General features: G+C 32.6%; 51 protein-coding genes and 1 tRNA gene (1 of these 52 running past the window's edge). 29 read left to right on the top strand and 23 right to left on the bottom strand.

Annotated features, from left to right (window positions below):
• The 6 genes from Q1A60_RS13965 to Q1A60_RS13940 form a co-directional block, all read right to left on the bottom strand.
• On the bottom strand, window positions 1-843 hold the 5' portion of the coding sequence (locus Q1A60_RS13965; RefSeq protein WP_299767034.1) for an outer membrane protein assembly factor. 423 nt of this gene lie to the left of the window's left edge; only the first 843 of its 1,266 coding nucleotides appear in the window; its start codon is at window positions 841-843; its stop codon lies beyond the left edge, outside the window.
• A 67-nt stretch (window positions 844-910) separates the two neighbouring features.
• Window positions 911-2,185 carry a POTRA domain-containing protein gene (locus tag Q1A60_RS13960; RefSeq protein ID WP_299767033.1) on the bottom strand — a complete coding sequence of 425 codons (1,275 nt, stop codon included), beginning with the start codon at window positions 2,183-2,185 and terminating at the stop codon, window positions 911-913.
• 99 nt (window positions 2,186-2,284) lie between these two features.
• On the bottom strand, window positions 2,285-3,037 hold the full coding sequence (locus Q1A60_RS13955) for a hypothetical protein (RefSeq protein WP_299767032.1): 753 nt from the start codon (window positions 3,035-3,037) through the stop codon (window positions 2,285-2,287).
• A complete protein-coding gene (locus Q1A60_RS13950) occupies window positions 3,024-4,028 on the bottom strand; it encodes a glycoside hydrolase (protein ID WP_299767031.1) in 1,005 nt (334 codons plus the stop codon). The genes Q1A60_RS13955 and Q1A60_RS13950 overlap by 14 nt, the downstream gene beginning before the upstream one ends.
• A gap of 248 nt (window positions 4,029-4,276) precedes the next feature.
• A complete protein-coding gene (locus Q1A60_RS13945) occupies window positions 4,277-5,200 on the bottom strand; it encodes a hypothetical protein (RefSeq protein WP_299767030.1) in 924 nt (307 codons plus the stop codon).
• A gap of 91 nt (window positions 5,201-5,291) precedes the next feature.
• A complete protein-coding gene (locus tag Q1A60_RS13940) occupies window positions 5,292-6,002 on the bottom strand; it encodes a DUF547 domain-containing protein (RefSeq protein WP_299767029.1) in 711 nt (236 codons plus the stop codon).
• Window positions 6,003-6,213: 211 nt separating this feature from the next.
• On the opposite strand from Q1A60_RS13940, the gene Q1A60_RS13935 reads away from it, so the two are divergent.
• The 4 genes from Q1A60_RS13935 to Q1A60_RS13920 all read left to right on the top strand — a co-directional run bounded on the left by Q1A60_RS13935 (window position 6,214) and on the right by Q1A60_RS13920 (window position 11,274).
• Window positions 6,214-7,563, top strand: coding sequence for an FAD-dependent oxidoreductase (locus Q1A60_RS13935; RefSeq protein ID WP_299767028.1), 1,350 nt, complete (start codon window positions 6,214-6,216; stop codon window positions 7,561-7,563).
• A 58-nt stretch (window positions 7,564-7,621) separates the two neighbouring features.
• Entirely contained in the window at window positions 7,622-9,268 is a 1,647-nt protein-coding gene (locus Q1A60_RS13930) for a 4Fe-4S dicluster domain-containing protein (RefSeq protein WP_299767027.1), read from the top strand.
• Between the two features lie 151 nt (window positions 9,269-9,419).
• Window positions 9,420-10,370: a metallophosphoesterase gene (locus tag Q1A60_RS13925; RefSeq protein ID WP_299767025.1), complete on the top strand. Its 951-nt coding sequence runs from the start codon at window positions 9,420-9,422 to the stop codon at window positions 10,368-10,370.
• 16 nt (window positions 10,371-10,386) lie between these two features.
• Entirely contained in the window at window positions 10,387-11,274 is an 888-nt protein-coding gene (locus tag Q1A60_RS13920) for an MBL fold metallo-hydrolase (RefSeq protein WP_299767023.1), read from the top strand.
• A gap of 7 nt (window positions 11,275-11,281) precedes the next feature.
• Here Q1A60_RS13920 and Q1A60_RS13915 read toward each other — a convergent pair whose 3' ends face one another.
• From Q1A60_RS13915 to pdxA, 7 genes are all read right to left on the bottom strand, one after another.
• Window positions 11,282-11,980, bottom strand: a complete 699-nt coding sequence (locus tag Q1A60_RS13915) for a hypothetical protein (protein WP_299767021.1) — start codon at window positions 11,978-11,980, stop codon at window positions 11,282-11,284.
• A gap of 126 nt (window positions 11,981-12,106) precedes the next feature.
• Window positions 12,107-13,447, bottom strand: coding sequence for an acetyl-CoA carboxylase biotin carboxylase subunit (accC, locus tag Q1A60_RS13910; RefSeq protein ID WP_299767019.1), 1,341 nt, complete (start codon window positions 13,445-13,447; stop codon window positions 12,107-12,109).
• Between the two features lie 104 nt (window positions 13,448-13,551).
• The gene (gene accB / locus Q1A60_RS13905) at window positions 13,552-14,043 is read right to left on the bottom strand and encodes an acetyl-CoA carboxylase biotin carboxyl carrier protein (protein WP_299767017.1); all 492 of its coding nucleotides are present in this window, start codon (window positions 14,041-14,043) and stop codon (window positions 13,552-13,554) included.
• A 31-nt stretch (window positions 14,044-14,074) separates the two neighbouring features.
• Window positions 14,075-15,070: a beta-ketoacyl-ACP synthase III gene (locus Q1A60_RS13900; RefSeq protein WP_299767015.1), complete on the bottom strand. Its 996-nt coding sequence runs from the start codon at window positions 15,068-15,070 to the stop codon at window positions 14,075-14,077.
• Window positions 15,071-15,240: 170 nt separating this feature from the next.
• Window positions 15,241-15,441 (bottom strand): 50S ribosomal protein L32, encoded by a 201-nt coding sequence (gene rpmF, locus Q1A60_RS13895; protein ID WP_299210869.1) that lies wholly within the window; start codon window positions 15,439-15,441, stop codon window positions 15,241-15,243.
• Between the two features lie 9 nt (window positions 15,442-15,450).
• The gene (locus Q1A60_RS13890) at window positions 15,451-15,996 is read right to left on the bottom strand and encodes a DUF177 domain-containing protein (RefSeq protein ID WP_299767111.1); all 546 of its coding nucleotides are present in this window, start codon (window positions 15,994-15,996) and stop codon (window positions 15,451-15,453) included.
• A gap of 108 nt (window positions 15,997-16,104) precedes the next feature.
• Window positions 16,105-17,184, bottom strand: a complete 1,080-nt coding sequence (pdxA, locus tag Q1A60_RS13885; RefSeq protein ID WP_299767013.1) for a 4-hydroxythreonine-4-phosphate dehydrogenase PdxA — start codon at window positions 17,182-17,184, stop codon at window positions 16,105-16,107.
• Window positions 17,185-17,245: 61 nt separating this feature from the next.
• Here pdxA and Q1A60_RS13880 point away from each other — a divergent pair, with 61 nt between their 5' ends.
• The gene (locus tag Q1A60_RS13880; protein ID WP_299767011.1) at window positions 17,246-17,833 is read left to right on the top strand and encodes a riboflavin synthase; all 588 of its coding nucleotides are present in this window, start codon (window positions 17,246-17,248) and stop codon (window positions 17,831-17,833) included.
• Here Q1A60_RS13880 and Q1A60_RS13875 read toward each other — a convergent pair whose 3' ends face one another.
• A complete protein-coding gene (locus tag Q1A60_RS13875) occupies window positions 17,834-18,055 on the bottom strand; it encodes a hypothetical protein (protein ID WP_299767010.1) in 222 nt (73 codons plus the stop codon).
• Between the two features lie 464 nt (window positions 18,056-18,519).
• Between Q1A60_RS13875 and Q1A60_RS13870 the strand changes: the two genes are divergently transcribed.
• The 14 genes from Q1A60_RS13870 (at window position 18,520) to Q1A60_RS13805 (ending at window position 34,872) form a co-directional block, all read left to right on the top strand.
• Window positions 18,520-19,758, top strand: coding sequence for a site-specific integrase (locus tag Q1A60_RS13870; protein WP_299767009.1), 1,239 nt, complete (start codon window positions 18,520-18,522; stop codon window positions 19,756-19,758).
• Between the two features lie 2 nt (window positions 19,759-19,760).
• A complete protein-coding gene (locus Q1A60_RS13865) occupies window positions 19,761-20,909 on the top strand; it encodes a hypothetical protein (RefSeq protein WP_299767008.1) in 1,149 nt (382 codons plus the stop codon).
• A 160-nt stretch (window positions 20,910-21,069) separates the two neighbouring features.
• The gene (locus Q1A60_RS13860; RefSeq protein ID WP_299767007.1) at window positions 21,070-21,369 is read left to right on the top strand and encodes a helix-turn-helix domain-containing protein; all 300 of its coding nucleotides are present in this window, start codon (window positions 21,070-21,072) and stop codon (window positions 21,367-21,369) included.
• Window positions 21,370-21,374: 5 nt separating this feature from the next.
• Window positions 21,375-22,586 carry a primase-helicase family protein gene (locus Q1A60_RS13855; RefSeq protein ID WP_299767006.1) on the top strand — a complete coding sequence of 404 codons (1,212 nt, stop codon included), beginning with the start codon at window positions 21,375-21,377 and terminating at the stop codon, window positions 22,584-22,586.
• A 199-nt stretch (window positions 22,587-22,785) separates the two neighbouring features.
• Entirely contained in the window at window positions 22,786-23,649 is an 864-nt protein-coding gene (locus Q1A60_RS13850; RefSeq protein WP_299767005.1) for a toprim domain-containing protein, read from the top strand.
• 126 nt (window positions 23,650-23,775) lie between these two features.
• Complete coding sequence (mobV, locus tag Q1A60_RS13845) at window positions 23,776-24,423, top strand: MobV family relaxase (protein ID WP_299767003.1); 648 nt, start codon at window positions 23,776-23,778, stop codon at window positions 24,421-24,423.
• A complete protein-coding gene (locus tag Q1A60_RS13840) occupies window positions 24,410-25,837 on the top strand; it encodes a type IV secretory system conjugative DNA transfer family protein (protein WP_299767001.1) in 1,428 nt (475 codons plus the stop codon). The genes mobV and Q1A60_RS13840 overlap by 14 nt, the downstream gene beginning before the upstream one ends.
• A 33-nt stretch (window positions 25,838-25,870) precedes the next feature.
• Window positions 25,871-26,272 (top strand): hypothetical protein, encoded by a 402-nt coding sequence (locus Q1A60_RS13835; RefSeq protein ID WP_300007861.1) that lies wholly within the window; start codon window positions 25,871-25,873, stop codon window positions 26,270-26,272.
• A 74-nt stretch (window positions 26,273-26,346) separates the two neighbouring features.
• Window positions 26,347-28,053, top strand: a complete 1,707-nt coding sequence (locus tag Q1A60_RS13830; protein WP_299766999.1) for a T9SS type A sorting domain-containing protein — start codon at window positions 26,347-26,349, stop codon at window positions 28,051-28,053.
• 127 nt (window positions 28,054-28,180) lie between these two features.
• Window positions 28,181-29,380 (top strand): hypothetical protein, encoded by a 1,200-nt coding sequence (locus tag Q1A60_RS13825; RefSeq protein ID WP_299766998.1) that lies wholly within the window; start codon window positions 28,181-28,183, stop codon window positions 29,378-29,380.
• 560 nt (window positions 29,381-29,940) lie between these two features.
• Window positions 29,941-32,451, top strand: a complete 2,511-nt coding sequence (locus Q1A60_RS13820) for an ATP-binding protein (RefSeq protein ID WP_299766996.1) — start codon at window positions 29,941-29,943, stop codon at window positions 32,449-32,451.
• Window positions 32,444-32,845 (top strand): hypothetical protein, encoded by a 402-nt coding sequence (locus Q1A60_RS13815; RefSeq protein ID WP_299766995.1) that lies wholly within the window; start codon window positions 32,444-32,446, stop codon window positions 32,843-32,845. The genes Q1A60_RS13820 and Q1A60_RS13815 overlap by 8 nt, the downstream gene beginning before the upstream one ends.
• 3 nt (window positions 32,846-32,848) lie before the next feature.
• On the top strand, window positions 32,849-33,574 hold the full coding sequence (locus Q1A60_RS13810; protein WP_299766994.1) for a hypothetical protein: 726 nt from the start codon (window positions 32,849-32,851) through the stop codon (window positions 33,572-33,574).
• 272 nt (window positions 33,575-33,846) lie between these two features.
• Window positions 33,847-34,872, top strand: a complete 1,026-nt coding sequence (locus tag Q1A60_RS13805; protein WP_299766993.1) for a hypothetical protein — start codon at window positions 33,847-33,849, stop codon at window positions 34,870-34,872.
• A 263-nt stretch (window positions 34,873-35,135) separates the two neighbouring features.
• Here Q1A60_RS13805 and Q1A60_RS13800 read toward each other — a convergent pair whose 3' ends face one another.
• From Q1A60_RS13800 to mce, 5 genes are all read right to left on the bottom strand, one after another.
• Window positions 35,136-35,891, bottom strand: a complete 756-nt coding sequence (locus Q1A60_RS13800; RefSeq protein ID WP_299766992.1) for a phospholipase D-like domain-containing protein — start codon at window positions 35,889-35,891, stop codon at window positions 35,136-35,138.
• Window positions 35,892-35,971: 80 nt separating this feature from the next.
• Window positions 35,972-36,328, bottom strand: coding sequence for a hypothetical protein (locus Q1A60_RS13795; protein WP_299766991.1), 357 nt, complete (start codon window positions 36,326-36,328; stop codon window positions 35,972-35,974).
• Between the two features lies 1 nt (window position 36,329).
• Window positions 36,330-38,720 (bottom strand): hypothetical protein, encoded by a 2,391-nt coding sequence (locus Q1A60_RS13790; RefSeq protein ID WP_299766990.1) that lies wholly within the window; start codon window positions 38,718-38,720, stop codon window positions 36,330-36,332.
• Between the two features lie 466 nt (window positions 38,721-39,186).
• Window positions 39,187-39,260, bottom strand: a tRNA-Ile gene (locus Q1A60_RS13785).
• 47 nt (window positions 39,261-39,307) lie between these two features.
• Window positions 39,308-39,718, bottom strand: a complete 411-nt coding sequence (gene mce / locus Q1A60_RS13780; RefSeq protein ID WP_299766989.1) for a methylmalonyl-CoA epimerase — start codon at window positions 39,716-39,718, stop codon at window positions 39,308-39,310.
• 101 nt (window positions 39,719-39,819) lie between these two features.
• Between mce and rbfA the strand changes: the two genes are divergently transcribed.
• Window positions 39,820-40,212 carry a 30S ribosome-binding factor RbfA gene (rbfA, locus tag Q1A60_RS13775; RefSeq protein ID WP_299766988.1) on the top strand — a complete coding sequence of 131 codons (393 nt, stop codon included), beginning with the start codon at window positions 39,820-39,822 and terminating at the stop codon, window positions 40,210-40,212.
• Entirely contained in the window at window positions 40,213-41,418 is a 1,206-nt protein-coding gene (locus tag Q1A60_RS13770; protein WP_299766987.1) for an FtsX-like permease family protein, read from the top strand.
• Window positions 41,419-41,652: 234 nt separating this feature from the next.
• Here Q1A60_RS13770 and dusB read toward each other — a convergent pair whose 3' ends face one another.
• Window positions 41,653-42,645 carry a tRNA dihydrouridine synthase DusB gene (dusB, locus tag Q1A60_RS13765; protein WP_299766986.1) on the bottom strand — a complete coding sequence of 331 codons (993 nt, stop codon included), beginning with the start codon at window positions 42,643-42,645 and terminating at the stop codon, window positions 41,653-41,655.
• Between the two features lie 237 nt (window positions 42,646-42,882).
• Here dusB and Q1A60_RS13760 point away from each other — a divergent pair, with 237 nt between their 5' ends.
• Genes Q1A60_RS13760 through Q1A60_RS13750 form a run of 3 tightly spaced genes read left to right on the top strand, consistent with a single transcriptional unit; the run spans window position 42,883 to window position 44,643 of the window.
• Window positions 42,883-43,425, top strand: a complete 543-nt coding sequence (locus tag Q1A60_RS13760; RefSeq protein WP_299766985.1) for a bacteriocin fulvocin C-related protein — start codon at window positions 42,883-42,885, stop codon at window positions 43,423-43,425.
• On the top strand, window positions 43,422-44,309 hold the full coding sequence (locus tag Q1A60_RS13755) for a TlpA disulfide reductase family protein (protein ID WP_299766984.1): 888 nt from the start codon (window positions 43,422-43,424) through the stop codon (window positions 44,307-44,309). Before Q1A60_RS13760 ends, Q1A60_RS13755 begins: the two co-directional genes overlap by 4 nt.
• A complete protein-coding gene (locus Q1A60_RS13750) occupies window positions 44,230-44,643 on the top strand; it encodes a DUF1573 domain-containing protein (protein WP_299766983.1) in 414 nt (137 codons plus the stop codon). The genes Q1A60_RS13755 and Q1A60_RS13750 overlap by 80 nt, the downstream gene beginning before the upstream one ends.
• 3 nt (window positions 44,644-44,646) lie before the next feature.
• On the opposite strand, the gene Q1A60_RS13745 is transcribed toward Q1A60_RS13750, so the two are convergent.
• The gene (locus tag Q1A60_RS13745; protein WP_299766981.1) at window positions 44,647-45,885 is read right to left on the bottom strand and encodes a M20/M25/M40 family metallo-hydrolase; all 1,239 of its coding nucleotides are present in this window, start codon (window positions 45,883-45,885) and stop codon (window positions 44,647-44,649) included.
• 45 nt (window positions 45,886-45,930) lie between these two features.
• Between Q1A60_RS13745 and Q1A60_RS13740 the strand changes: the two genes are divergently transcribed.
• On the top strand, window positions 45,931-47,040 hold the full coding sequence (locus Q1A60_RS13740) for a hypothetical protein (RefSeq protein WP_299766980.1): 1,110 nt from the start codon (window positions 45,931-45,933) through the stop codon (window positions 47,038-47,040).
• Here Q1A60_RS13740 and Q1A60_RS13735 read toward each other — a convergent pair.
• On the bottom strand, window positions 47,037-49,454 hold the full coding sequence (locus Q1A60_RS13735) for an outer membrane beta-barrel family protein (RefSeq protein WP_299766978.1): 2,418 nt from the start codon (window positions 49,452-49,454) through the stop codon (window positions 47,037-47,039). The two genes, Q1A60_RS13740 and Q1A60_RS13735, sit on opposite strands and share 4 nt — an antisense overlap.
• A gap of 134 nt (window positions 49,455-49,588) precedes the next feature.
• Here Q1A60_RS13735 and lepA point away from each other — a divergent pair, with 134 nt between their 5' ends.
• Window positions 49,589-51,385 (top strand): translation elongation factor 4, encoded by a 1,797-nt coding sequence (lepA, locus tag Q1A60_RS13730; RefSeq protein ID WP_299766977.1) that lies wholly within the window; start codon window positions 49,589-49,591, stop codon window positions 51,383-51,385.
• 37 nt (window positions 51,386-51,422) lie between these two features.
• Here lepA and Q1A60_RS13725 read toward each other — a convergent pair whose 3' ends face one another.
• Window positions 51,423-52,148: a copper homeostasis protein CutC gene (locus Q1A60_RS13725; protein ID WP_299766976.1), complete on the bottom strand. Its 726-nt coding sequence runs from the start codon at window positions 52,146-52,148 to the stop codon at window positions 51,423-51,425.
• Window positions 52,149-52,272: 124 nt separating this feature from the next.
• Between Q1A60_RS13725 and Q1A60_RS13720 the strand changes: the two genes are divergently transcribed.
• From Q1A60_RS13720 to Q1A60_RS13710, 3 genes are all read left to right on the top strand, one after another.
• The gene (locus tag Q1A60_RS13720) at window positions 52,273-55,185 is read left to right on the top strand and encodes a GH92 family glycosyl hydrolase (protein WP_299766975.1); all 2,913 of its coding nucleotides are present in this window, start codon (window positions 52,273-52,275) and stop codon (window positions 55,183-55,185) included.
• On the top strand, window positions 55,185-55,775 hold the full coding sequence (locus tag Q1A60_RS13715; protein ID WP_299766973.1) for a hypothetical protein: 591 nt from the start codon (window positions 55,185-55,187) through the stop codon (window positions 55,773-55,775). Before Q1A60_RS13720 ends, Q1A60_RS13715 begins: the two co-directional genes overlap by 1 nt.
• Before the next feature lie 91 nt (window positions 55,776-55,866).
• Window positions 55,867-56,871 (top strand): N(4)-(beta-N-acetylglucosaminyl)-L-asparaginase, encoded by a 1,005-nt coding sequence (locus Q1A60_RS13710; RefSeq protein ID WP_299766972.1) that lies wholly within the window; start codon window positions 55,867-55,869, stop codon window positions 56,869-56,871.
• Window positions 56,872-57,671: the final 800 nt, after the last annotated feature.

Genomic DNA, 57,671 nt, shown 5'->3' with positions numbered 1-57,671 from the left:
GTACTGGAAATCATTCCACCATATTAGAAAGTCAGGTAATGTCTCATTACTTGCAATTACATATTGCACATTAAATGTACTTTTAAAACCGCCTGTATATTGATAATAATAATCTAAATTATCATATTCATACACACCTTTAAAAAGCAATTTATCTACCACCAGTTCTTGCGGCACGACATCACTCGTAGCACCAAATAAATATTCGTAATCCTCTGTAAAAAAAGTAACACCCGTTTCTATACGATGTCGAAAATTAAAAGCGTACAATCCTAAAATTTCAAACGAAGTATTATTGTACTTATACTCTGCAGTACCTTCATCTAAAAACACAGGCTCTTGAGTTGTTAAGCTTTGAAAATTTAACGCAATCCCTATTTTATTATTAAAAACAAATGGAGCCCTTACATTAATTCCAAAAGAATCAAAAATATCTCTTTGATAAAAACCGCCAAAAGCAATATTACGCCCTAAAGTATTGAACTCATACAACCCTGCTCTGTATGCAAACTCATCGTCATTTGTGGTATAAATATTAAGTTGAGGATTAATGGTAAAATTTTCTTCTATATTATAAAAGACATTATAGTGATTATCATGAGAATGAAAAACCTGATAATATGCATGAGAAACAGCTGGAAGACGTTTTAATCTAATAATATCATGCTCTAATACTGTAGAGTCTAACACATACCCAGTTTTGGCATCACTTATTAAACGTACAAAAGAACTTTTAAGGCGCTTATTCCCTTGCACTTTCACATCGGCTATATAATATTCTTGCGCATACCCTTTTGTAAACAAAGCTATTAGAAAGAAAAATAGTAGCGCTTTTTTATACATTATTTTTTAGCGTAAAATAGAATCAGTAATATAAACGTTAAAGTTAGTATTATTGTGATGTATCTCGTTAAAAAAATTGGCCAATTCCAAAAACAAGTCCACTTGTTTCGTTTTCTCCTAAGCCAAATCCATAATCCAATCGGATAACAGCATTAAAAATACGTTTATGTATAAAACGCACTCCTACTCCTGGATTTACTCGAATGGTACTCCCATCAAATAATTGATTGATATCATTACCAGGTGTACGCCACGTTCCTGCATCTATAAATGCATTACTCTGAATCACAAACCATCCTTTTTCCAGAAGTGTATGTCTATACTCTGTATTAATCACTACAGATGCTGTACCACGGTCTACTGTATTTCCAACACCTCGAATATTTACTTGATTATCCAAAGCAAAAGGTGCAAAAGGCGAATCTCTATTTGAGGTAAATGACAAACGTAATCTATTTGCAAGGTTTCCTCGTTTTCCTATTCTGTGAAAATATTCTAGGTCATTAGTCCCTACAAAAGCATCTTCCAGAAACTCTTCACTCCCTGAATTAAAAATATATTGTGCATTTGTTTGATTTCTAAAACCTGACACATATTGATATTCTATATCTAGATCATTATACTCATATTCACTAATAACACCTACACTATTGGCTTCCAATTCATCAGGAAGATCCAAATCAGGTTGATCAGGTTGCACGAGATAATCCTGACTTCCTATCGTAAAGCCTAGTTCAAATCTATTATGAAAGTCATACTCATAAATTAAGCTGGCTTGAAAAGCTCTATTCTGAAATCTAAAATCTTCAGAAACATCTTTAGAGTCGGTAAAGATGGGTTCAAAAGTGACATTATCTTGATAATTAATTCCTATCCCCAATTTATTAGTAAACAAAAAAGGCGCTTCCCAAAATACTCCATAGGAATCAAAAACATCTCTAGAATAAAATCCTCCTAAAATCTGCCCTCTTCCAAAAAGGTTAAACTCAAATGCTGAAACTCTAAAAGCAACATCTTCATCATTATTAGCTTGCGAAACCCGTATTCCTGGTATAATGGTAAAATTCTCAACAATCGTATAGGTAATTGTATAATCTGTATCTGAATTTTCAGTGATTTTAGAAGTTGCATTTGCAATTCCTGCAAGTCTATTCAAACGTTCTACATCGGTAGCAACCTTTAAAGAATCGTATACGCTTCCTGGTTTTACTTTAACTAACCTTCTAAGAAAAGATTCCTTGGTTCGTTTAAGTCCTTCTATTTCAATTTTTGTAACAATAACATCTTGCGAAAAGGCAAAAGAAGTCACCATTAAAACCAACAATACGATGGTTTTTTTCATAGCAATTTTTTTTCGAGGTTCAGGAGGTTTAGACGGGATATGTTTAGGATAATTACAGAATATTAAAACAAAATAAAACCCAACTTAACACATTAATCATTAATTAGTTAAAATGAAATCCGATTGTATTAATGTATTTACCCAATTATCTTCACTTACACCCATAACTGTAAAACCATATGGAGTTTGATTTATTAATTCTGGCGGAGTCTCTTGTGTGACATTAAGCACCACATTATCCAGTTGATAATATCTAAACTGAGATTCAAAAGTATACGTTCCAGAAAGTAATTCATTAGACGCATCAGACACTACTTGAAAATAAATAGCATCTTGTGGTTGCACAATGGAGTCCCAATTAAAAAGAGGCATTCCTGCTTCAGACTGATCAATAGTTACAGCATCAGTAAACTGCGTATTCTGAGTTTGATGCTTTAGTCGTATAGGGTTGGAGAGATGCAGAATTCCGCTTTCGCGAAAGCTTATAATGACCCATTTCTCAACAGTAGTTTGACGCGTAAATGTTTTGAGATACCCATTAAAAAAATCACCTTCAGGAAGCACTATTTGACTATAATTTTGATACTCATTTTTATCTACGTCTACCGTTTCGGTTTCAAAATAACGTATATCTGTAGCACCAGGTCGAGGATATACATAGGCTATAATTTCATTTGGATTTTCAGAACCCGAAGCACAAGCAATAACATTATCTATTTCAATAGTATTTTGAGCCACCAAAGCCGCTAATGAAATAGCGTCACTACCCTGTTCATTAGACACCTCATCACTACTACAAGAAATGAGTAGTGATAAAAAAACACTAACATAGATAAAATTAATTCTTGTCATAATATGATTTTATTATTGCCTCTGCAGGCTTATTTTGAGGAGTAAATCGATTATTATCACTTCCGCCAGATCTTGAATGATGAATAAACCATTTCCAAATAAAGCCACCTGCAAACCAGTCTTCATCCCATAAAGCGTCAAAAGTCGCTTTGGTTGTATTGCTTTGTGCCTCTAGATTTACAGTAGTCACCGAATGATCTGAAGTCCAAGGTTCTTTTGCTGTAAAATCTACACTACGATACCCCCATTCTGTAAAAAGGATTTTTTTATTATGTACTTTTGAAAAAGCAGAAAGTTCTCCTTTCCACCACCGCCATCCATCTATGACACTTTCAACGGAAGGTGTTTGCATTTCAGATAAAGGAAAATAAGCATCTACACCTACATAATCCATTTGATCCCAAAAAGGAACACGTTTATACTCATCCCAATTGGAAGCATAGGTTAGTTTTCCCTTATAAACTGCTTTAATCTTTTTAATGAGTGATTTCCAAAATTCTGGTCGGTTTGCAACAAATTGTTCTAATTCTGTCCCTATAGAAAAAATAGAAGTTCTTGTTTCCTGTGCTAATTTTGCATAATCCAGAATAAAAGCCTCATAAGATGTTTCCAATGCTTTCCAATTTTCTTCTGTTTCCATTTTAAGGTATCCTGTATACTCACCTCTCCAAATCCACAGTTGTGGCTTCAACATTACCTTAATACCATTAGATTGTAATAACTTGATATAATCCTTAGCACCTTCTCGACGCTCTCCATACCATTGCCTTTCTGTATTATATACAATCGTTGGGTTATCTAATGCACGTATAAACCCAAATGGCATTACAGCTGCATAATTAGCGCCTACCTGTACAACTGGTTTTACATGCTCATTTGTTACTTTATCCCTTGAAGCAACAAAACTAATTCCATTAATTTTCTGAGCTTGTATAGTACTTATCTGAAAAAGAAAAACGAATGCAATAAAAAAAAGAATCTTAGAATACATAGTTATTTTTTAATTCAAATTACAGTATTATATACATATGTCTGTGTTAAAATCATCATAACTCTATACAGCGCTAATGATTTATTATAAACGGATAAAACCCTAATAGAATTAGGGCAAATTTCCTTTTTTATTTAAAGTAAGGCCCGCAAAGTTTGTTTAACCGGTTTCAAAACTTTGCGAGGCGCTTGGAATACGATAGCCTAGAGAGACATAGGGATTGCTGACTAGGCGATGTATGTTATTTCTTAAAGGACATAACGAAGTCCGAAATTATATGATTCTCCTAATCCAGTGTCATTACCTCTAGCAAAATAACTCCATAACACTTCGAGATTTAATGATTCTGTAAGTTGGTATTTTGCACCTGCTCCTACAGCAGTCAAATCTTGCTCAAAGCCATCATCATCAAAAGATATAAGTTGAAAATGTTGTGCAAATACCTGTGCTGTAAATTTAGATGTAGGGAAATAACTTAAAAAAGCCCCTGGTGTTAATCGTAAACTATTACTAGCAAAGCTCCCTTCTGATCGACCATCATCTGTAAAAACTAAATCATCACCAAAATTATATTCTGTATTTACGTCAAAAAATAACTGCCATTCTTTTGTAGTTCCTAATGGAAGATCATAAAAGAATCTATTTTGAAGAACAAATGCATCTTCATCTAAAAATACGCCGTTTTCAAACTCACTATCAATAAGTGGAATCACAATACTACTCTGAATAGAGAAATTACTTAAACTTGCAAAAGGCACATATTTAATACTAGGAGCTATACTTGTTAAACCGCTACGAGCAGATCCACGCTCACCATCAAAACTAAATACATCAAATGCACCACGTCCTCCTACAGTATTAGATCTAAACTCAAGAATAGCACCTATACTTACTCGACGATTTTCAGACACTCCATAAAAGAAATCTAATGTAGAAGTAAAAAAGTTTCCTCTTGGCGCAGCTGAGACATCCCCATTAGCATCTGCAACTCTAGTTTGCGTAAATAAATTATTAAACCATTTGACATCTACCTGTCCTTTTCCTATCAATTTTGAAGGGGTTAAATTTTGTATTACAGATCCTCCCTGATCTTGATCATTATCTGTATCCTCTTGAGCAAAAGCTCCAATCGTGAATAATGTGGCTAACGCTAGTGTAAAAATCTTTTTCATTTTGTTTTTTTTGATTTGTGCTTCCCATACCTGATTTATTCATAGCAGTAAATCAGGCAGGAAGACTTTTATATAAAAATGTAATCTGTTATTATTTTACTTGATTTAATGTCCAATCGTACGGGTAATATGAAACTTTTGCTTTTGCAGGAAGTGATTCTTTTCTGTACTTATTGATAAAATCGACTTCTGATCCTGCTTGCGTAAAATCTCCTTTATACCATTCAAAGATTTGAGAGATTTGTACTTTATTCCCTTTTACTCTAATAAATCTAGGGTTGTTCAATGCTTTTACTGTTTGTCTTTGTAACTGTGCTTCTAACTTTGCAGATGTATATGCTTCATTAATAATAGGAGGACATCCTAAACCAGCACATACTAATACAAAGTGGAAACGAGCTTCTTTTGGAAATACTTTTCTGAGTAATTTATTTTCGATATCATTCAGCGTGGTTTTAACGCCACCTACCTCATGAGTCGTTTTATCAAAGAATCCTTTAATATCTAAAGGCTGTTTTACTGGATAGTTATCTACAATACCTTTTATTACAGTGATATTGTATGCATTAATCCAAAATGCTTGGTATGATTTTGCATTACTTTTTGATACTCGCACCTCTTTTGCTAGCGATGTAAGTTCATTTAATGTAGCTGGATTACTTTTAATTGTTTTATAATCTACACGTCCGTTTTTTATATGTGTTTTAAAAAAAGCATCAGCTTTATTTACAAAAGTATCTACACTTTGCGCATAACTCACGGCAACAAATAATAGTGTAATAAGAGTGGCTATATGTTTCATTTTAATTTTGATTTTTATGTTGCCTTCTGTCGTGAGTATTTCATATCTCTTACAAAATTAATTGTCAAATTTTCCTTTTCTTTCAAAAAAATCGTGTAGTAAAAAAGATAAAAACCTTACAAATTGCAACCTTATTTAAATTTATTCTAAATGAATCGTATATGTTAAGTTCATTATCTTTAAGGCGACCTTATATAGGAATCTATTGCGAATGCTACTTTATACGCTTTCGCGAAAGCAAAAAAACAACCACCATCATATGGAAGAACATATTGTTATTATAGGTAACGGAATCTCTGGTGTCACGACTGCAAGACACATCCGAAAATTATCTGACAAAAAAATAACTATTATCTCTGCAGAAACTGATCATTTCTTTTCTCGTACTGCGCTTATGTATATATACATGGGACATATGAAATATGAACATACAAAACCGTATGAAAATTACTTCTGGGATAAGAACAGAATTGAACTAAAACGTGCTTTTGTAAAATCTGTAGATCATGCAAACAAACAATTACAATTTGCAGACGATACTACAATGTCTTATGACAAATTAGTCCTAGCTGTAGGTTCTAAACCAAACAAGTTTGGATGGCCAGGACAAGATTTAGAGGGTGTGCAGGGATTATATTCTTATCAAGATTTAGAAAAGCTTGAAAAAAATGCACCTAATAAAGACGTATGTAATAGAGCTGTGATTGTAGGTGGAGGTCTTATAGGAATTGAAATGGCAGAAATGTTACGATCCAGAGACATCCCAGTTACGTTTCTAGTAAGAGAAAAAAGTTTCTGGAATGGTGTTCTACCTGATGGAGAAAGTGGAATGATAAATCGTCATATTCAAAATCACCATATTGATTTACGACTAGGTACTAATCTAAGAGAAATCATCTCAGATGAAAATGGACGTGCACGTGCCATAGTTATAGATGAAACTGGAGAAGAGCTTCCTTGTAATGTAGTAGGACTTACCGCTGGTGTATCTCCAAATATTGATTTCTTAAGAGACAGTGGGATTGAATTAGGAAGGGGTATTAAAGTAAATCGCATGCTAGAAACTAATATTCCAGACATTTATGCTGTAGGAGATTGTGCTGAACAACATGAAGGCATTAATGGACGTCGCCCTATTGAAGCCGTATGGTATACAGGAAGAATGATGGGAGAAACACTTGCGCAAACATTATGTGGAAACCCAAGACAATACAATCCTGGACACTGGTTTAATAGTGCTAAATTTTTAGATATAGAATATCAAACCTATGGATGGGTATTTTCTAAACCACGTGAAGGAGAAACACATTTCCATTGGAAACACCCAGACGACACAAAATGTATTACTGTAAATACAGATGCTGCTACTGGAAAGTTTATAGGACTCAATAATTTTGGAATCCGAATGCGACATGAAGTTTTTGATCGCTGGCTTACTGAAGAACGCACTACAGACTATGTAATAGAACATCTCGCTGAAGCTAATTTTGATCCAGAGTTTTTCAAACATTTTGAAAAAGATATTTTAAACGCATATAAATCACAAGCAGTTACTGCATAATCAAATCATACATCAACAAGGTTCTTATTTCTTTTAAATAAGAATTAAACTAAAACATATGGCAATAGAAAGAAACATGTCACTTACTGGACAGCCACCTGTAAGTATTAATACGACTCAAAAAATAGGTGTTCTTATAGGAATGGCTGGCCTCTTTATCCTTGTACTTGCAACCTTAGGAGTAGATTTAGGTAGTGCCGCATTATGGCTTACCATCTCACTTACAGCGATCACTGCTGGTGTTATTATTTTTGCAAAAGGAGCCTACGCCAACAAACTTCCTGGAATTAAAAATGACGGGGTATGGTTTAAATCCATGTCATCGCGTGGTGTTTTAGGATGGCTCGCCGGTATTGCACTTACTGGGTTTTATGTAATCCTCTATTTCTATGCAGGAGTACTTGGTCTTGGTCAAGGTGTAGACGGTGCAAATACAGGTCTTATAGCGCTTTTTGATCCTTTAAGTTATTTCTTAAAAGGAAGTGCTGCTAGCGAATGGTTTGTATATGGAACATTATATACCATCGCGATCTTGGCTTTTGGTGTTAAGTTTATGTGGAAATATAAACACAATCGTTATGAACAATTACGTACAATAAGCGTAATGTTTTTTCAAACGGCATTTGCCTTTGTGATTCCAGAACTTATGGCGCGTTTAAATTCTGACACGTTCTCTTTACCGTATAATGACCTTAAATTGATGTGGCCATTAAATTATTATGCGTTTGATCAATGGCGTGTAGATCAGTTTATAAATGCTCAGAATATTGGATTATTCTTTTTAATCCTAGGAATCCTAACCATCTTTGTAATCTCTCCGTTTCTTACGTATAAGTATGGAAAACGCTGGTATTGTAGTTGGGTTTGTGGTTGTGGTGGTCTTGCCGAAACTGCTGGGGATCCATACAGACACTTATCATCTAAAAAGATGTCGGCTTGGAAATTAGAACGCTGGATGATTAATGCTGTTCTTGTATTTTCTGTAGTAATGACAACCGCTGTGATTTCTACATTTTTAGGATATGATAGTACAAAATATTGGTTTACAAAAAATACATTCCTTCTAAGCGCTGGAGTATTTCTAGTAGTTATGTTTGCACTTGTAGCATACTTCAAGAGAGATCAACTTAAGAGTGATGCATTTAAAGGCGCTGTAATCGCATTAATAATCACTTTAGGTGCATTTGTTGCTATGTCATTCTTACGTTTTCATGAGATTCAGATAAATGCTGCTTACTTTTCTTTTGGACTAAACACCAACACCTATGGGCTTGATGGCGCTATGCGTTCATTTTACGGATTTGGAATTGGTTCTATCTTTTCTGGAGTGGTTGGAACTGGGTTCTATCCTATTCTTGGAAACCGCGTATGGTGTCGTATGGGGTGTCCAATGGCAGGTATTTTAGGAATACAACAACGTCTTTTCTCTAAGTTTAGAATTACGACCAATGGAGGGCAATGTATCTCTTGTGGTAACTGTTCTACGCATTGTGAAATGGGAATTGATGTACGTAGTTACGCTCAAAAAGGAGAAAACATTGTACGTTCTAGTTGTGTAGGATGTGGTGTTTGTTCTGCGGTATGTCCTCGTGGTGTCCTTAAGTTAGAAAATGATTCTTTAGAAGGTCGTATCAATCCAACTGATGTATTATTAGGAAATGATGTAGATCTTATGGATTATGTAAATAATAAAAAAATAAGTTAATTATTTTAATATTCTTTTATACGCTTTCGCGAAAGCGTATACATACCACAAACCGTCTCTATAGAGGCGGTTTTTTTATGAATACTATTAATTAAAATGCTTTTGATATATTTACTATTCAAACGCTACTATACGTCAAAATGTTAATGTTATGTACAATTTAAAAACCGTATTCACAGCAATTAGTATTAGCATACTATTATTAACATATATAAGTTGCAACGATGATTCAGAAGAAACAATAACTTCTCCTATAGGCACTTCAGAAACCATCACAATAGAACCTGAATTTATCACCTCATACCAGAATCTTGCTGAAACTGATTATTCTTTTTACATCGCAGGGCACACCTATGGAAAACCCGGGGTAGACAATGTGGGTGTACATCCTCCTTTTAAAGAAAAATTTAATCTTCTCAATGAAGATGAATTTATTGATTTTGGAGTATGGACTGGAGATATCGTATGGTTAAGTACTGAAACTGATTGGAATGAAATAGATACTGACACGAGCCTACTCCAAGACACCGTTTATTTTGCAGCGGGAAACCATGATGTTTCTAATAGAGAATTATTTGAATCTAGGTATGGACAAACATACTCAAGCTTCGTACATAATTCAGATCTTTTTATTATTCTTGACCCTAATCTTGATGGTTGGAATATTTCTGGAGAACAATTAGTTTTTTTACAAAATGAATTAGACACTCATTCTTCACAAGTTGATAATATATTTGTGTTTTTCCATCAGCTATTATGGTGGTCTCCAGAAAATATATATAGCAATGTCACACCAAATTCTACATCTGGCAGAGCAGATACTATAAATTTCTGGAGCGATATTGAACCTTTATTCACTAGCTTACCCAATAAGACATATATGTTTGCTGGAGATGTTGGTGCATTTAGCAATGGAGATGAATTTATGTACCACTCCTACGAAAATATCACTTTGATAGCCAGTGGCATGGGAGGTGAAGAGCGAGACAATATGGTTATTATAGATGTTAAAGAAGATAAAACAGTAGACTTTAGACTTATTGCCCTTAACGGTAATGACATACATGCTTTAGGTGAGTTAGAAGCCTATACTCTTGAATGAAACCTAAAACATATACGTGCATCTAAACATAACCGCATACTCTACAGCTTTATTTTCTACTTGGATCAACATAGAAGAGCTCGGACTTCTATTTGACGCTGGAGATGGTGTTACATCTGGTTTATTACAAAAATCTGGAAAGATTAAGTACGTATTTATCACACATCCTGATAGAGATCACATCAATGGAATTTTTCAACTCTATCAACTCAATGCAAGAAAAGAATACCCTAAAATATATTACCCAAAAGACAGCGGTTCTTTTTCCGCTATGAAGGACTTTTTATATAAATTCGACACTCATATACAAGGAGCAGAATGGCACCCCATAAAACATTTAGATACCATTGAAATTCGGAATGATTTATTTGTAGAAGCCATACGCAATGAACACGTAGCTGTTCCTCAAAACGTCTCGAAAAGCTTGAGCTTTAAACTCTATCAAACAAAACAAAAATTAAAAAAAGAGTTTTCACATTTAGATGGCAACAGCATTAAAGAAATGATTTCACTGCATGGCAGAGATCATCTAATGGAAACTATACATACTAACATACTGTCTTATGCAGGCGACACGCCTGTAGATGACTATAATAAATGGGATCACTCAGGTATCCTTATTCATGAGTCTACATTTCTCCAAGACGAAGGAAATACAATTGTAAAAAGCCGAAAAGGCAGAAACAAACACAGTAAACTAAATGAAGTATTAGAAATGGTTTCTAATATTACTATAGACAGGTTAATCTTACAGCATTTTTCATCTCGTTACTCTAAAAAAGAAATAAACGAAAATGTCATTAAACTGTGTAAATATTATAACATTAAAGTACCCGTACACGTAATTTACCCCGGTGAAATCCATCGAGATATCTTAAACTCAAAACCACTATACAACTACTAAGAAGCATTTATTCTTGTGATAGAAAGTACGAAAAAAACACGTTTGCAGTATCAAAAGAAGGACATCCTGTAACCAACTCATCTACTTTTATATCATTACTTTCTATAAACGCTCGATCTTTTATAAAATAGGCATCCCCAGATTTTTTAGAAAATTCAGGATGAAATTGCGTTCCTAATAAATGCTGCTCATAGTTGATATAAGCTTGAACTGCAGAATGATCATTTGTAGCTAAAATTTCAGAACCTTCTGGCAACGCTATGACTTCATCAAAATGATGTTGCCATACCTGTTCCTGTTTCTTTACCTGAAGGATTTCATTAGCCGTATTCACAAATTTTACACTTCCCCAACCTACTTCAAATCCATGAGGAGAAGACCTCACTGCTTGTGGCCCTACTAAAGCTTTACAAATCAATTGATGCCCATAACAAATACCCATTTGCCAAATTCCTTTATCGCGAGCATCTCTTATATATTTTATTGCCTTTTCAGTAAAGGGAGCCATCTCATTTATAGATAGTGCAGAACCAGTATGAATAATATGTGTATACTCTTTTTCTATTAAAGTATCAGGGAATGAATCTTCTGTATCTATAAACAATGAAGACACTTCGTAATGTGCTTCAGTTAAGCAACTTTTTATAGTAGGTGTTTCTAGACGATCTACCGAATAATCCAGAATTAAAATTTTTCTCTTTTTCACTTTCTTTATTTCATATAAACAATAAAGATAAAACCATATCTATAAAATAGTCTTAATAGTATTCTAAAAAAGAAAAGCCAACCTAATTAGGTTGGCTTTGGTAAACTATATTTTTCTTAATTATGCCTATGGTTTCATTACAAAGTCTTCCATAAACTTTGTTGTATAATTTCCAGCGATATAATCAGGATGTTCCATTAATTGCCTATGGAAAGGAATCGTCGTTTTAATTCCTTCAATCACAAACTCATCTAATGCACGCTTCATCTTATTGATAGCCTCTTCACGAGTCTGTGCTGTTGTAATTAACTTAGCTATCATAGAATCGTAGTTAGGTGGTATCATATACCCACTATATACATGTGTATCTATACGAACTCCATGTCCTCCTGGCGCATGCAAATTAGTAATACGTCCTGGAGAAGGTCTAAAATCATTATATGGATCTTCTGCATTAATACGACACTCTATAGAATGTAATTGAGGGTAGTAGTTATTTCCAGAAATTAACACACCAGCGGCAACAAGAATTTGCTCACGTATCAAATCGTAATCTACTACTTGTTCTGTAATGGGATGCTCTACTTGAATACGTGTATTCATCTCCATAAAGTAGAAGTTACGGTGTTTATCTACTAAGAATTCTACGGTTCCAGCACCTTCATATTTGATAAACTCAGCAGCGCGTACAGCAGCTTCTCCCATAGCGCTTCGGAGTTCATCTGTCATGAACGGAGACGGAGTTTCTTCTGTTAGTTTTTGGTGACGACGTTGCACAGAACAATCTCTTTCTGATAAGTGACACGCCTTACCTTTGCTATCGCCTACAATTTGTATTTCTATATGGCGAGGCTCTTCGATGAGTTTTTCCATATACATTCCATCGTTTCCGAAAGCAGCTTTAGATTCTTGACGAGCAGATTCCCATGCTTTTAAAAGATCTTCTTCTTTCCAAACAGCACGCATTCCTTTTCCACCACCACCAGCAGTTGCCTTAAGCATTACTGGATATCCAACTTCTAGTGCTAATTTTGTACATTCTTCAAAGTCTGCAATAATTCCTTCAGACCCAGGCACACAAGGTACTCCTGCAGCTTTCATAGTTTCTTTTGCAGTAGCCTTATCTCCCATTTTACTAATCATCTCTGGACTCGCTCCGATAAATTTAATATCATGCTCTTCACAGATTTTTGAGAACTTAGCATTTTCAGAAAGGAATCCATATCCAGGATGAATTGCATCTGCATTTGTAATTTCTGCAGCAGCAATAATATTTGCCATTTTAAGATACGACTCGCTACTTGGCGCTGGTCCTATACAAACAGCTTCGTCTGCAAATTTCACATGAAGACTTTCTTCATCAGCTTTTGAATATACAGCTACGGTTTTTATACCCATCTCTTTACACGTTCTTATAACGCGTAATGCGATCTCGCCTCTATTTGCAATAAGTATTTTCTTAAACATAGTGTTCAATTTATTTTTAAGAAATAGTAGAAGTTTATATAACTCTTTATACGCTTTCGCGAAAGCGCACTATTCCTTAATACATTAAAAATACCCGTAAGGGATTATGATGGATCTACTAAAAATAAAGGTTGATCAAACTCTACTGGTGACGAATCATCTACTAGAACTTTTACAATCGTTCCTGACACTTCACTTTCTATCTCGTTAAAAAGTTTCATCGCTTCAATCACACAAAGAACATCTCCTTCAGATATTGATTTTCCTACTTCTACAAATGTAGGTTTATCTGGAGACGGTTTACGATAAAACGTTCCAATGATTGGTGATTTTATAGTAATATATTTTGAATTATCATCTTCAGCTGGAGTTGTTGCTGCTGGAGCCGCTGTCTCTGCTGGTTGTGCTACAGGTTGAGCTGGAGCTTGTTGAACTGGTGCCATTGCTGGCATTTGCTGTACTATCGTAGTAGCACCTTTATCTTCATCAGTACCAGTTTTAATGGTGATTTTTACATCATCCATTTCGAGTTTTACTTCACTAGCGCCTGATTTTGCAACAAATCTGATAAGGTTTTGAATTTCTTTTAAATCCATAGTGCGTTTGTTAGTCTTTTAGGTTTTTGTTTTAGGAGTTATAGGCCCACTTTAAATAAATAGACCCCCATGTAAATCCGCCTCCAAAGGCAGCAAAAACAATTTTGTCTCCTTTTTTAAGTTGGCTTTCATAATCACTCATCAGCAATGGTAATGTTGCCGATGTTGTATTACCATAACGATGAATATTGATGAGAACTTTATCTTCATCTAATTTCATTCGCCTTGCGGTAGCATCAATTATTCTTTTATTAGCTTGATGTGCAATTAAATAATCTACATCATCTCCCGTTAGGTTATTCCGGGTTAGAATTTGATCACTTACATCAGCCATATTAGAAACAGCGTATTTAAATACTGTTTTTCCATCTTGAAAAACAGTATGTTGTTTATTATCTACAGTTTCGTGAGAAGCTGGAAGTATAGAACCTCCTGCATCTATCTTTAAGAACTCACGTCCTACTCCATCTGATCGTAAGATTTCATCTTGCAATCCATATCCTTCTTCATTAGGTTCAAAAAGGACAGCACCACCACCATCTCCAAAAATAATACATGTGGCTCTATCTGTATAATCAATAATAGAAGACATTTTATCTGCTCCTATTAACAATACTTTCTTATAACGTCCTGATTCTATATAACTAGAGGCGGTGGACATTCCATATAAGAAGCTTGAACAAGCAGCCGTAAGATCAAAAGCAAATGCATTTGTTGCACCTATTTGGGATGCTGTATACACTGCTGTAGATGCCACTGGCATATCGGGAGTGGCAGTTGCTACAATAACCATATCAATCTCTAAAGGATCGAGGTTTGCTTTCTTAATTAAATCGTTTGCGGCTTGTATAGCAAGGAAAGAGGTTCCCTTTCCTTCTTCTTTGAGAATACGACGTTCTTTGATTCCCGTTCGGGTAGTAATCCACTCGTCGTTAGTGTCTACCATGGTCTCCAATATTTTATTGGTGAGCACGTAGTCTGGAACATATGCCCCTACAGCTGTAATTGCCGCTGAGATTTTATTCATTTGCTTCAGTTAGGTTTGTACATTTTATATCAAAAACAATATAAAATGGAGCGAAAAATACTAAAATTTGACCAAAACCAGTCAAAAATTAACTTTTTTTACAAAAAAACATTTACAAAAAAAACTCTCACATCGTGAGAGTTTTTGTGCGATCTAGAGATAGAAAAGCTTTACGCTTCTATTTCATCTCCAGTTTTATCGATAACTACTTGGCCTCTGTAATATAATTTTCCTTCGTGCCAGTGTGCTCTGTGGTAAAGGTGTGCTTCTCCAGTTGTAGGGTCTACAGCTATTTGTGGTACAGCAGCTTTGTAATGTGTTCTTCTTTTATCTCTTCTAGTTTTTGAGATTTTTCTTTTAGGATGTGCCATTACGTACTCTTATTTATCTGTTAATAGTTTTTTTAATGAATCCCATCTAGGATCCGTTTCCGACTGATCGTTATTTTCTTGTTCTTTTTTACCTCCTAAACTTAATTCTTCAAGTTTAGCAAGTATTTCTGATTTTAATGTTCCATCCTTAACGCCTGGGTGAACCCTCTTGTTAGGAACAGATAGAATGATAAGCTCATAGATATGATGTGCCACATTTAATTCATACTCACCATATGGTAAAATAAGAATCTCTTCATTTTCATCATTATACTCATGACCAAACTTTACAACAAGTTCAAATTCACCTTCAATAGGCTCATCATAAGGCTCATTAGTAAGATCACAATTTACATTGACGCTTCCTTCTACTTTAAAATGTAACTGCATAAGTGTTGTTTTTTTTACAAAACCAAGACTTACTTGTATTGCTACACTATTAAAGTCATCAAATTCAAAATAATCAAAGAACGACTTGTCTATTTGATATTCAAAATTATGCTCTCCTTCTTTTAAACCTACATACTGTATGGTAAATAGTTTCAAATCTTTCATCACTTCATCCGTTAGGAGCGTGCAAAGATACATAATTTTCTTTATTTAAAAACTTCTTGTACTTTTTTTATTAATTGACCTTGCCTATTACTTACAAGAGGGTTTTATTTAAGATTCCTTAGGAGCTTGACGCCCTTTATTCACTGATTTTCTTGGAGAAACCTTTAGTACATTTTGAGTGAGTTCTTTATAGTCTTCTCTTTTTCTGTACATCTCTATTGCCATAAATACGGCTTCTCTAAAAGACCCATGATCTGCTTTATTTTGACCTGCTATCTCATAAGCAGTTCCATGATCTGGAGATGTTCTAATTTGACTTAATCCTGCTGTATAATTCACTCCTTTCCCAAAAGATAATGTCTTGAAAGGAATTAAACCTTGATCATGATATGCTGCTAAAATTGCATCAAAATTTTTATAATTACCAGATCCAAAAAAACTATCTGCAGCATAAGGTCCGTAAACAATCTTACCCGTATCTCTTATTTTTTCTAATGTAGGGATAAGCACTTTATCATCTTCATCTCCTATAACACCATTATCCCCCACATGAGGATTAATACCTAATAAAGCTATTTTTGGCACATGAATTCCAAAATCACACTGAAGTGTTTTATATAATGTTTCTACCTTTTGCGTAATTACTTCTGGCGTAATATGAACAGCTACATCTTTTACTGCTACATGATCGGTAAGCAATCCTACCTTAAGAGTATCTGTAGCCATAAGCATCATAGCGTCACCTTCTAATTCTTTAGCAAGGTAATCTGTATGCCCTGGAAATTTAAAATCATCCGTTTGAATCGTTGCTTTATTTATAGGAGCCGTGACCAAAACATCTATTTCTCCATCTTTAAGAGCTTTTGTTGCTCTAACAAATGACTTCAATGCATATTTACCCGTTTCTTCTGTAGCTTCTCCAAATTGTATCTTCACAGGTTCTTTCCACACATTAAGAACATTCACCTTACCTTCCAATGCACTAGATACAGTATCTATCCCATGTAGACCTACCTGACTCGCCAATATCTTTTTTACATAGGAAAGCGTTTTAACAGACGCAAATAGTACAGGTGTACAAAAATCTAACATCATACTATCTGCAAAAGTTTTAAATACGATCTCTGCTCCTATACCATTAAGATCTCCTATAGATATTCCAACTTTAATTTTTTGATCTTTCTTCATTATATACCTGCTATGGGTTTTGTATTTTTACATCACAAAAGTAACCAAATTATAGTCATTCATGTTTACAGGTATTATCGAAGATTTAGGCAAGATCATTTCAATTGAAAAAGAACAAGAAAATGTACATTTAACTGTTGAAAGCAATCTTACCCCAGAACTCAAAATTGATCAAAGTGTCGCTCACAATGGTGTATGCTTAACCGTAGTATCAATAAACAACAAACAATACACAGTCACAGCCATAAAAGAAACCCTTGAAAAAACAAATTTATACACGCTAAAAGAGCAAGACGAAGTAAATCTTGAACGCGCCATGGTATTAGGAGCAAGATTAGATGGTCACATCGTACAAGGACATGTAGATCAAGTAGGTATTTGCACTAACAAACATGAAGAAGATGGAAGCTGGCGATTTGATTTTTCATACGATCCAAAATTATCTAATGTAACCATAGAAAAAGGATCTATCACTGTAAACGGAGTGAGTCTTACGGTTGTAAACTCCACAAAAAATGGTTTTAGTGTAGCTATTATTCCTTACACTTACGAACACACTGTATTTAAAAATATTATCAAAGATACCATCGTCAACTTAGAGTTTGACGTCATTGGAAAATATGTGAAGAGACTCACAGAAGCTTATTAACTAGGATTTAGATAACCGATACCGATTTCTCAAAAGATATACGATACCAGTAATCACACCTAATATCAATAAGATTATTAGATTCTCATCTATTGGGACTACTAATCCTGGAAGTCCTGGAATACTTCCGGGCGTTGGAGGTGGTGGTGGTGGGTTAGGACCACCTGTAACCACTTCTTGGGCTATAGAAGTATATCCAACAACAAGTAGGAATGTTGTCATAAGTAAGTTTTTGAGTTTGGGGCTCATAGACTACAAAAGTATATAATTTAAAAGGTACTTAATTGTAACGTTATAAATATACTAATAGTATATTGAATTTATGCTTTTGGTCGACAATATTAAGCATTTTATCGGTAAAAACAAGTATTTTCTCATTTTTTTTACAAAAACATAAACTTCAATTCATATTCATAAAAAAACACCATATGCGAAAAGTAATGAATTCTATTATTTTACACGTATGATGATCTTTTAAAAAAGTGGTCCCACTTGGGCTACTATCGTAATTAAACGATGATTAACTCAAGTTATTTCAGGTTAACACTTGAATTGAGACCTTGTAAACTCGTTTTCATATAAGTTTCTTTAAGTCGTAAATTAAGTTGACACCTAATTTGCCACCTAGTGAATCTAAATTAATTCAAGTTCACAATTTTGGGAGCAAATGTAATTAAAATAGATTTATGAAAGCAACATTTTTACCACGAAAAGAAAAAAAAGATTCGAAAGGACTCTACCCTATTCAACTCGTCGTTAACATAGGCGGACAAAGGATTAGAAGGAATATCCCTAAAGTACGTGTAAGTTTAAAACATTGGAAAAATAATAGGATCAAACCAAATCTTAAATCTGAAATCTACAATTTTCATATTGAGTACAATAAAAAACTTGATGATCTCGAAAATCAGATAAAAGACGTTTTCCGATATATTTTATTAAAAAACTTAACTCCTACCAGAGAATTGTTTTTAGCACAGTTTGACGACAATTCATTGCAAAATAAAATTTCTCCAAATTTTTCGCTTTCTTTTCAAGAGTTCATTGAGACATCAAAAACAACAAAAGCTCCAGGAACTATTAGGAAGTACGTAACGACTAAAAGATTTATTGAAGACTTCCAAAAACATTCAAATTATGACATAAGGTTTGAAACAATAGTAATTGAGTTCTATGAGAAGCTTAGAGATTATGCTTTTGAAGAAAGAAACACGTTAAACAATTACTTTGGTAGAACGATATCTGTCATTAAAGCTTTTATGAATTGGTCTTTAGATAGAGGGTATCATTCAAATACAGAGTTTAGGAAGTTCAAACGAATGCAAGACAATATTGAAGTTATCTATCTAACAATGGATGAGCTTATGACATTATATCGCAAAGATTTTCGTTCTCATAGGCTTAACCACGTAAAAGATTTTTATTGTTTTGGTTGTTTTACTGGATTGCGTTTCAGCGATATTAAAGCACTAAGAATATCTAATGTCTTTGAAGATTATTTAAAGCTCAATATTCAGAAGACGAAGACCATTGACCAGATGATTCCTTTAAATGATTATGCTAAGGATATCTTATCTAAATATAAAGACACACTCTATGAACCACTCCCTTCTATTTCTGGACAAAAATTTAACTTATACATTAAAGAGTGTTGTAAAATAGCTAAAATCGATACAATGATAAATACAACTCGCTATATTGGACAACGTAGGATTGATAAAGTACAACCAAAGCATCAACTCATAACAAGTCACACAGCTCGGAAAACTTTTGTTACAAATTCCCTTATATTAGGAATGAAAGAAATGGTAGTAAGAAATATAACTGGACATAAAGATGAGGCCAGTTTTAAAAGATACGTAGAGATCGCAGAAGATTTCAAAAAAAGTGAAATGGATAATACTTGGAATAAAATTGCAAAATAATTATGAAGGATATTAAACAAGATATTGATTTACTTTATGATAAATATTCTGAAAGATCAGTTAAGTTCAAGGAATACTTCTCTGATAAGATCAAAGCAAATAACCTATTTCAAGATTCTTGGTCATTATTTATTCATATTTCAGAGATTGATATATATAAATCTAATATACTACAAGACATTGATTTTTTCGTTACATCAAATATTGAAGACTGTTTAGAAGAAGAAAAAAAAGAATTGATTTATGAAATTTATCAAAAACACATAATAAAAGTATCTTTTGACTTCTCTTATACACTTGAAAAAATACTGTATGAGAACCTATTAATAAATACTGAAATTTTAATTCAACAAGGATTACCGATATTGAGAAATAAAAATCTTATTCTAATAGCTCCTTTAATATTTAGTAATGCCTACTGGAAAAAAATAATCAAGCATGATCTATCTCTAATTACTGATGAAGATATTATTGAATTGACTATTTCAGATCACTTATTCAGTCTAACAAAACTGGAAGAAACGTTTGGTTCAAACAGCTCAATCTGGACAAAGAAATTCTTTTCTTCTCAATTAAGAGATATCAATAGGGCTTTCAATATGAAAAATAATATTTTCAAATTTTTCGATGTGAGTAGTTTCGAAAATAAAAGAACTTATCTAAACCAAATCTTATCCAAAAACATCTCGATTAAATCTACAAGAAAAAAGAAGAAAAAATCAATAGAGGTTTTTAAAATAGAATTAAATAACCCAAAAAATATTAGAAAGATAAGAAAAGGGTTAACTTACTTAATCAAGAAACAAAACCCTGATATCATACATAAAGAAGCAAAATCAATTGCGCGAATAATTTCTTTAGATATATTCCACACAGAGAATCCAGAAATTTCTAAGCCATTGAACAATATGTCTATAAATTTCAACAATAAAATCTTAATGGAATTTATATTTTTCCTTTCAAAAACAGAATACATAAAAAAACAAAAACATTCTTTCCCAAAGATTATAAGTAATAATATATCAATAGATAAAAGAGGTTTTTCCTATCAAAACTTATACATACTTGCTAAAGAAATAAAAAACAATCCTGAGTTAACATTCAATGGACTAACATCTCCTCTTGCCCTCGCAAATGAGATGAAATATTAGAATCTATAAGATTTTTTTTTAGAAAAAATAAAACTTGTGAAGGTCTCTCTTTTCAACACTTCCCCGACTCCGTAAGACAATTAGAATATTTAAAATTAAAATTTCAAATATTAACTTCATAAGACAATTTAGCAGTGTTTAATCAAAACACCGTTAACATATGTCAAATCCAATTCTATACGGTTTTACTAAGCAAGATTTAGAAAAAACTATTGAGCTAGTAATCAATCGTATTCGCAAGACCGAAATAATTCAAGACACTTCAAATTCTCAAGCAGAAGATCGTCTTACCCAGAAAGAAGCTGCTGAACTTTTGGGCATTACGGTTCAATGTCTTATTCAATGGAAGAAAAAGAAATTAATCCCTTTTTATCAAATAGGGAGATCTGTTTTCTATTCAAAAAAAGAATTACTTGAACAAGCCAGAAAAAACCCTTCCCTAGTAAAATCAGCAAAATAAGTACTATGTCAAAGCAACCTAAATATTTTAGAATCGGCACAGGCTACAAGAAAATCATTGAGAAACCCTTAATATCTGGTGACACAACAAGCATTATGGTTTCCTGGAATAAAGAAACTATAGTTGCAGATCACGGCAAAAAGTTTTTAAATGACATACCTAAGCTTGATGGTTTTTGTTGTATTCCAGAACATATAGATTATCAAGAATTTATTGGAAGTTTTTATAATACCTACCACGAATTACCATTCAAGCCTAGTGAAAAAGGAAATATAAAACACTCTCTACAATTCGTTGAACATATTTTTGGAAAACAACAAGAGCTTGGTCTTGATTATCTTAAAATCATACTACTCTACCCGACTCAGATTCTACCTATCATATGCCTTGTAAGCAAGGAACGAGGAACAGGTAAATCTACATTCATTAAATGGCTTAAAGCTATATACGGTCATAACATGACCTACATAAAAGGGGATAGTTTCTCTTCACAATTTAATGCTGATTGGGCATCCAAACTTATCATAGCCATTGACGAAGTATTCTTTGATAAACAAGAAATCACAGAACGCCTTAAATACTTATCTACTACAGATAAAGATAAAGTTGAAGCTAAAGGAAAGGATCGAGAAGAAATAGAATTCTTTGGAAAATTCATTTTATGTTCAAACAATGAAGATACTTTTATTCTTATTGATTCTAATGAAATTAGATTTTGGGTGCGTAAAGTGACACCATTTCAAAATGAAGATACCGAGTTCTTAGGTAAGTTAATTAAAGAAATTCCTGCATTTCTGCAGTATTTAATTGATCGTAAATTTTCTTCTCCCAAAACAACTAGAATGTGGTTTACAGCTGATCAAATCAAAACCAAAGCTCTGCAAAAGTTGGTTTGGCTAAACAACAATGAAATTGAAAGAGAAATGGTACAATTATTTTATGAAATATTTGATGTATCTACAGCTAACGAAATAAAGATAACTCCTAGAGATGTTGTCGCAACTATCGTAAAAACACGAAGAAAACACTACGAAGTAAACGAGGTTCGCAAAATCCTAAAATCTAAATGGGGTTTAAAGCCCTCAGATAACTCAAATGCCTACAAAGGATATGAATACACCTCTTATGGAGAGTTCATCGAATTAGATCGAAAAGGAAGATACTACATCATTAAGAGAATCTTTATTGAACAAATTTTTGATGAAATGATGACATAATAGTATAAGCTACTGAAAAAGAAAAAATTAAATCATCATCAAAGTTATCATCAAACTGTCATCAAAATTTAAAATGATGACAACAAAAAACACTTTTGATGATTGATGAAAAAATGATGACAACAAGAACCTCAGGAAAATTAACACTTGACAGCTTTCTGTCATCAAATCATCAAAAAATACCAAAAAACAAATCGTTATGAAAGCACAGCATTTAAACTGCGAACAAGCACGACATATCTCTATAATCCAAGCACTTGAACAGTTAGGATTTTTACCAAGGAGACTTACTACGAAAGAAGCTTGGTTTCTTAGTCCCCTAAGAACAGAAACTAAAGCCTCTTTCAAAGTCTCCTTATCATTAAATCGATGGTTCGATCACGGTCAAGGTATAGGTGGTAATGTTATTGATTTAGTGCAAGCAATAAAAAGCTGTACGGTCTCAGAAGCATTATATTTTTTATCAGATCTAAAACCATCTTTTTCTTTTCAAGAGCAAACGAAAATTTTACCAGATTCAAAAATTGATTATGAAATCAAAAGGGTAAAATCATTAGAAAATCAAGCACTACTATCCTATCTGGATTCAAGAAATATTAATTGCCTTTCGGCGAAAAAATATTGTGAAGAAATATACTATGCGCTTGATAATAAAACATATTTCGGAATAGCTTTTAAAAACAAATCTGGAGGATATGAATTACGCAATAAATACTTCAAAGGCTGTATTGGAAAAAAAGATTTTACGCATTATCAAAAAGGCAAAAATAGCTTAACAATTTTCGAAGGCTTTTTTGATTTCTTAAGCTTTATAACCTTAAACAAAGGAGTAGAAAATCAAGTTGATTTTCTAATTCTCAACTCTACATCTTTAGTGCAAAAAATTGAAAAAATACTAAAAAAATATAGTGTCATTTATACATGGTTAGATAATGATGAAACAGGAAAAAGAGCTACTAAATTCATTAAAGAAATGCATCCAAAAGTAGAGAACAAAAGCACGCTATTTGAGGGATGCAAAGATCTAAACGAATATTTGATAAAGAATTCTTACAGCACGTGAAAAGTCAAAAATGAGTAAGGAAATTAATAAAAACAAACAACAAAGTGTAACTCACTACACTTTGTACCAAAGATCGTTCGTTCAGGGGTCTCCCCTAAAAACCCCACATAACAATATGAAGACATTATGAGCTACGCAGTAATGAGATTACAAAAGATTAAAAATTCTGGTGCATTAGGAAAACACATCGATAGAAGTTCTGACGGTTCGATTTCTATTCCAGAAAACGCATCGCCTATTACCGTTGCTAATAATATTCATTGGGATAAAAACGGTAAAAGTTACACTCAAAACGAATGGACATTATTTAGTCAAGCAAACCCATTATCAAAGAGAATCAATGATGAAATTAAAGAACGATATAGTCTTGATAAGAAGATCAGAAAAGATGCTGTAAAAGCAGTAGAATATATAATGACATCGGATCATTATAAGATGAATGAGATCTTCAAAAAACCAGAAGTATATAGTCAATGGGTAAAAGACAATAAGGCATTTCTAGCTTCCATTTATGGAGAAGAAAATATCATTTCAATGCATTTACATCTAGACGAGCAAACTCCACATATGCATGCTATCGTAGTTCCGATTACAGATGATGGAAGATTGAGTTGTAAATCATTTGTAGATGGAAAAAGAGATCTAGCAGAACAGCAAACACAGTACTCTAAGTTGATGGAGAAATACGGAATGCATAGAGGTCAAGAAGGGAGTACTGCAAGACACCAAAAAGTAAATTCTAATTATAAAATATACACACGTGATAGAGCTTAGCATATTAATAGTCATATTCCTCTTTTTTAGAAAATCTAAAAAGAGAGTAAAAACCAATTCATTCTATGTATCTGGAAACAGAAATTACACTATTGACAATTTGAACAGAGGTTTAATTGCTATCGGTGGTGCAGGATCTGGAAAAACATATTCAATGATTAAACCATTATTGGGGTATTGTATTAAGCACAAAGGATGCTTGACATTTGATCCAAAAGGAGAACTAAGTCCACTTATTAATGATTTAGCAGAAAAGAATAAGAAAAAAGTTTTAAACTTCTCTTTAGATAATAATTATGATGCATTAAACCCTTTAAGCCTATGTAATGACAAAAGTGATGTTATTGAGTTTAGTAGTTATTTCCTAAGCGGTATTGTCGGTATACCAAAAAATGATAATGCAAAGTACTTTTTTAATGCTGCTAAAAGTGTATTAACTGGAGTAATCATCTATTTTAAAAACACAAATTCAAAATATGCTACAATACCTCATATTATAGCTCTTTTCTTAACTGCGTCTGGAGAAGATATTCTAAAACTTTTATCATCAGATCCAGAAGCAAGAAGAGCTTCTATGATCTTATCAAGTGTGAAGAAAGATCCTAGATTAATGGGAAATATCATAAGTACGTTTACAGCATTCTTTTCGTCTCTTGATACTCCTACAATATTTAGTAATCTAGTATCTGAAGAACAAATAACAATGCCGAATGATCCCAACAACCCTAGCATTATAAATCTCATATTCAATTTACAAAAGAGAGATTTATATACTCCCATCTACAGTAGTATTGTTGGTTTAATCTTAAAAAAAATGAATACACCAAATCAACACGAAAGTGCTGTAATTATTGATGAATTTACTGTTTTAAGCATTCCGAACTTTGTAAATATTCCAGAAACTGCGAGAAGTAATAAAATAGCAACTTGTATCGCGATACAAGATCTATCACAATTAGTATCAAAATATGGACGAGAGGAAGCTTCTTCCATAGTTTCAAATATGGGAAGTCAATTCCTATTTAGAACTACAAACCCCGAAACATTAACCCATTTTGAGAGAATGTTAGGCACTAGAGAGGTATCTAATATAAGTTACACGAGATCTACAGGGATAAGTCTTAAAGCATCAAAAAACACAGGTGTGAGAGATAAAAACATTCTAAGAAAAGAATCAATTATTAATTATCGCCCAGGACAAGTATTCGGTATTATTTCAGAAGGAAGCTCTAAGCTTATAGAAGGTAGTCGCATTCATGGTAATCACTATTTAAAAGATTCCAAAAAGAATGGTTCATTCAAGTATAAAATTTCAGATACAGATGTAAATACTGTATATCAACAAGTTTATAATGATATTGATTCGATACTTACTACTTCGAATTACATATCTCCATCTAAGTTTAATATTTAAAATCAATTAATTATGTTCATTCTATCGTTTTTTATGAAAATTGGCAAGTACATTGGATATGCATTTTGCCTAGCTATCCCAGTATTAACAACAATCAGTGGTCTTTTCTTTTTATTCTTTTCACATAAAGTGAAAAACAAACCTGAATTTGATTATCTACTTTTTGAGTCAGATTTATTGGCATCTTTTACTATTCATCCCTCATTATGGCTAGTATTCTTCCTATATGTAATGAAGTTGAACAAACTAAAAGCATTTTTATTATCTGGAGTTGTTTTACTTGGAGAAGGGTTCTTCAATACGTTTATGAAAATTCTAGGAGCTAGTAAATTAAGCTTTCTTAGTGCCTATCATTTATTCTTCTACATCAATATAGTTTTAATAACCTTAATCATAATTCACTACAAAAAACAACAGATACTACAAACTGCTTAAAAGCACCTCAAATCATAATTCTCAAGACTAATACATTTCTCTATTAGCATTTAATAACAAATACATTTTATATCATGAAAAAAATGATCTTAACGCTCTCGCTATTTTTAGCGAGCCTGACAACCTTTGCTCAAGTAATTATTAATGAGATTGACGTAGATCAATCACAATCAGACACTATGGAGTTTATAGAGCTCAAAACTCCTACAAGTAATACTTCTTTAGATGGATATATCGTCGTCTTATTTAATGGAAGCTCAGATACTTCTTACAGAGTTTTTGACCTTAATGGATTTACGACAGATGAAAACGGTTTCCTAATTATTGGAACAGATTCATTTCCAGATACAGACATCTTTACAGGAGAAAGCAATACTATACAAAACGGAGCTGATGCTATTGCGATTTATAATGCGCCAATTTCTGATTTTCCAATTGGTAGTTTTCCTACTACTAATAATCTAGTTGATGCTATCGTTTATGGAACTAATGACAGTGAAGATACAGAGCTTTTAAATGCATTAAATCTAGATGTACAATATAACGAGTCTATAAATGGAAATAGTGCCTTAGAGTCAATCCAACGGACAGAAAATAATACTTTCTGTATATCATTTCCAACTCCTAGAGCTATAAATAATTGTCCTAGTTGTTCTTTAGTTTTTTCGAATATCACAATTACTTGTGATGATGAATCTTCTAGCATTGACACCACCACTATTTCAATTGATTATACAGGAGGTTCTATGGAAGAAATAACCTTAACCACTACAGAAGGATCTATATCTGGAGATAACCCGTCTAATCAAGCTACAGGAACAATTACTGTTACTGAAGTTAATGAAAATACCACGCTTACAATATCAGCAATAGGATTTACGTGTAACCTAACAGAAACGATTACTACAGTAGTATGCGAAACAATACAAGAGGTCAATGATATTGCTACTTTAAGAAATGGCACTTTAGGAGCTGAATATATTCTGTCAAGCGAAGCTATACTTAGCTTTCAACAGAGTTTCCGTAATCAAAAATTTATAGAAGATGATACTGCAGGAATTCTCATTGATGATGCTTCTGGTATTATAACTACTGAATATGAAATTGGTGACGGTATTTCTGGAATACAAGGAACATTAAATGAGTTTCAAGGGATGATGGAATTTAGACCAATAGAAGATCCTGGCCCTTCAAGTTCTAATAACAATACTATAGCTCCTCAAATCATAACATTATCAGGGCTTACAGATAACCCAGAAGCATATGAAAGTGAACTTGTGAGCCTTCAAAATATAACCATCAATACTTCACAAAATACAGATTGGGTAGTATCTACAGAATATGAAATGACATCTACAGAAGGTGAGTTTGTATTCCGCACCTCCTTTTTTGAAGTTGATTATATAAATACTCCAGTTCCTACAGAAGCTATTAATATAGTAGGAATTATTACTGAACGAAATAATGGGGATTATTTTTTTACGGCACGCGATACAGAGGATTTATCTGTACTATCATTGGATAATAATAATCAGATCCAAGCTAGTATTTATCCAAATCCTACAACGGACTATTTAAACATAAAAGTTAATATTGATAGTGACGCTATGGTATTAGCCATTATTGAAGCTACAGGAAAAATTATATCTAGAACAGAGATCAATCCTTATCAGAAAAATCAGATAAATGTAAGTAGATTAAATCAAGGATTGTATTTTATAGTTGTATATGATCAGGAAGTAAAGAAAACATTATTAGGATCTAAGTTTATTAAGAAATAATACCTTTCACCCCTTCCCTAGACCACTCTTTTTTAACTACTTTAAAGGAGTGGTTTTCTATTTAATAAAATTTGAAATTTGAACTATTATTTACAATAAATAAAACAAAAACAAGATTAAAAAGATTATGGCTTTATTCAGACTATCCAAAAAGAATTATGATTGCTCTCCAGAACTATTCCTACTCAAACTTCAAGAAAAATTATCTAAACATACTTACAATGTTTCAAGTATTAAGGATATTACATTTCGAAAAAAAGACAACTATGGAAGAAATATTCTAGAAATAAAACCTTTCTGCACTATTCATAAAGAAGAAAAATCAAAGAATTTTAAAATGCTTAGAACATTTTTAAATAACAAAACTGAGAAACCATCTTTTTGCTCAAAATGCTATTCCGAAAGACAATCAGCAAATAGTTTAAAAAACCCAGATCAAATTAAAAGAACTTTAAGTAATAGTGAAGATGATTTTATTAGAAAACATTATAGCTTAATAAGAGCAACAAGAAAAACCAATAAATCAGAAAATCAAATTTGTATTCTAAGATGTGGAGAACACGGAATAAACTTTTCACAAACCATTTCTATGATTGGAAAAAATAGAGGGTGTGATGAATGCATATCAGAATATAGAAAAACAAACCATAAGAAAGATGAAGTATTAATTCAAAGTGTCAAAGAAAAACTTGGATATGCTTCTGATAATTTTTTGATTAACTCTTTTCAAAGAAGATCATATCAGAATAAAGATAAAAGTACATATTCAAAAATATGGGTTAATTTAACTTGCACATCAGAAAAGCATGTTGGCAATCATAATTTTTGGTATTACAAAGAAATGATCAATCCAAATATTTGCCCTGTATGTAGAGGAAACCAAGATTCTATAGGAGAATCTATAGTTTTTAATATTCTATTAGATCAAGATGAATTACCAGAGCAAAAAAAGATGTTGAATGGTTATAGGCATATTCAACCATTGCAAGCAGATTTTTTTCTTTCTATAAAAAAACAAAAATTAATAATTGAATTTGACGGAGAACAACATTTTAAAGCAAGTAAACAATGGGGAGGTCAAGAAGATCTTTTAAAAAGAATAAAAAGAGACATTGAAAAAAATAATTGCGCTCATAAAGAGAACACTCATATTTTAAGAATTCATTATAAGCAATTAAAAGATATCGAAAATCTTACTAAAATAATTAAGGACACATTGGATTATTTAAGAGCTAGAAACACAAAACTAATAGCCTTAAATCCAGATCCAGAGTTTCAAGCTATTTATGAAGAAACGTATGCTCTAGTATTAGAAGTACTGATATAATAGAATCAACTTAAAACAATCCATAAAAACACCCGTAGATCATTCATCGGCACAAAAACAGAACTTAGTACGCTTTCAGCTACGAAGTTCTATTGTTGCTTGTCTCATTTCTCTAAGTACATTTTATTACATCTAGATATCAATACATTTCTTAAGTAAGTTTTAATCTTAGGAACCTCCGATACTTGTAAATCCCTGCACAACATAGGCTTAAGACTTGGAGCTACTACTCATCTCTCAAGATAAATAATGAACTACCTCTAGGCAAAATCCAGAATCGTCGGATATCGAAATAATTTAAGTTGATCACGATATAGAAGTATATTTTAACTTCTGATGGTTCTGGAAATACTTTTTTATTATTTCTTCACTAAGATAATATTCACTTTTCCAATAATTTTCGCTACCCACAAAACACTAAACAACTGCTTTACAGAATTTTAAATCACAAATAATCAGGATGAATATTAGCTGGATCACTTTTTTTTCATTAAATTTAAAATATAGTTTTTTAAACTTTTACTCAATCAATTTTTAGCAAACACAAATGTTATCATAGTATGAAAATTTTAAGCACCGAGAGATATGAAGAATTGTTGAAAAAAGAAAATGAAAGAAATATTGATCGTTCAATCCTTTTCGAATTAAGCGGAATACTATCGTCTTCTCATAAAATTTTTAGTAAAAATAATGATAATAATTTAAAAAATTTTAAAAACAACTTAAATGAAATTTCACTTTTAATAAGTGAAGTATTAGGATATGATTTATCGTTATTTGGTTATAAAGATGGAGAGAAGTTAATTGATTTAGACCTGTTCTACAATAAAAAAAAAGTAACAAATAATAATCTCGAAAAACTAAAAGAAATAAATATAAATGAATCTATAATTGGGAAAATAATAAATGAACAAAATAAAGTATACTTATTTGAAAGTAAAAAAGAAAATGAAATAATTAATTTTAATTTTTTCAAAGACTATCCAGAATTGAAAATAGACAATGATACTCACTCTAACTTAATTGATTTTTTTTCCTTCCTTAAAGAACCTCTCCGCAACTTAATAATATGTCCAATTACACCTAATCTTATAGATAAAACAAGTTCTATCGGTTACTTAATTTTAGGAAACAAAAATGATTTTTCAATAGATATAGAAAGGATTAAGATTGAAATTTTAAAAAATTATTTATTCCAAATATTTAAAAATCAAACTAATCTAATTAATCAAAACAGAGATTATGAATTTATAAGTGATATTTACAGTAATCATTTCGTATATGGTATAGAAGAAATTTTAGAATATTTCACTAGTGAGTTTAAGTTTAGTTATTCAAGTTTCTGGGTTCCTACAAAAGTAGAGGACCACATCTCTTTTGGACTAAAAGGCTGTTATTTAAAAAATTATAACGAGAAAATTAAAAAATCATGCTTAGCAAAAGATTTTTACTTATCTAGAGATATTGTTTTAGGTGAAATTTATAATAACACTATAAAACCTAATTTTTCAGAAAACTACTATCTCTTCGGAAACACAAATAGTTCTATACCAAAATTTAAGTCAGAAGATCCATTCTTTAAGGATAAAATTCTATTAATCATCCCAATAACTAAATATATACACCAAACCGAAGAGGATGGAAAAATAAATAATCATTTAGGATATTTTTGCCTTTACACAGATATAAAAATTGATACCCAAAATGATTTCCTTGTTAGATTAAATAACTTCGTTGAACAAATATCATTTTATATAGAACACATAGTTTATGACAATAGTTTTCACGTTACTAATTTAATTATAAGCCAAATCTTTAATTTAGAAATAAGTAACAATGAATACTATAATAATTTAGCTAAAAACATAAATACAGTATTAGGCGCAGAACATACTTCTATTTATTTCATTAATCCCGAAAATAAATTATATCTCAAATCTACAACAGCTGATCTTTTCTGGAGAATAGATAAGCATAATAAAGATGAAATAATAGAAATTAAAAAAAGTGACATAGAAAATAATCCTGATGCCCCTGCATATACAGATAATGAGAGTGCTACTTATAGATCTTATTCTTTCAAAAAGCCCATAATAATTCATGATGTGCATTCTGAAAACGTCAAAACTGACTTATCTTTTTATGAAAGAACTAAAGCAAATCATAAAAGTTTAATATTACAACCCATTTTAGTGGATGAAAAATGTATTGGTGTCATAAAATGCATAAATAAGGTCGAAAGAAAAGATTCGTTATTAAAATTTTTTACAATAAATGATGAAAAAACCCTTACTATAATTGGTGATTTTTTAGCAAATCAATTTATGAGATTAAGATCTGTAGAAAACCAAAATCTTTTTGTGCAAAAATTAGCTCATGAAAATAAAACACCAGTCCAGATTATCTGGAGTTCTCTTGAAAACATTGAGTTTAAGCTAAAAAAAGATAATAATTTTGACAACAACAAATTAAAATCAAATTTTGAAAACTTAGCTTTTGCAACCTCTATTTTAAATAACAACTATTCCAATTTGAATACTTATTTAAGAAGTAAAGAGAGCAACTTAAATTATCACCTTGACGTGTTTGATTTTAAAGATAAGATAGAGGATATTACGCGTTTTTTGAAACCATTATTACAAGAAGAAGAAAAGAAAACAGTCTCTGTCAAGCATAATTTAAATAAAATGCCATCGATTATAGCAGATGAAGTAAAAATATATCAAGTTATATATAATTTATTATCTAATGCTATAAGATATTGCGACTCATCATCATTAGTGGAAACTTTTTATTTTGACAAAGCTATTAGCATTAATGATGATAAATATTTTGAAATTCAATTTAGAAACTTTGGAATAGGAATATTAGAAAAAGATATGAATAACATTTTTAAAGAATATTACAGAAGTGATGAAGCGAAAATAAAAAATCCAAATGGAACTGGCATTGGACTATATGTAGCTCAAACAATTGTAAATGGACATGGAGGTTTTATTAAAGTAACAAAACTCGAAAAACCTACAATTTTTTCAATTTTCTTACCAAAAAATATATACACTCATGAATAAAGTACTATTATTAGACGAAGAATTTGCATTAGCAAAAGAATTAAAAGAAGGAATAATACTAAGGATTCCTGAAATCACATTTCATAATGCCTATAATTATAAAGATGCTTATAATTTAATTAATAAAAATGTCTATGATATAATAATAATAGATGTTGTTATTCCTATAAGTGATGAAGATAAAAAAGTTAACAAAAAACTAACAGACCCTTATTCAACTGGAATAAAATTTAAAGATTATATATTAAATGAAAATGAAACTAATAAAGAAGCTAAATTATTTTTATTTACATCTAGATCTAATCTTACTGAATCAGAAAAAAATGGAATTCAAGGTGTTATAGAAAAACCTAAAAGACCAAGTCAAATAATCAAACAGATATTTAAAGAATAGTTTATGGCAAAATATTATTTTAGTTTCATTTTTATCAGTCTATTTATTTTTAATTTAAATGCTCAACAAACAAAAAAAATAGACACACTTGCTATTTTAGAAGCTACCTTAGAAAAAAGAATTGATTCAATAATAAATGAAAAGGTTAAAAAATTTGAAAAAGACATTATTAATGAGAGGATTAAACTTAATACAATTAATTCTGAAATAGTGAAATATGAAAGTGCATTTTGGAAAGAACACACTAATTGGTTTATAATTTTATTTGGAGCACTATTAGCCTTAGTGCCTATATATCTTGCATTTATGGAGGCTTTTAGCAAAAAAAGAAATAAAAAATTAAAAGCCATAACTTTAAGTTTAGATAATGCAAAAAAAAACATTACAGATTTTACAAAATTCCAAACATATCAAGAGTTGTATTTTGAAGATGTTCTAAAACCGACTATAAATAGTATTACTGATATTTTATTAGAACTATCCTTAGAAGAAAGAATAGATATTGAATTAGTAGAAGAAATAACAGAAAAATATTATGATTTTGAAAGAGTTATAAATTTAACTCATTGTAAATCTGACATACAAAAGTCTGCTGTTGAATATATTCAAAATAGAAATTCTTCGTATCTAAAAGTAAAGTTAGAAACTATTCTAAATAATAAGAAAATATCAGATAACGACTCTGAGTTAAAACTTCTAATTCATAATTTACTAAATAAATATAAATAAAATTGTTTAAGACATAAAACATCAATTAATATTTCTTACGTAAGTTTTTGCCCAGGAGATCCCCGGTGTTTTCCATTTCTTACGTAAGATTGATTTAGGATCTAGAACTGCTACTTGTCTGCAGAAAGGAGTTCTTACGTAAGAAGCTATTAAGAATAGTAATTTCAATAGTTTCTTGAATAAAAGTTAATCAATTATGCTAAATAGTTAATATTTATATATTTTAGCCGTAATTACCTAAACCTCTTCAAATTAGATTATATAATATTTATATGAGCATAACAGCAGACATTGAAAGATTTTATCAAGAAGTTCCAACCATATCAGAAGATAAAAAATATTGGCTAATCAGAACTTTAAGCGGTAGTCTTCACGACACTTTTGTTGCTAACAGCTATGTTGCCATTGGATATAATGAAATTTCTTTAGAAGCTATAAATAGTATTAATACAGCAAATGCAGAATTTCCTGATAAGATCAGAAATATTAAAAATTTAGTTATTGATACTTATAAAGATGAAAAAAAGCCTGGACTAATAGCTAATCAAATTTATAAATTCACTTATAGTGTAAAAAAAGGTGATGTAGTCATTATTCCGTCTTCAAATTCTGAATTTATATCATTTGGAGTTGTTGAACAAACTCCACTTTTGAATGTGAATTTTGATAGAGACGATGGGTGTTCTTTTTATAGAAGAAAGTCTATCAAATGGCTAAAACATCTTAAACGAAGAGAATTAGAACCATTGTTATTCAGGATGTTCTTTTCACATAATACTGTAAATGATATTTCACGCTATGGTAACCTCATAGAATCAACTTTAAATAATTATTTTATAAAAGATGATGAAGAACATGTTATCTTTAATATTGAAAGAAATGAAGACATAGGAGCTGTTGATCTCTTTCAATTGGGCTTTTATATGCTAAAGCTTACTGAAACTTTTTATAGAGAGAATGGCTTAGTTTTTGACATAAATGATTTTGATGTAAAGGTTAACTTAAATTCAAAAGGCAAACTCAAATTCATTAAAAAAGTTGGTAGTGGCGCTGTTATATTAGCTATTATTGCTGTTGCGATTAACGGTGGTGGGGGTAATGTATCATTTAAAGGCTTTGAAATAGACATTACGACAGATGGTTTAATTCAAAAAGTAATTGACTATCAAAACAATAAATTTGACCGAGAAATGGTTAGAGAGATTAGAGATTCAATGGACTCTTTGCAGGTTGTTGATCCTAGTGATGCTGTTGAACTTTACAGACAATTTTCTGTGAATAAAAAAGATGGAGAATAAAAAATGAACTTTATACTCAATTTAATATCTATTATATCTACTTTCATAGTTATTGAAGGCGTGTTTTATATTGCATTGAACTCAACAATAGGAAGACTTGAAAATGTAAAAAAATCACCTTTAAAAGATGTACTTTTCCTTATTCCTGGAATCTTATTTATTATATTTTTTTTTGATTTCCACTTACCTCATTAAGTAAGTAATGTTTTGTATTTTCAACATAGCATTAATTCTTGATCAAGGATTGGTTATTGAAATACAAACTAGTTTATAGGCTCTGGATATATACTTTTACCCCATTGTTGAATATCAATTTGAGGAGCGCTTGACTCATAAAGATCTTCAAATTCTATCAACAACTCATTTAAAGCCTTTGAGTCGGTTGTTCTAACTCTTGTCTCATGATTACCTCTTGAACCATTATACGTGAAATTAAGAGAGCCTAGATAAGCTATTTCGTCATCTATGATGAATATCTTACTATGAATAAACTTTCCTCTACCAGATCCTTTCTCTGGAGATAAAAAAACCTTGAACGGAAAATACTGAGAATACCAATAATTATATATTCTAGTATTACGATAATAGTTCCTATAGACTAAGTATAAAATAAAGACTAAAAATAAGATTGGAATAGCAATAAGGTATTTTTCTTGTGGAGCTTGATATGTTAGATATCCCATTATCGAAGAAGCTATAATAAGAAATAGAAGTAAAAATCGATATCGCTTCTTAAACTTTGCTCTTTTAATCACAGCATCCTCTATAGTCTCTCTATTTTGATTTATAAGGTTGTAAACTAAGTCTTTGTTATTTCCGTGATCTTCTATCTTATCCATAGTGATCAAGTATACCTCTATGCCTTGTTTTTTCTTTTCAATAAGCGATTTAGTAAAAGAAGGAGATAAATATGGCGAAACGATCTTAATTGACTGTCTTGCATCAGAAATATCACCAAGGAGCTTTTTACCAGCTCCTTGACCTATATAAATATCACATTTTACACCATTAGAAAACATTTATAATTATTAATTAGAAAGTTCAAATTATTCCTCTACTAAATCTTAGTTATAATTGACTTGAGTGAAAACAATATGTATTAATCACTTATTGATTTTATTTCAAACTCTTCCCCTATCTGTTTATCATTTTCATCTACTTCATTCCATTCAAACTGATAAGGGATATTCTTTTCGCCTAATTTATTAGTAAACGTATTAATAAAATTTTGAGCTTCCTCTAGACTACCTCTTAATTCCACATCACAGAGAAATCCTTTATCAAAATATTCCGACACATAAATATCTAACATTTCATCATTATAATGAATTACTTGTTCTATATCCGAAGCATACCTATCTCTTACTTTAGAAGGAGACAAAAATCTTTTCATTATAGAAATTAAAGAGTTGTATTCAATTTCAATATGACCTCCAAACAAATATCTATTTTTCATATTATTTTATTTTTAAATCTGGTTTCAATTCTAATTTACCTCCACGTAATTGCACTGAAATATCCTCTATATTTAAATTAGGATATTTTTTATTAAGCTGTGTTATTAGATCCCTATGTTCTTGACTTATCACTCTAGGTCTTCTTGTTAATGCACTAATTTTCCCACTTTTAATTGCCTTAGCAAATGTCTTAGACACAGCATTTGTACCACTATTAGTAAATATATCATCTGCAAGTTTTAATAATGCATCATCAGATAAATTTATTATATCAACAATCTCATCATTTAATTTAACCCTACCATTAAATGCGTTTTTAAGATAGCCATTAAATATTCTTTTATCAACAAAAGCAACTAAATCAATATCTTTAGGAACTTTAGGAGGTCCTTTACGTAAAGAAGAACCTTGAATCCTAACATCATCTACTGGAATTTTTGCATTTCTCAATCCAGAAATTAAATCATCACTAAATCTCTTAAATTGATTAAGACTCCTAAATTTAAATGGATAACCCCTTTTAAGAACAATATTAACATAGTTATGCATTTGTTGCATTAATTCTGTACTAGATATTCTTTTAATATTTCCAACTTTTATGAAACCAGCAAAATCATCAATATCTAAATTTAACCTTTGAGCTTGTTTTATAATTCGCCTCAAATTAGCAACTCCATACAAGCTCTTAATATTTGCTTTTACAGCTATTTCAATTAACTCATCAAAACTTAGTACAGCTACTTTTCCTGATTGTCCAATAAATGTAAAAAATTTCTTTCTTACATAATCTAAAAATTGTCCATTTATAATTGCTTGTAACAATTCATCAAACTCTGCACGTAAAAATCGCAAAATATCTGTTGTAGAAGTCGCTACTTTTTTTCCAACCTGCTTTGTTACTTTAATTCCAGCTTGTACAGCTTTTGTAGAAGCTCTAGACACTTTATTAGCTAAAGTTACGGCTAATGATGTTCCTCCCGTAAAAAAGGCAATAATAGCATCGAATGCTAGTTCAAACACAATAGCTCCTATAATAAATGCAATAAAATAACGAGATACATTTTTTAGCTTTTTATAGATTTCATCTACTAAAATAAAAAACTGTGCATTAGCCGTAAGTAAATTTTTCACTAAACCATTAAATATCTTTTCTGATCGCTCAGTCAACGTTTCAATAAGATCTTCTACAAATTCCAAACGCTGTTCATTTTTATCGGTCTCTTCTCTAGAAAATGGTTTCTCCAATTCTAAAGGGGCAAAATTATCTATAATGAATCCTATGATTAACACGACGAGCTGTAGTAAAGAAATTATACCATTAATAAGTCCGCACAACAGAGCATTAAACAATGCCGTATTCTTATTAATCTCATCTTTTATTGTATTGATAAAAGTTTTAGCTTGATTTATAATCCCCTTTACTTTTGTTAAAAGACGACGTACATTATCAGGTAATTTATCTTGATAAATAGCTCTTGCTAATAATACAACAGCATCATCTGCTATTCCTGGTATTGTTTGCGTAATAACTTGGGGATTAAACAGGACGCTATCAAAATTGTTAACGAAGTTTACCAAATTATCAAACCCCTTATCTTTTACCCTATTTGTATCTCTATTATTTGTAGTTAAAAAATCTTTTCCTCTCGTTTCGAAAAATACAGGAATAATAGGTTCATACTCTTTTTGAGTTCCTGCTCGCCATTTACCATACTCATAATTCTTAGCCGTAAACTTCCATTCTTCCATCTTACTAGATCCTGCATAGATCCATTTGGCAAGATCATTATTTAATCCTAACAGCTGTTTAAAAATGGTTTTATCATTAAGTAATCCTGACAATTCTAATTTTAGAGCATCCAATAATACATTTTTTTCAATCTTAAGACGCTTTGCAACCACAGAAGACCACTCAGAAAGTGTATGAACTTCTCTATCTCCAAGACGGATAACCGTCTTTCGATTATCGAGTTTTTGCATTAATAACTTTCTTTCCGTACCGAATTTGACCCTACAGGCTGTACCAAAAAAATCCAAAGAAGTATCATCACCTTGCTCGTAGTAAATAAATAATTGTTTTGAGGAAGGTGTATCTTCTGCACTTTGGGAGTTGTATCTTTCAAACACCTCTACTCCTGACACTAAAGGAATAAACTTATATGTATATCCTTCACTAGTTTCATTTACGGAAAAAGTTTCTTCTATATCTAAAAAAGAATGAAACAGGCTATCTTCTCCAAAAGGAGATTGATACGGATTCGGATTTGCTGTTGCACTAAAACTCCCTTGAATATCTGGAGGAGCTAAACCATCTGGAAACAATTGTCCAAAAAGCTGATTATCGGAGGCATCATCAAATAAAAATGGGACTCCGTCTATTGAATTAGGCATAATTCGTTATTTATTAATCTTCATTAAACATTTTTTTAATTAAAAGACATACTTCTCACTCCCACTGAAATTAATACATTAGAAATCATCAAACAATTGTTTGTTATATAGTATATCGATAAATAAGTGTGTGGTGCAGCTATTGCACAAAGAAAAAGCACCACCCATTTCCTAGCGCAATAGAGTACAAACATAACAATAAATCAAACATTAAACAAATAAATATGCATTATTATGTAAAATGTTTTATTAAATATTTAATTTCGGAAACAACAACAAAGAATATGTTTGATTTCTAAAAGGGGGAAATAAAACTGTGTTTAACTAAAATGCACTTATTTTAAAAAGAAATTAAAGTAGTTATGAATTGTTGGTTTAGAATTGATTTCATAACTAAAATGCCACCTATCTAACCACCTAAAAAAAGAAAACCCCTTGTAAAACAAGAGGTTTCGTTGTATATTAGTGGTCCCACTTGGGCTCGAACCAAGGACCCTCTGATTATGAGTCAGATGCTCTAACCAACTGAGCTATGGGACCAAAAACGGGTGCAAATTTATAATAAATACTCAACAGCGCAAAGAAATTTATTGCTTATTATTATTTTCTTGACATAATTCTACCAAAACCCCTCCAGCGGTCTTTGGGTGAACAAATGCTACTAACTTATTATCAGCACCTTGCTTTGGTATTTTGTTAAGCAACACAAAACCTTCTTTTTCTATGCGAGCCATCTCTTTTTCAATATCATCTACAGCAAAAGCAATATGATGAATCCCCTCCCCTTTCTTCTCAAGAAATTTTGCAATAGGACTATCAGGTTTTGTCGCCTCCAATAATTCGATTTTATTTGGTCCCACCTCAAAAAAAGATGTTTTCACGCCTTCAGACAGCACTTCCTCTATCTTATAATGTGGCTTCCCAAGTAATTTTTCATACAATTTATTTGAAGCGTCTAGATTTTTAACAGCGATTCCTATATGTTCTATTTTATCCATTTATTTTATTTCTTTCTACATACGCTTTCGCGAAAGCATATAATTACTTAAAACATGCGTTACAAAAGTAACACAATCTATAAAAAGTGTATTTTTGCCGTATGGAATCTAACAGACAGAAAAAAGTAGCGGGTGTTTTACAAAAAGACCTTGCCGATGTATTACAAAATGCACTACGAGATAGTGGACATAGAGGTATCATTGTATCTGTCTCTAAAGTAAAAGTTCCGACAGATCTTTCTATTGCCAAAGTGTATATAAGTGTTTTCCCTAATGCCGAAGCTAGCAAAATGCTAGAAGAACTCAATGTAGTGAAGTCAAAAATTAGACATGAGATTTCGCAACGTACACGTCACCAATTAAGACGTATGCCTGAACTACAATTTTATATTGACGACTCTCTAGAATATATGGAAGGTATCGATAGATCTCTTAAAGGTATCGACAATCCAATTGAAGATCCTACACTATTAGAAAAAAGAAAAAAATCGTAAATGCGGTTTCCTTTATACATTGCTAAACGATACCTCTTTTCCAAAAGTGGCACGAGTGCGATTAATATTATCACAGGCATCTCTATCGCAAGCATTATTATAGGTACTGCAGTGCTCTTTGTAGTTCTATCGGGGTTTGCAGGACTTAAAGACTATAACGTCTCTGTAACTTCCATTATAGACCCAGATATTAAAATACTTCCCAGTAGCGGAAAAACGATCACGATCACTCCTGAGCAAGAAAAAAAACTGACCGAAGTCGCTGGTATCCAACAGTTCTCTAAAGTTATAGAAGAGCGCGTCTACTTAGAATATGACGGTAAAACACATCTTGGTTTCATAAAAGGGGTTGACCAAAATTATCTGAAAGTAAGCAGTGTAGACACTACTTTATTTGTAGGTTCATGGCCTAGCATAGGAGAGCCCGAAGTCGCTATAGGCATCGGAATAAGACGCAGACTGTCTTTAGGCATAAGTGATTACGGAAATTTATTACGTATCATGGTACCAAAGCCAGGTACTGGGCAAATTACAGATCCCACTAGCGCTTTCAGTAAATCTAGTGCAGTTGCCAGTGGAATTTTTCAAGCAGGCGAATCTCTAGACAATGATCACCTTTTTGCAAATATTGACTTTGTAGGCAAACTATTAAACTATCCGTTAGACAAAGTAAGCACTATTGAATTGAAACTTACTCCAGATGCAAACGAGGCTGAAACAAGAGATCAATTAAACGCTATTTTCTCAAATGAAGTGCTTATTAAAAACAGAACCGAACTCAATGATGCATTATACAAGATGCTCAATACAGAAAATTTAGCGCTTTATTTTATATGCACACTTGTCCTTATTATTGCCTTATTTAGTTTTGTAGGAAGCATCATTATGATCATTATTGACAAGAGAGGACATATCAAGACACTGTCTGACCTTGGCGCTACACTTTCAGATATTCGAAAAAGCTTTTTCTATCAGGGTGTCTTAATGATTATTATAGGAGGGGCTATAGGATTATTTTTAGGTAGTATTATTGTGTTTATACAACAACAATTCAACCTAGTCTATATTACCGCCTCTCTCCCATACCCTATTCGTTTTGAGTTTTTAAACGTACTCATAGTGTATGCTACAATACTTGTTTTAGGAATACTATCAGCCCGATTAGCTTCTAGTAGAATAAGTAATAACTTCGTAAGAAAGGATTAATTCAAACCCGTTGTTCATTTTAGATGTTTATTACTCTAATTTTTTGGTGGAATTTTTAGTTTTGCCTCAATCCTAAAGGTAGAGCTTAAAATTTCGTCGATGTACCCTTTAGGGCTAGGGAAAAAATCGATGAAATTACTCAAAATGCACAACAGGTTAAATCAACAACTCTAGAATAAATCAGCAAGGCATTTGTAAGAAATTGATTTTTGATTTCAAGTTAAATCTCAATGATCAAGTAAATTCATAACCCGCAAATTCTCTTTCAATAAGGTCTAATGCTGCAAATACGTCTTCACTATGATCACTGGTAACAAGTTTCATACGATATTCCTTAAAATGCGGTATCCCTCTAAAGTAATTTGTATAATGACGTCTTGTTTCAAAAACACCTAACTTCTCGCCTTTCCAATCTATAGACATTTGCAAATGCCTTCTCGCGGCCTCTATACGTTCTTCTAACGTAGGAGGAGCACATTTCTCTCCTGTCTCCATAAAATGCTTCACCTCTTTAAAAAACCACGGATATCCAATACTTGCTCTCCCAATCATTGCCCCGTCAAGGCCATATTGATCTCGCATCTCAATCGCACGTTCAGGGGTATTTACATCGCCATTTCCAAATACAGGGATATGCATTCTAGGGTTATTCTTTACCTCAGCAATAGGATGCCAGTTAGCATCTCCTTTGTACATTTGCGCTCTTGTACGTCCATGTATAGAAATAGCAGCACATCCTACATCTTGCAATCGTTCTGCCACCTCAACAATTTTAATACTGTCATGATCCCAGCCTAAACGTGTTTTTACCGTTACTGGTAATTTTGTATGCTTTACCATCGCTTCGGTAAGCTTCACCATCAGATCAATATCTTTTAAAATACCTGCGCCTGCGCCTTTAGAAACCACCTTCTTTACTGGACATCCAAAATTAATATCTATAATATCTGGACCACTCGCCTCTACAATTTCTACACTCTTAAGCATAGACTCCATCACTGCTCCAAAAATTTGAATCCCAACAGGGCGTTCTTTCTCATAGATATCAAGCTTCATCGTACTCTTTGCTGCATCTCGTATCAAGCCTTCAGAAGAGATAAATTCTGTATATACTACATCTGCTCCTTGCTCTTTACACAATGCGCGAAATGGAGGATCACTTACATCTTCCATAGGTGCTAGTAACAACGGAAAATCTCCTACATCTATATCTCCAATTTTTGCCATGCTATTCTTTTAATTATATATTCTTTATACGCTTTCGCGAAAGCATACTAATCTGCAAAGGTAACTTCTTTTAAAAATAATTATTCAAATTCCTAAACTTACATTTTATAATAACGATTAAAATAGTTATCTTTATTAGATGTAAAACACTAATAATCAAAATCATGAAACATTTTATTTATTTATTTATTTACAATAATATTATTTGTAAGTTGTAGTACTGACGGCACAGATAATATGAATGATGAGGACTTAAACCTAACCATTGAAAAATCTAATTATATCAAAAACTTGGATGATGAAGAGAAATTAATAACCTACAAGTTGTTAAATAACAAAGAAAAATATCAACTTTGGCAAGAAAGATACCAAGAGATAACAAACTCAGATATGTTTCAAAAATTCAATCTTGATCAAGTTAATTTCGTAAAAGAAATGTACTCTAGTTTATCTCCCATTCATTTTCAAGAAAATGCAAAAAATAGTGACTACTTTACTACATTCCTTCCAAAAAAGAGGCAAATTGGTTTGAAGCTATTCACCAATGAACAAATGAATATATTATTTTCAAACTTTGATGAAAATTCGAGCTTCCCAAAAGTATATAGTAGCCCAAATACTAGAGGCCCTCACTGTGGATGTAATACTAGTGATGATTGGTGTATTGGTAGTGCTAGTTGCTTTTTTTGGCAATGTAGTACAGCAGATGCAGGTTGCGGTTGGTGGCTACAAGAAGTCTGCAATGGTTTCTGTGCAACAAATGAAACTGGCAATCAGTGAAAAATAAAATCTCATCAATTAAAATCTTATTAACCTCTATTATTGGAGCCGTACTTTCTTTTAGCTCAGGATACCTAGGTTGGAAAATGCAGCTCCTTATAGTATTTAATATATATTTTATAATAGGTCTTTCGGTATTTAATAAAAATAATAATTTTAAAAAGAATCTTTTAATTCAAGTCTTTTTAACTCTTCCTTTTTTTATACTATACGGAATTAATGCTATTTCAAAAAGTTATTATCATATATATCCAATTGTTTTTATCCCTATTCTTAGCATTTTATTTATTTTTTCAATTAAATCGATATTTAAGTATAAAGTAGCACTTACTACTTCTATAATAATATCTTTATTATGTTATATTGGAATGGCAAATTGGCTAAGTTATTCATTAGGAAGAACAATTACTTCTTACAATTATTTACCTGAATTTAAAGTAGTAACATCAAAAAACAAGCCATTCAAATTTGACGATAATAAAATATATCTTCTTAATGTTTGGTCAACTGCTTGCGCACCTTGTATTGAAAAGTTTCCTGACTATGAACAATTAGCGAATAGATATAAAAAAGATAGTATAATAGAAATTGTTACTTTAAGCCTTCCTTTAACTAAGGATTATGAAAAATCTCTAAAATTCACAAAAAAGTATTCATTTAAAGCATTATTAGCAACTCAAGATGAAAGTTGGCAAAAATTACAAACAAATAAAGTACCTTTATATATCGTCATAGGTAAAAACCAAAAAATAGTCTACACAGGTGTATTAAATTCAAAATGGTACGAATTCTACAACAATATTCATGGTATTCTCAAAAAAGAAAAGAACACTTACAAAACGGAACTATATACAACAGCTCTTCTATCTAATATTAATTATTAGTGCCACAGGCTGTTCAAACAATGCAAAAATAGATATAAAACCGGTACATGACTTTGGCATTATACAATTTTCAGATACTTTAAATCATTCTTTCTTTATAAAAAACATATCTAAAGAACCTTTAATTATCTTAGATGTAGAAGGTAGTTGTTCTTGTACTGCTTTAGATTTTTCATCACAACCTATTAAGAAAGGTGACAGCGCAAGGATTGATGTACAATATATTCCAAAAGAAATAGGTGAAGTTGAAAAAACCATAGTCTTCGAAGCAAATACTTCTCCTCCTTACACAATCTTAAAAATAAGAGGAACCGTTATTGTCGAAAAAGAATAAAGATTAATCCTTAACAAACACAATTTCTTTAATCAACTCCTCCCCTTTCCTATCAATCACGATAGTTGTTTCATCTCCTACATCATAGGCAGAAAGCGCACGCATATAACTCATCATATCTACCACCGTACTATCTCCCATTTTAATTACGACATCGCCTTTTTCTAATCCTGCATTTTGAGCTGCTCTTCCCTCACTCACGCCATCAATACGCATTCCTTTACCCGAAAAAAGATAATCTGGCACCACGCCTAATCCAACTTTAAAACTAGGTGTCACAGCACTTTCGTCTTTTGTTTTCGTAAAAGCAAGTTTCCCATTATTATCTAATTCGCTTATAATAGCTAGAATATAATCTTCTATCATTCCCATGCCTCCGTAATTAAGTTTTTCACTATCATCACCAGGTTTATGATAATCTTCATGTTGCCCCGTAAACAAATGCAATACAGGTATATCGTTTAAGTAAAACGAGGTATGATCTGAAGGTCCGACACCGCTTTTATGCTCAGCGAGTTTAAAAGAAGTATTAGCTGCAAATACCGTTTGATTCCAAGAAGGTGAAGTTCCTACACCGTGTATAGCCAATGCTTTTTCTTGATTTAATCTTCCTACCATATCCATATTGATCATGTAGTTGATATCAGAAAGGGGTACTGTAGCATTTTTAGTAAAGTAATTAGATCCTAATAACCCCATCTCTTCTCCAGAAAATGCAATAAATAAATAGTTATTCCCTTGGTAAGACTCATGTTGAAGTTTTTGAGCCAGTTGCAACATTATCGCCACACCACTCGCATTATCATCGGCTCCATTATGAATAGCTTCACCATCTCTATGTAAAGAGCCTTCACCACCCATTCCTAGATGATCGTAATGCGCACCTATCACAATCGTATTAGGGGACTTATTATCTACAAATCCTATTACATTCGTTCCTGTAATAAAGGAGTCGTTTCCGCTTTCGCGAAAGCGTACTTCTCCATGTGGGTCGTTTTTAGGAGCAAATGAAAATGTTTGAAAATAAGTTCCTGCATTTCCTTTTGGAGATACCCCTAAAGAAGCAAAACGATTTTTGATATAATGTGCAGCTTTCAATTCTCCTTCGGTACCCGTCTCACGCCCTTGTAACTCATCTGAAGCCAAGAATGCTACATCATCTTTCATCGTAACCTGAGGTTTTGATTCTTTTTTACAAGCGATCAATCCTAGTAACGCAAAACTTAATATGAGCTTTTTCATAGAAGAATACTGTATTTTTGTGCAAAATTAATGATTTATACCCGTATGAAACGCTTTTATATAGTTGCCGTTATTTTAATTTGTATCGCTTGTAAAGAAAAAGCTTCACAAACAGACACAAAAACCAAAGATGCAGAAGCAATCACAGAGGCACAAGACAATCCATTAATCTACCCAGAAGAAATTCATTTTAAGAACATACAACAAGTGACTTTTGGAGGTGATAACGCTGAAGCTTATTGGAGTTTTGATGATAAACAACTCGTTTTTCAATCTAATTATAAAGACTGGGGAGTAGGTTGTGATCAAATGTTTTTGATGAATGTTGGAGAAACGTTTCAAAACTCAAAACCTCCTATGATTTCTACGGGAATGGGACGCACTACCTGTGCTTATTTCTTACCAGATAACAACTCTTTTGTATATGGGTCTACACATTTAGGAGGAAAAGAATGTCCTGAAGTGCCCTTACGTAAAAACGGAAATTATGTATGGCCTGTATATGATACGTTTGACATTTTTGTTTCTGATCTTGAAGGAAATATTATTGGGCAACTTACAGATGAGCCTGGTTATGATGCCGAAGCTACGGTATCTCCCAAAGGAGATAAAATCGTTTTTACGTCAACACGTAGTGGTGATTTAGAATTATACACCATGAATATTGATGGATCTGATGTACAACAAATCACTGATGAACTTGGATATGATGGAGGTGCTTTTTTCTCACCTGACGGCACAAAATTGATCTTTAGATCATCACGCCCAAAAACAGAAGAAGAAATTAAGAAATATAAAGATTTACTCGCTCAAGGCCTTGTAGAACCTACAGACATGGAACTGTATATCTGTAATGCAGATGGCTCTGACTTACGTCAACTTACTCGTTTGGGGAATGCAAACTGGAGTCCGTTCTTTCACCCTAGTGGTAAAAAGATATTATTTTCTTCCAATTTTGAAGCAGAACGCGGATTTCCTTTTAACTTATATATGATAGATCTGGACGGAAAAAATTTAGAACGCATTACACATGGAGAAACATTTGATGCTTTCCCTGTATTTTCAAATGACGGGAAAAAATTGGCTTTTTCTTCAAATAGAAATAATGGAGGTGGCAGAGACACCAATCTTTTTATTGCAGATTGGGTAGATTAATCATCAGCTCGCAAACGTTCTCTTTCTTTTTTGTCTAACGTTCGGTTATTATCTTCTAGCTTAAAATTACCGAAATTGTAGGTAAATCCTATTTGGACATTTTGAGTTTCTGGTACCGCGATAAAACCATTATTTTGATTTAAATATCGAGAAGTCAATAATGCATTTACTTCGCCTAATGCGTCATTTACAGTAACTGACAAAGAAGCTCTTTTATCCCAAAAAGTTTTTTTAACCCCTATAGTTAAATCGGTTGTTGCTTCTTGAACATAACTCCCAAACAAAAACCTTGAAGTATACGCTAGTGATACTTCTCCAGTAAATGCTTTGTCTTTATTCAGTGTTAAGAAATTTGAAAAAGACCCATAAAAACCATTAATATCATTTGTCACAATAGCGTTATCACTTTCTATAGCAACAAACGTTTCTTCTTCATGAAAAATACTCATATAGGTATAAAAATACCACCACTTTGCAATAGATCTTCCGTGTGTAAAATCTAATCCCCATGATTTACTGTCTAATGCATTTTGCCTATCTGTTCGTAATACTTGATTCGTATTATCTTGAAAAGGTAACGTTAATATATTCTCTCCATTATCACGATAATATACATCAAAAAAATAGGCTCCTTTTAATGAATAATTCAAATTAAACTCATTACTAAATGCTGGTAATAAAGCTGAATTCCCTCGAGAAAAATTATTTTCATTTAAGAAATAAGCAAACGGATTTAAATCTTGATAACGAGGTCTATATAACTTACGTCCATAGTCTATACTAAAACTATGATTTTCTGATAACTCATACTGCACATATGCAGAAGGAAACCATTCCAAGTAATCCAGTTCAACAATCTCGCTTAAAACCAATGAGTTTCCAGTAGAATTTGTTTGTTCTCCTCGCAGTCCGCCTTTCAAACTCCATTTACCAATTTCTTTACTTAGCGTAAAATAACCAGCAAAAACAGTTTCGTCATATAGAAAATCGTCATTTTGTGCTTGATCTAAACCATTGGGTGTATCATTTTGAATATTCAGGAAATTGATGGTAGATCTCGAATTAATTGTTGCCACTTTTCCTCCTGCTTCAAAATCTACTCCTCCTAGTTGTGAAGTATAGTCTAACTGACCTGTATAAATCTCAATATCTTGAATAGCTTCACTATTAAATCTTACATTTCTAAAAACAGCATCTTCAGGATCTGTATATACAGAAGATAACCTTTGAGTTCGATCTCTACCGTATGAAGTATAATGTACATTTGTTTGAATATTCCCTTTTTCCAATGAATATTCATAACTCAAATCTAATGCTATATTTTTTTGCTCACTATCAAGACCACTGGTTGTGAATATATCAAAAGAAGTATCCGCAAAAGAGGTTATAGCTGTTGTTGATCTCGCAAAATTAAACTCATTAGGAGAATATAAACCTACTGCAGAAAGGCTTAGCTTCTGTTTTTCATTCAGTTGATAATCTAGAATTAAGTTTGCGTTATGCGCTTTTGTCCAGGTCTTACGCTCAAAATCTTGTAACCAGTTTGAAATAGGTGTGTTTTGATTTTGATAATTTACAAAACTATTATTCTGTGTTGTTTTCTTAAGCGGAGAATAGCCATAATTAAAGAACACATTTAATTTTTTATTTTTAAAATAGTGACTTGTCCCAAAGTAGTGTTTTGGAAATATCCCATACGTTCCTCGTGCCGTTATAGATCCTTTATACCCAAGATACAACGCCTTTGAAGATATAATATTAAGAATAGCACCTCCTTCTGCATCATATTTGGCCGATGGATTTGTAATGACCTCTAAAGATTTTATAACGTTTCCTCCTATACTTTCCAATAGACTTTGAATTTCTTCAAAACTCAATTCTACTTTACGCCCATTTAAATACACCGTAGCGTTTTTATTACGTACCGAAAGTTCGCCTTGCTTCACAACTACGCCCGGAGTCCTTTTTAAAATATCCCACGTAGTTCCTTGTGCTGCAATTGTATTCTCTACATTAAACACTAGCCTGTCTGCTTTACGAGATATTGTAGGTTTCTTACTAATAACAGTGACCTCATCTAAACTTTCGGAAACTTCCGTTAGTTCTATGTCTGGCAGTGTTGTATTTCCCGAAAGGGTAAAAGCACCAGAAACAAATGTTTCATAGCCTACAAAACTAGCTTTTACAGTATACACTCCATCAGATACAGACACAAATGCAAACGTACCATTATCTTCTGTAATGGTTCCTTGTACAATAATTTCTTCTGAATCATAGAGCACAATATTGACAAAAGGAATGGGTTCTCCAGAAATAGCAATTACTTTTCCTGAAATCGAAGTTTGTTGCGCTATTAATGAACTTGTATTTAGTAGCATTAGTAACACAATCAGAATAGGGGTGAAATTCTTCATGATTAAGATTGCAAAAATACTCTAAAAGCATATGTTCAGAAGTGTCTATGAAGGTTTTTTCGACGAAATCATTTTTCTATCTATAAAATGCTAATAGAAGACCTATATTTGCACACATTGACTTGGAATAGATTATGAAGAACATCAGAAATTTTTGCATCATTGCCCACATTGACCACGGTAAAAGTACATTAGCAGATCGTTTGCTAGATGAAACCTCTACGGTTACTAAACGCGAGGCGCAGGCGCAATTGCTTGATAGTATGGACTTAGAGAGAGAACGTGGGATTACCATTAAATCTCATGCCATACAGATGGAATACACCTATAAAGGTGAAGAATACATTCTTAATTTAATAGATACTCCAGGTCATGTGGATTTTTCTTACGAGGTTTCAAGAAGTATTGCTGCTTGTGAAGGTGCTTTGCTTGTTGTAGATGCTGCTCAAAGTATCCAAGCACAAACCATTTCTAATTTATATTTAGCCCTTGAGAATGACCTTGAAATCATTCCTGTGCTGAATAAAGTGGATTTGCCAAGTGCTAGTCCCGAAGAAGTAACAGATGATATTGTAGACTTATTAGGATGTGATGCCGAAGAAGTCATTCCCGCTTCCGCGAAAACAGGGATTGGAATTAAAGAAATCTTGGCAGCCGTTATAGAACGCATACCTGCTCCTAAAGGAAATCCAGACGAACCCTTACAAGCACTGATTTTTGATTCAGTTTATAATCCTTTTAGAGGTGTAGAAACGTATTTTAGAGTCTTGAATGGAAGTATTAAGAAAAACCAACAGATAAAATTTGTTGCCACAGGTAAAACCTATGGAGCTGACGAAGTAGGAACATTAAAACTTACACAAGCTCCTAAAAAAGAAATCAATACAGGAGACGTAGGATACCTTATTACAGGAATCAAAGATGCTCGTGAAGTAAAAGTAGGAGATACCATTACAGATGCAAAAACACCTACGCAAAATGCCATTGAAGGTTTTGAAGATGTAAAGCCTATGGTATTTGCAGGGATTTATCCTGTAGATACAGAAGATTACGAAGAGTTGCGTGCTTCAATGGAGAAACTACAATTAAACGATGCTTCGTTGGTTTTTGAACCTGAAAGTTCTGCTGCTTTAGGGTTTGGTTTCCGTTGTGGCTTCTTAGGTATGTTACACCTTGAAATTATCCAAGAACGTTTAGAACGTGAATTTGATATGACCGTAATTACTACGGTGCCTAACGTATCCTACCACGCTTTTATACATAAACACCCAGATGAGATTATTCTTGTAAATAACCCATCAGATCTTCCTGATCCATCTAAGATGAATCGTGTAGAAGAACCTTTTATCAAAGCATCTATCATTACAAAGTCTGATTTTGTAGGACCTGTAATGTCTCTATGTATAGAAAAACGAGGAACTATTACCAATCAAAACTATCTTACCCCAGAACGTGTCGAGCTCACATTTGACATGCCACTTGCTGAGATTGTTTTTGATTTTTATGATCGTTTAAAAACAGTATCTAAAGGATATGCTTCTTTTGATTATTCACCTATAGGAATGCGTGCATCTAAACTTGTAAAAGTAGATGTCCTTCTGAATGGTCAACCTGTAGATGCATTATCTGCATTATTACACCAAGACAATGCCTATGACATAGGAAAGAAGATGTGTGAAAAATTACGTCAATTAATCCCGCGTCAGCAATTTGATATTCCAATTCAAGCGGCTATTGGTGCTAAGATTATTTCGCGTGAAACTGTAAAAGCACTTCGTAAAGATGTAACCGCTAAATGTTACGGTGGTGATATTTCGCGAAAGCGTAAACTTTTAGAAAAGCAGAAAAAAGGAAAGAAACGTATGCGTGCTGTTGGAAATGTAGAAATCCCTCAGGAAGCATTTATGGCTGTACTGAAGTTGAATGACTAAATCATCATTCAACTCTTAAGGTAAGCTTAAGTTTCTATTACGAATTATACATCGCTTCTAAAAGTTCCTTTATTTTTTCAGGATCTGAATAGGTTTGTAAATCTTGCTGTACTGCTTGTAAGTTATGCATAGGAAAAGCGCCTTCAAGACTTTCAATCGTATTACTTGCCGAAGCATGTATTTCCTTAAATCCAGCGGCAATAAACTGTCCTATATTAGAAGGTCGTATCCCACCTCCTGGCAATATAACTGGTTTGTTATTGGATTTTTCTAATAGCATTTTAAGCACAAACAGACCTGAAAGTGCTGTATCAGATTGTCCAGAAGTAAGAATCCGATCTACGCCTATTTTCTGTAATGTTTTAAGTGATTCCATGGCATTGGGTGTCCAATCAAAAGCACGATGAAATGTAAATGTCATCCCTCCGGATGCATCTACGAGTGTTTGCGTACGCTCTTCATCTATCGTAAGGTCTGATTGCAGTACTCCAGAAACTACACCTGCTACTTTAATATTTCTACAGAATGCGATATCACGTAACATGACATCAAACTCATCATCATAATAGGTGAAATCTCCACTACGAGGACGTATTAATACATACACGGGTATTTCTAAATCTGTCACTACTTTTTCTATTAAACCATGACTTGGTGTAATACCCCCTAAAGCGAGTTCGCTACACAACTCTATACGTTGTGCTCCTGCTTTTTGAGCAGCAATTGCAGATTGATATGAATTTGCACAAATTTCTAATAACATATCTCGAAAGTACATAAAATAAAGAGGAACTAACATATCAAAAAAGACATATTTACATCTGTTTTTAATGCACTTATAAAAGCTTAATCTTTTCTGTATCTTTCAGACTTTAAATTTTTCATATATGCGTTTTAAAATCCTACTTCTTTTCGTTATTAGTCTTTCTTTTAGTTGTAAAAAAGAGACCATTACTGTAGCCGCAGTAACGCAACCATTAACCAGTTATGTAAACACATTTATTGGTACAGGCGGTCATGGGCACACCTACCCAGGGGCGACCATGCCTTTTGGAATGATGCAATTAAGCCCAGATACACGGCTAGAAGGTTGGGATGGCTGCTCTGGATATCATTATGACGATACGTATATCTATGGATTTAGTCATACGCATCTAAGTGGTACAGGAATTTTAGATTATGGAGATATCTTATTAATGCCTACAACGTCTGTAAACTTCCATAATGGCGCTGATGGACAACCAGGATACCGTGCTCCTTTTTCGCATGACAATGAAAAATCAAGCCCTGGGTATTATGAAGTGCATTTAGATAGTACAAATATTGACGTTGCGCTTACTGTTACGCAAAGAGCGGGAATGCATAAGTACGCTTTCGCGAAAGCGGATAACCAACATATCATACTGGATATTGAACATAGAGATATCCTATTAGACGGTAGTATCAACATCCTTTCTGATACTGAAATAAGTGGTCATCGATTTTCAGAATCTTGGGCGAAAGAACAAAAACTATATTACTACCTAAAGACATCACATCCATTTAAAGCGACTCCTAATACTGCAGACACACCAACAAAATTGGCATTGCTACTCGATAATCCGAATAACGAACCTATTTATGTTTCTGTGGGAATATCGGCCGTAGATGAAGCAGGTGCAAAAAGAAATCTAGAAACAGAAATAGGTTCTAAATCCTTTGATCAAATACGACAAGAAGCACAAACCACTTGGGAGGAACAACTTTCTAAAATAGTGATAGAAGATGCGCATCTAGATAATAAAACCAATTTTTACAGCGCCTTATATCATACGATGATTGCGCCTAACATCTATCAAGATGTAGACGGAAGATATCGCGGTATAGATCAAGAAATTCACGAGACTTCAGATTTTGATTATTATACCGTTTTTTCTTTATGGGATACTTACAGAGCAGCACACCCATTATATACAATCATTGAAGAAGATCGCACCAATGATTTCATCAATACATTTCTTGCAAAATATGATGAAGGAGGTATTTTACCTATGTGGGATCTCTCAGCAAATTACACAGGTTGTATGATTGGATATCATGGTGTTCCTGTGATTGCAGATGCGTATATGAAAGGTATACGAGGCTATGACACTGACAAAGCATTAGAAGCAGTTTTACACAGTGCTACGAGAGATCATTTAGGACTTGAAGCTTATAAAGAATTTGGATATATCCCTGTAGAAGAAGAATCTGAATCAGTTTCAAAAACGTTAGAGTATGCCTATGACGATTGGACGATTGCTCAAATGGCAAAATCGAAAGGAGATATGGCTACCTATACTACGTTTATAGAAAGAGCTCAATATTATAAAAACACCTTTGATCCAAGCAGTAAATTTATGCGTGGTCGTGTGCGTAATACGTGGTTCTCTCCTTTTGATCCTTTTGAAGTTAATTTCAATTATACGGAAGCAAATGCGTGGCAATATAGTTTTTATGTACCGCAAGATATTACAGGGTTTACAAACTTAATTGGAGGAAAAGAGGCTTTAGAATCACAACTAGATGAATTGTTTACTGCAGAGTCACAAACTTCAGGACGTGATCAAGCAGATATCACAGGGCTTATCGGGCAATATGCACATGGTAATGAACCTAGTCATCATATGGCGTATTTGTACAACTTCATAAACAAACCCCATAAAACACAAGAAAAGGTACGCGAGATTTTAACCACACTCTACAAAAATGAACCTGATGGTGTTTCTGGAAATGAGGATTGTGGTCAAATGAGCGCATGGTATGTATTAAGTAGTATGGGCTTTTATACCGTGACTCCCGCAAGTAATCAATACATTATTGGAGCTCCCTTATTTGATAAAGCTTCTATCAACCTTGAAAATGGAAATACATTTACCGTACAAGCCAATAATCTTTCTGACGACAATATCTATATCGCTTCCGCGAAATTAAACGGAGAAGCACATCCATATTCATACATCACACATGAAGATATTACAAAAGGAGGATCATTAGTATTTGAAATGACATCACAGCCTTCTGATTGGGCGACAGATGATGCACATATCCCAAGTACTGAAATTAAAGAATCACTCATTGTTCCTGTTCCGTTTATTGCCAAAGGAGATATTGCCTTTAAAAAACAAACAGAAGTTGTATTAGGCACTGGCGAAAAAGAAACCACCATCTTTTATAGTACTTCTGGAGATACGTTTCAAAAATATGAGGCTCCTATTATTCTTACAGAGCCTACAACGCTCCATACCTACTCAGAAAAAGAAGGACAAAAAAGTGTCACCATCAAAACTGATTTTTATAAAATAGATGAAAACCTATCTATACAACTAGATGCCGAATATGCAAATGCATATAATGCAGGAGGTAATGACGCACTCATCGATGGTATACGAGGCACCGCTAATTTCCGAACAGGTACTTGGCAAGGGTATCATGATAGAGATGTAATCGCTACCGTTGACTTAGGAAAAAACCAAGATATTACATCTATAGAAACCAATTTTTTAGAAGATCAAGGAAGTTGGATTTTCTTCCCAACAGAAGTTGAATTACTAGTCTCTTCAGACGGCAAGAATTTCAAACCCTATAAAAGTCAGGCGATAGCTACACCAACACCAACAGACAAAGTTGCTATCAAAACCATTAAAGGGGAGGGAAAACGCTCTAACATTCGGTATGTAAAACTCATTGCAAAAACACTAGGCCCTGTTCCAACTTGGCATAAAGGACATCCTTATGAAGGAAGAAGTTGGGTCTTTGTAGATGAAATTGCGATAAAGTAATGGAAGCCTTTAGGGTCGTATTAGAATTCTTTAGAACTGACATTTTTAGTTCTTTTGGAGTATTTACTATTCCGTTATTAATAGGACGTTTTATTCCAAAAATAAAAGATGCTGTATTAAAATTTGATGAAGCAGCTTGTCGTTTTATTATAGTTTCTGGAATCGTATATACAGCAACTATTCTTCTATCATACGCATATCTTTTTCTAGTCATAGGAGATCCAAATAATGAATATGCGATTACGAATAGAGCAACAGGTCCGTATGCCTGGATGTACTGGCTTATGATTTTCTCATGGTTGTTTATCACACAGCCTTTTCGCTTTAAGCGGGTGCGTAAAAATATACCCATTAGACTTATTGCAATTCCATTCTTCTTAATCACTTTTGAACAATACACTATATTTATCATAACAATACACAGAGATTACTTACCAAGTGGTTGGTCAGATTTAAACATAGGAAATATTTTAAATACTATTCCATACTGGCCACTACATCTTATTTTAAAACTAGGATTATTTATGGGATATGTATTTATATTTCAGTGGATACATCAAAAAATAAAAAGGAATAAAGTAGTATCTTAATCCAGTTATTTTAAATATGCATTATACGTTTTCACGAAAGTGAAATACCTACTAAATCAATCAAAAACGAAATCAAAATAGACTATACTAGATGAATAGAAGGAAATTCATACAAAATACAGCACTCACTGGAGCAGGCATTGCTACAGGTGTTTCGGCAATAAGTTGTAAAGAAGCTAATACTACAAGTACTAAAGCATCCAACACAGCGACTACTCTTTCAAAACCGAACTATATCTCTATAAGTACCTGGGACACTGAAAGTGCAAATACGGCTTCTGGAGAATTACTTGCGAAAGGCAAACCCGCACTAGATGCTATTATAGATGGTGTTGCTGTAGAAGAAGCAAATGAAGAAAACACTACAGTAGGTATAGGTGCTACACCAGATAGAGAAGGCAATGTTACCTTAGATGCCTGTGTCATGTCTCCAGATGGAGATTATGGAGCTGTAGTTGCTGTAGAAAATATTGTACATGTAGCAGCATTAGCACGCAAAGTCATGGAAGATACTCCACATGTAATCATGGCGAGTAAAGGAGCTGAAGAATTTGCATATACGCAAGGTTTTAAAAAACAAAAACTACTAACTCCTGCTTCTGAAAAAGCATGGAAAGAATGGTTGAAAACAAGTAATTATCAACCTGCCATAAATGTAGAAAACCATGACACTATAGGTATGCTAGCTATGGATACATCTGGAGAAATAGCTGGGGTTTGTACCACGTCAGGATTAGGATACAAAATGAAAGGACGAGTAGGAGACTCCCCTATTATTGGCTCTGGTCTTTTTGTAGATAATGAAGTAGGAGCTGCTGTAGCAACAGGTATGGGGGAAGAAGTTTTAAAAACTGTTGGAAGCTTTTTAGTCGTCGAATTAATGCGCAATGGCATGTCTCCTCAAAAAGCATGTGAAGAAGCAATACACCGAATCGTTAAGAAAGGAGACCGTTATAAAGATTTTCAAGTAGCGTATATCGCCATGAATAAAAATGGAGAAACAGGAAGTTATGCTATACATGATGGCTTTACGATGATGAAATACCAAGATGGAAAATCAGAAAACATCAAATCTGATTATTTTAATAAATCATAAGTATTTTATAGAAAAATATAAATAATTTATTTTTAACATAATTTCGCTTTCGCGAAAAAACACTCAGATAAAACTACAAGAATAATCGCTGTAAAGAACTCTTAGCTAAAAAAGCGCTGATTTATCTCATAATTTAAAATTAAAAACATTTTTTCGCTATGGTAAATAGTTAAAAACTTGTATTTTAGCCATGAAATAAAAAAAATTCAAAAAATATAAATTGGATTTTAAATTTCATTTTGAAAAAAAATTACGCCTCGTAAAATCCTATAAATCAAACAATTAAATATTAACAAGTAAAAAATTATATCAAAAAAATACGATTACTGAAAAACCGTCGTTATGATATAAATAACACGTAACTAAAGATAATCAAGCTCTAATAATGAGTATTTTATAATTTTCTATTATATTTGCAGACGCCCTAGAGGCAAAAGACATTTAAGACTGTTGTAATTGACTTTTAAATAATCAATTATGATTTGGGGTGAAAGCCAAGCATCTTGCTTGGCTTTCTTTATGCCCATAACTCAACAAAACAATATCTCATATACGAATTCCAAATCAATTGGGGTCGCGAGTATGCTACATATACTATGATACCGAAATCACACACGAGCGGTTTCTATTCATAATACATCTTGCTTGGCTTTCTTTATGCCCATAACTCAACAAAACAACATCTCGTATACGAATTCCAAATCAATTGGGGTCGCGAGTATACTACATATACTATGATACCGAAATCACACACGAGCGGTTTCTATTCATAATACATCTTGCTTGGCTTTCTTTATGCC

Source organism: uncultured Dokdonia sp. (genome assembly GCF_947492535.1).
Lineage (GTDB): Bacteria > Bacteroidota > Bacteroidia > Flavobacteriales > Flavobacteriaceae > Dokdonia.
This window is presented reverse-complemented; position numbering and strand designations above follow the sequence as displayed.

Excerpts from the sequence above, each read along its gene's own strand:
- Q1A60_RS13720 (WP_299766975.1), top strand. The coding sequence starts at position 52,273 with ATGCGTTTTAAAATCCTACTTCTTTTCGTTATTAGTCTTTCTTTTAGT.
- mce (WP_299766989.1), bottom strand. The coding sequence starts at position 39,718 with ATGGATAAAATAGAACATATAGGAATCGCTGTTAAAAATCTAGACGCT.
- dusB (WP_299766986.1), bottom strand. The coding sequence starts at position 42,645 with ATGGCAAAAATTGGAGATATAGATGTAGGAGATTTTCCGTTGTTACTA.
- Q1A60_RS13935 (WP_299767028.1), top strand. The coding sequence starts at position 6,214 with ATGCTACTTTATACGCTTTCGCGAAAGCAAAAAAACAACCACCATCAT.
- Q1A60_RS13820 (WP_299766996.1), top strand. The coding sequence starts at position 29,941 with ATGAAAATTTTAAGCACCGAGAGATATGAAGAATTGTTGAAAAAAGAA.
- Q1A60_RS13850 (WP_299767005.1), top strand. The coding sequence starts at position 22,786 with ATGAAAGCACAGCATTTAAACTGCGAACAAGCACGACATATCTCTATA.
- Q1A60_RS13900 (WP_299767015.1), bottom strand. The coding sequence starts at position 15,070 with ATGAATAAAATCTCAGCGGCAATTACAGCTGTAGGGGCATATGTTCCA.
- Q1A60_RS13830 (WP_299766999.1), top strand. The coding sequence starts at position 26,347 with ATGAAAAAAATGATCTTAACGCTCTCGCTATTTTTAGCGAGCCTGACA.
- Q1A60_RS13750 (WP_299766983.1), top strand. The coding sequence starts at position 44,230 with ATGGTATTCTCAAAAAAGAAAAGAACACTTACAAAACGGAACTATATA.
- Q1A60_RS13805 (WP_299766993.1), top strand. The coding sequence starts at position 33,847 with ATGAGCATAACAGCAGACATTGAAAGATTTTATCAAGAAGTTCCAACC.
- Q1A60_RS13950 (WP_299767031.1), bottom strand. The coding sequence starts at position 4,028 with ATGTATTCTAAGATTCTTTTTTTTATTGCATTCGTTTTTCTTTTTCAG.
- Q1A60_RS13835 (WP_300007861.1), top strand. The coding sequence starts at position 25,871 with ATGAAAATTGGCAAGTACATTGGATATGCATTTTGCCTAGCTATCCCA.
- lepA (WP_299766977.1), top strand. The coding sequence starts at position 49,589 with ATGAAGAACATCAGAAATTTTTGCATCATTGCCCACATTGACCACGGT.
- Q1A60_RS13880 (WP_299767011.1), top strand. The coding sequence starts at position 17,246 with ATGTTTACAGGTATTATCGAAGATTTAGGCAAGATCATTTCAATTGAA.
- Q1A60_RS13715 (WP_299766973.1), top strand. The coding sequence starts at position 55,185 with ATGGAAGCCTTTAGGGTCGTATTAGAATTCTTTAGAACTGACATTTTT.
- Q1A60_RS13925 (WP_299767025.1), top strand. The coding sequence starts at position 9,420 with ATGTACAATTTAAAAACCGTATTCACAGCAATTAGTATTAGCATACTA.
- Q1A60_RS13770 (WP_299766987.1), top strand. The coding sequence starts at position 40,213 with ATGCGGTTTCCTTTATACATTGCTAAACGATACCTCTTTTCCAAAAGT.
- Q1A60_RS13815 (WP_299766995.1), top strand. The coding sequence starts at position 32,444 with ATGAATAAAGTACTATTATTAGACGAAGAATTTGCATTAGCAAAAGAA.
- Q1A60_RS13790 (WP_299766990.1), bottom strand. The coding sequence starts at position 38,720 with ATGCCTAATTCAATAGACGGAGTCCCATTTTTATTTGATGATGCCTCC.
- pdxA (WP_299767013.1), bottom strand. The coding sequence starts at position 17,184 with ATGAAGAAAGATCAAAAAATTAAAGTTGGAATATCTATAGGAGATCTT.
- Q1A60_RS13955 (WP_299767032.1), bottom strand. The coding sequence starts at position 3,037 with ATGACAAGAATTAATTTTATCTATGTTAGTGTTTTTTTATCACTACTC.
- accC (WP_299767019.1), bottom strand. The coding sequence starts at position 13,447 with ATGTTTAAGAAAATACTTATTGCAAATAGAGGCGAGATCGCATTACGC.
- accB (WP_299767017.1), bottom strand. The coding sequence starts at position 14,043 with ATGGATTTAAAAGAAATTCAAAACCTTATCAGATTTGTTGCAAAATCA.
- Q1A60_RS13875 (WP_299767010.1), bottom strand. The coding sequence starts at position 18,055 with ATGACAACATTCCTACTTGTTGTTGGATATACTTCTATAGCCCAAGAA.
- Q1A60_RS13945 (WP_299767030.1), bottom strand. The coding sequence starts at position 5,200 with ATGAAAAAGATTTTTACACTAGCGTTAGCCACATTATTCACGATTGGA.
- Q1A60_RS13860 (WP_299767007.1), top strand. The coding sequence starts at position 21,070 with ATGTCAAATCCAATTCTATACGGTTTTACTAAGCAAGATTTAGAAAAA.
- Q1A60_RS13825 (WP_299766998.1), top strand. The coding sequence starts at position 28,181 with ATGGCTTTATTCAGACTATCCAAAAAGAATTATGATTGCTCTCCAGAA.
- Q1A60_RS13710 (WP_299766972.1), top strand. The coding sequence starts at position 55,867 with ATGAATAGAAGGAAATTCATACAAAATACAGCACTCACTGGAGCAGGC.
- Q1A60_RS13865 (WP_299767008.1), top strand. The coding sequence starts at position 19,761 with ATGAAGGATATTAAACAAGATATTGATTTACTTTATGATAAATATTCT.
- mobV (WP_299767003.1), top strand. The coding sequence starts at position 23,776 with ATGAGCTACGCAGTAATGAGATTACAAAAGATTAAAAATTCTGGTGCA.
- Q1A60_RS13795 (WP_299766991.1), bottom strand. The coding sequence starts at position 36,328 with ATGAAAAATAGATATTTGTTTGGAGGTCATATTGAAATTGAATACAAC.
- Q1A60_RS13960 (WP_299767033.1), bottom strand. The coding sequence starts at position 2,185 with ATGAAAAAAACCATCGTATTGTTGGTTTTAATGGTGACTTCTTTTGCC.
- Q1A60_RS13810 (WP_299766994.1), top strand. The coding sequence starts at position 32,849 with ATGGCAAAATATTATTTTAGTTTCATTTTTATCAGTCTATTTATTTTT.
- rbfA (WP_299766988.1), top strand. The coding sequence starts at position 39,820 with ATGGAATCTAACAGACAGAAAAAAGTAGCGGGTGTTTTACAAAAAGAC.
- Q1A60_RS13725 (WP_299766976.1), bottom strand. The coding sequence starts at position 52,148 with ATGTTATTAGAAATTTGTGCAAATTCATATCAATCTGCAATTGCTGCT.
- Q1A60_RS13855 (WP_299767006.1), top strand. The coding sequence starts at position 21,375 with ATGTCAAAGCAACCTAAATATTTTAGAATCGGCACAGGCTACAAGAAA.
- Q1A60_RS13740 (WP_299766980.1), top strand. The coding sequence starts at position 45,931 with ATGAAACGCTTTTATATAGTTGCCGTTATTTTAATTTGTATCGCTTGT.
- Q1A60_RS13870 (WP_299767009.1), top strand. The coding sequence starts at position 18,520 with ATGAAAGCAACATTTTTACCACGAAAAGAAAAAAAAGATTCGAAAGGA.
- Q1A60_RS13940 (WP_299767029.1), bottom strand. The coding sequence starts at position 6,002 with ATGAAACATATAGCCACTCTTATTACACTATTATTTGTTGCCGTGAGT.
- Q1A60_RS13735 (WP_299766978.1), bottom strand. The coding sequence starts at position 49,454 with ATGAAGAATTTCACCCCTATTCTGATTGTGTTACTAATGCTACTAAAT.
- Q1A60_RS13800 (WP_299766992.1), bottom strand. The coding sequence starts at position 35,891 with ATGTTTTCTAATGGTGTAAAATGTGATATTTATATAGGTCAAGGAGCT.
- Q1A60_RS13760 (WP_299766985.1), top strand. The coding sequence starts at position 42,883 with ATGAATGATGAGGACTTAAACCTAACCATTGAAAAATCTAATTATATC.
- Q1A60_RS13890 (WP_299767111.1), bottom strand. The coding sequence starts at position 15,996 with ATGAAAGATTTGAAACTATTTACCATACAGTATGTAGGTTTAAAAGAA.
- Q1A60_RS13930 (WP_299767027.1), top strand. The coding sequence starts at position 7,622 with ATGGCAATAGAAAGAAACATGTCACTTACTGGACAGCCACCTGTAAGT.
- Q1A60_RS13745 (WP_299766981.1), bottom strand. The coding sequence starts at position 45,885 with ATGAAAAAGCTCATATTAAGTTTTGCGTTACTAGGATTGATCGCTTGT.
- rpmF (WP_299210869.1), bottom strand. The coding sequence starts at position 15,441 with ATGGCACATCCTAAAAGAAAAATCTCAAAAACTAGAAGAGATAAAAGA.